Origin of the sequence: Candidatus Amarolinea dominans, from assembly GCA_016719785.1 — a bacterium.
Taxonomy (GTDB): Bacteria; Chloroflexota; Anaerolineae; order SSC4; family Amarolineaceae; genus Amarolinea; species Amarolinea dominans.
Window position 1 is genome coordinate 287,285 of sequence record JADJYJ010000030.1, and the last position, 55,806, is coordinate 343,090.

At 63.9% G+C, this 55,806-nt stretch carries 46 protein-coding genes, 3 tRNA genes and 4 pseudogenes (1 of these 53 running past the window's edge); 37 read left to right on the top strand and 16 right to left on the bottom strand.

Features of this window, described 5'->3' with window-relative positions:
• The 12 genes and pseudogenes from IPM84_23765 to IPM84_23820 form a co-directional block, all read left to right on the top strand.
• Positions 1-511: the 3' portion of a DMT family transporter gene (locus IPM84_23765; GenBank protein MBK9095717.1), read on the top strand. Its footprint begins 392 nt before the window's first position; 511 of the gene's 903 nt are visible here — the last part of the coding sequence; its start codon lies off the left edge, out of view; its stop codon occupies positions 509-511.
• Positions 512-612: 101 nt separating this feature from the next.
• Positions 613-3,327, top strand: coding sequence for a cyclic nucleotide-binding domain-containing protein (locus IPM84_23770; GenBank protein MBK9095718.1), 2,715 nt, complete (start codon positions 613-615; stop codon positions 3,325-3,327).
• A gap of 615 nt (positions 3,328-3,942) precedes the next feature.
• Positions 3,943-4,302: pseudogene (locus IPM84_23775) on the top strand (DUF11 domain-containing protein).
• Positions 4,303-4,392: 90 nt separating this feature from the next.
• Positions 4,393-4,624: pseudogene (locus tag IPM84_23780) on the top strand (peptidoglycan-binding protein).
• A gap of 632 nt (positions 4,625-5,256) precedes the next feature.
• Positions 5,257-6,525 (top strand): hypothetical protein, encoded by a 1,269-nt coding sequence (locus IPM84_23785; protein MBK9095719.1) that lies wholly within the window; start codon positions 5,257-5,259, stop codon positions 6,523-6,525.
• A gap of 1 nt (position 6,526) precedes the next feature.
• Positions 6,527-7,513, top strand: a complete 987-nt coding sequence (locus IPM84_23790; GenBank protein ID MBK9095720.1) for an RHS repeat protein — start codon at positions 6,527-6,529, stop codon at positions 7,511-7,513.
• A 5-nt stretch (positions 7,514-7,518) separates the two neighbouring features.
• Entirely contained in the window at positions 7,519-8,577 is a 1,059-nt protein-coding gene (locus IPM84_23795; protein MBK9095721.1) for an RHS repeat protein, read from the top strand.
• A 381-nt stretch (positions 8,578-8,958) separates the two neighbouring features.
• The gene (locus IPM84_23800; GenBank protein MBK9095722.1) at positions 8,959-9,957 is read left to right on the top strand and encodes an RHS repeat-associated core domain-containing protein; all 999 of its coding nucleotides are present in this window, start codon (positions 8,959-8,961) and stop codon (positions 9,955-9,957) included.
• 11 nt (positions 9,958-9,968) lie between these two features.
• On the top strand, positions 9,969-10,790 hold the full coding sequence (locus IPM84_23805) for a hypothetical protein (GenBank protein ID MBK9095723.1): 822 nt from the start codon (positions 9,969-9,971) through the stop codon (positions 10,788-10,790).
• 15 nt (positions 10,791-10,805) lie between these two features.
• A complete protein-coding gene (locus tag IPM84_23810; GenBank protein MBK9095724.1) occupies positions 10,806-12,374 on the top strand; it encodes an RHS repeat-associated core domain-containing protein in 1,569 nt (522 codons plus the stop codon).
• Positions 12,371-12,862 (top strand): hypothetical protein, encoded by a 492-nt coding sequence (locus IPM84_23815; protein ID MBK9095725.1) that lies wholly within the window; start codon positions 12,371-12,373, stop codon positions 12,860-12,862. Before IPM84_23810 ends, IPM84_23815 begins: the two co-directional genes overlap by 4 nt.
• Positions 12,863-13,326: 464 nt before the next feature.
• Positions 13,327-13,635, top strand: a complete 309-nt coding sequence (locus IPM84_23820; protein ID MBK9095726.1) for a hypothetical protein — start codon at positions 13,327-13,329, stop codon at positions 13,633-13,635.
• Between the two features lie 70 nt (positions 13,636-13,705).
• Here the strand turns inward: IPM84_23820 and IPM84_23825 are convergent, their stop codons facing one another.
• Complete coding sequence (locus tag IPM84_23825) at positions 13,706-14,644, bottom strand: DUF4349 domain-containing protein (GenBank protein MBK9095727.1); 939 nt, start codon at positions 14,642-14,644, stop codon at positions 13,706-13,708.
• A gap of 192 nt (positions 14,645-14,836) precedes the next feature.
• Entirely contained in the window at positions 14,837-15,616 is a 780-nt protein-coding gene (locus IPM84_23830) for a metallophosphoesterase family protein (protein MBK9095728.1), read from the bottom strand.
• Positions 15,617-15,885: 269 nt separating this feature from the next.
• On the opposite strand from IPM84_23830, the gene tsaE reads away from it, so the two are divergent.
• Genes tsaE through rimI form a run of 3 tightly spaced genes read left to right on the top strand, consistent with a single transcriptional unit; the run spans position 15,886 to position 17,590 of the window.
• Entirely contained in the window at positions 15,886-16,344 is a 459-nt protein-coding gene (tsaE, locus tag IPM84_23835; protein MBK9095729.1) for a tRNA (adenosine(37)-N6)-threonylcarbamoyltransferase complex ATPase subunit type 1 TsaE, read from the top strand.
• On the top strand, positions 16,341-17,033 hold the full coding sequence (tsaB, locus tag IPM84_23840; protein ID MBK9095730.1) for a tRNA (adenosine(37)-N6)-threonylcarbamoyltransferase complex dimerization subunit type 1 TsaB: 693 nt from the start codon (positions 16,341-16,343) through the stop codon (positions 17,031-17,033). The genes tsaE and tsaB overlap by 4 nt, the downstream gene beginning before the upstream one ends.
• Entirely contained in the window at positions 17,030-17,590 is a 561-nt protein-coding gene (rimI, locus tag IPM84_23845; GenBank protein MBK9095731.1) for a ribosomal protein S18-alanine N-acetyltransferase, read from the top strand. The genes tsaB and rimI overlap by 4 nt, the downstream gene beginning before the upstream one ends.
• On the opposite strand, the gene IPM84_23850 is transcribed toward rimI, so the two are convergent.
• The 4 genes from IPM84_23850 to IPM84_23865 all read right to left on the bottom strand — a co-directional run bounded on the left by IPM84_23850 (position 17,569) and on the right by IPM84_23865 (position 23,401).
• Positions 17,569-18,429 (bottom strand): PHP domain-containing protein, encoded by an 861-nt coding sequence (locus IPM84_23850; GenBank protein ID MBK9095732.1) that lies wholly within the window; start codon positions 18,427-18,429, stop codon positions 17,569-17,571. The genes rimI and IPM84_23850 overlap by 22 nt on opposite strands.
• Positions 18,430-18,467: 38 nt before the next feature.
• Positions 18,468-20,459, bottom strand: coding sequence for an alpha-amylase (locus tag IPM84_23855; protein MBK9095733.1), 1,992 nt, complete (start codon positions 20,457-20,459; stop codon positions 18,468-18,470).
• A gap of 148 nt (positions 20,460-20,607) precedes the next feature.
• Entirely contained in the window at positions 20,608-22,395 is a 1,788-nt protein-coding gene (locus IPM84_23860; GenBank protein ID MBK9095734.1) for an SDR family NAD(P)-dependent oxidoreductase, read from the bottom strand.
• Between the two features lie 25 nt (positions 22,396-22,420).
• Positions 22,421-23,401 (bottom strand): hypothetical protein, encoded by a 981-nt coding sequence (locus IPM84_23865; GenBank protein MBK9095735.1) that lies wholly within the window; start codon positions 23,399-23,401, stop codon positions 22,421-22,423.
• A gap of 654 nt (positions 23,402-24,055) precedes the next feature.
• Between IPM84_23865 and IPM84_23870 the strand changes: the two genes are divergently transcribed.
• Positions 24,056-25,804, top strand: a complete 1,749-nt coding sequence (locus IPM84_23870) for a DUF5107 domain-containing protein (protein MBK9095736.1) — start codon at positions 24,056-24,058, stop codon at positions 25,802-25,804.
• Here IPM84_23870 and IPM84_23875 read toward each other — a convergent pair.
• Together IPM84_23875 and IPM84_23880 are read right to left on the bottom strand one after the other, a co-directional pair.
• Positions 25,774-26,196, bottom strand: a complete 423-nt coding sequence (locus IPM84_23875) for a hypothetical protein (protein MBK9095737.1) — start codon at positions 26,194-26,196, stop codon at positions 25,774-25,776. The genes IPM84_23870 and IPM84_23875 overlap by 31 nt on opposite strands.
• A gap of 788 nt (positions 26,197-26,984) precedes the next feature.
• Positions 26,985-27,179 (bottom strand): hypothetical protein, encoded by a 195-nt coding sequence (locus tag IPM84_23880; GenBank protein ID MBK9095738.1) that lies wholly within the window; start codon positions 27,177-27,179, stop codon positions 26,985-26,987.
• 292 nt (positions 27,180-27,471) lie between these two features.
• Here IPM84_23880 and IPM84_23885 point away from each other — a divergent pair.
• From IPM84_23885 to IPM84_23920, 8 genes and pseudogenes are all read left to right on the top strand, one after another.
• A pseudogene (locus IPM84_23885) lies at positions 27,472-27,642 on the top strand (PD40 domain-containing protein).
• 211 nt (positions 27,643-27,853) lie between these two features.
• Positions 27,854-27,926: transfer RNA gene (locus tag IPM84_23890), tRNA-Pro, on the top strand.
• A gap of 6 nt (positions 27,927-27,932) precedes the next feature.
• A tRNA-Gly gene (locus IPM84_23895) sits at positions 27,933-28,003 on the top strand.
• Positions 28,004-28,021: 18 nt separating this feature from the next.
• Positions 28,022-28,094, top strand: a tRNA-Ile gene (locus IPM84_23900).
• 1,254 nt (positions 28,095-29,348) lie between these two features.
• Positions 29,349-30,218, top strand: a complete 870-nt coding sequence (locus tag IPM84_23905) for a tetratricopeptide repeat protein (GenBank protein MBK9095739.1) — start codon at positions 29,349-29,351, stop codon at positions 30,216-30,218.
• 14 nt (positions 30,219-30,232) lie between these two features.
• Complete coding sequence (locus tag IPM84_23910) at positions 30,233-31,525, top strand: tetratricopeptide repeat protein (GenBank protein MBK9095740.1); 1,293 nt, start codon at positions 30,233-30,235, stop codon at positions 31,523-31,525.
• Between the two features lie 43 nt (positions 31,526-31,568).
• Positions 31,569-33,314: a CHAT domain-containing protein gene (locus IPM84_23915; protein MBK9095741.1), complete on the top strand. Its 1,746-nt coding sequence runs from the start codon at positions 31,569-31,571 to the stop codon at positions 33,312-33,314.
• 179 nt (positions 33,315-33,493) lie between these two features.
• Positions 33,494-35,347 carry a CHAT domain-containing protein gene (locus tag IPM84_23920; GenBank protein ID MBK9095742.1) on the top strand — a complete coding sequence of 618 codons (1,854 nt, stop codon included), beginning with the start codon at positions 33,494-33,496 and terminating at the stop codon, positions 35,345-35,347.
• A 183-nt stretch (positions 35,348-35,530) separates the two neighbouring features.
• Here IPM84_23920 and ftcD read toward each other — a convergent pair whose 3' ends face one another.
• On the bottom strand, positions 35,531-36,415 hold the full coding sequence (ftcD, locus tag IPM84_23925) for a glutamate formimidoyltransferase (GenBank protein MBK9095743.1): 885 nt from the start codon (positions 36,413-36,415) through the stop codon (positions 35,531-35,533).
• 151 nt (positions 36,416-36,566) lie between these two features.
• On the opposite strand from ftcD, the gene IPM84_23930 reads away from it, so the two are divergent.
• The 7 genes from IPM84_23930 to IPM84_23960 all read left to right on the top strand — a co-directional run bounded on the left by IPM84_23930 (position 36,567) and on the right by IPM84_23960 (position 44,703).
• Positions 36,567-38,231: a hypothetical protein gene (locus IPM84_23930; GenBank protein MBK9095744.1), complete on the top strand. Its 1,665-nt coding sequence runs from the start codon at positions 36,567-36,569 to the stop codon at positions 38,229-38,231.
• Positions 38,232-38,245: 14 nt separating this feature from the next.
• On the top strand, positions 38,246-38,956 hold the full coding sequence (locus tag IPM84_23935) for a hypothetical protein (protein ID MBK9095745.1): 711 nt from the start codon (positions 38,246-38,248) through the stop codon (positions 38,954-38,956).
• Positions 38,953-40,356, top strand: a complete 1,404-nt coding sequence (locus tag IPM84_23940; GenBank protein ID MBK9095746.1) for a hypothetical protein — start codon at positions 38,953-38,955, stop codon at positions 40,354-40,356. Before IPM84_23935 ends, IPM84_23940 begins: the two co-directional genes overlap by 4 nt.
• Before the next feature lie 239 nt (positions 40,357-40,595).
• Entirely contained in the window at positions 40,596-41,903 is a 1,308-nt protein-coding gene (locus IPM84_23945) for a hydroxymethylglutaryl-CoA reductase, degradative (protein ID MBK9095747.1), read from the top strand.
• An 18-nt stretch (positions 41,904-41,921) separates the two neighbouring features.
• Entirely contained in the window at positions 41,922-42,977 is a 1,056-nt protein-coding gene (locus tag IPM84_23950; GenBank protein MBK9095748.1) for a hydroxymethylglutaryl-CoA synthase, read from the top strand.
• Between the two features lie 11 nt (positions 42,978-42,988).
• Positions 42,989-44,146, top strand: a complete 1,158-nt coding sequence (locus IPM84_23955; GenBank protein MBK9095749.1) for a thiolase domain-containing protein — start codon at positions 42,989-42,991, stop codon at positions 44,144-44,146.
• A 143-nt stretch (positions 44,147-44,289) separates the two neighbouring features.
• Positions 44,290-44,703, top strand: a complete 414-nt coding sequence (locus IPM84_23960) for a Zn-ribbon domain-containing OB-fold protein (protein ID MBK9095750.1) — start codon at positions 44,290-44,292, stop codon at positions 44,701-44,703.
• A 177-nt stretch (positions 44,704-44,880) separates the two neighbouring features.
• On the opposite strand, the gene IPM84_23965 is transcribed toward IPM84_23960, so the two are convergent.
• The 5 genes from IPM84_23965 to IPM84_23985 all read right to left on the bottom strand — a co-directional run bounded on the left by IPM84_23965 (position 44,881) and on the right by IPM84_23985 (position 49,308).
• Positions 44,881-45,381 (bottom strand): flavin reductase, encoded by a 501-nt coding sequence (locus IPM84_23965; protein ID MBK9095751.1) that lies wholly within the window; start codon positions 45,379-45,381, stop codon positions 44,881-44,883.
• Positions 45,382-45,421: 40 nt separating this feature from the next.
• Positions 45,422-46,552 carry a pyruvate formate lyase-activating protein gene (locus tag IPM84_23970; protein ID MBK9095752.1) on the bottom strand — a complete coding sequence of 377 codons (1,131 nt, stop codon included), beginning with the start codon at positions 46,550-46,552 and terminating at the stop codon, positions 45,422-45,424.
• 38 nt (positions 46,553-46,590) lie between these two features.
• Positions 46,591-46,755 carry a hypothetical protein gene (locus tag IPM84_23975; protein ID MBK9095753.1) on the bottom strand — a complete coding sequence of 55 codons (165 nt, stop codon included), beginning with the start codon at positions 46,753-46,755 and terminating at the stop codon, positions 46,591-46,593.
• A gap of 214 nt (positions 46,756-46,969) precedes the next feature.
• The gene (locus IPM84_23980; protein MBK9095754.1) at positions 46,970-47,959 is read right to left on the bottom strand and encodes a tetratricopeptide repeat protein; all 990 of its coding nucleotides are present in this window, start codon (positions 47,957-47,959) and stop codon (positions 46,970-46,972) included.
• Positions 47,956-49,308, bottom strand: coding sequence for a hypothetical protein (locus IPM84_23985; GenBank protein ID MBK9095755.1), 1,353 nt, complete (start codon positions 49,306-49,308; stop codon positions 47,956-47,958). The genes IPM84_23980 and IPM84_23985 overlap by 4 nt, the downstream gene beginning before the upstream one ends.
• A 652-nt stretch (positions 49,309-49,960) precedes the next feature.
• On the opposite strand from IPM84_23985, the gene IPM84_23990 reads away from it, so the two are divergent.
• The 6 genes from IPM84_23990 to IPM84_24015 all read left to right on the top strand — a co-directional run bounded on the left by IPM84_23990 (position 49,961) and on the right by IPM84_24015 (position 53,955).
• Complete coding sequence (locus tag IPM84_23990; protein ID MBK9095756.1) at positions 49,961-50,140, top strand: hypothetical protein; 180 nt, start codon at positions 49,961-49,963, stop codon at positions 50,138-50,140.
• Positions 50,141-50,640: 500 nt separating this feature from the next.
• A complete protein-coding gene (locus IPM84_23995) occupies positions 50,641-50,973 on the top strand; it encodes an AAA family ATPase (GenBank protein ID MBK9095757.1) in 333 nt (110 codons plus the stop codon).
• 327 nt (positions 50,974-51,300) lie between these two features.
• Complete coding sequence (locus IPM84_24000) at positions 51,301-51,612, top strand: hypothetical protein (protein ID MBK9095758.1); 312 nt, start codon at positions 51,301-51,303, stop codon at positions 51,610-51,612.
• Positions 51,613-51,878: 266 nt separating this feature from the next.
• On the top strand, positions 51,879-52,238 hold the full coding sequence (locus IPM84_24005; protein MBK9095759.1) for a hypothetical protein: 360 nt from the start codon (positions 51,879-51,881) through the stop codon (positions 52,236-52,238).
• A complete protein-coding gene (locus tag IPM84_24010; GenBank protein MBK9095760.1) occupies positions 52,235-52,939 on the top strand; it encodes a tetratricopeptide repeat protein in 705 nt (234 codons plus the stop codon). Before IPM84_24005 ends, IPM84_24010 begins: the two co-directional genes overlap by 4 nt.
• Before the next feature lie 77 nt (positions 52,940-53,016).
• Positions 53,017-53,955 carry a hypothetical protein gene (locus IPM84_24015; protein ID MBK9095761.1) on the top strand — a complete coding sequence of 313 codons (939 nt, stop codon included), beginning with the start codon at positions 53,017-53,019 and terminating at the stop codon, positions 53,953-53,955.
• Between the two features lie 67 nt (positions 53,956-54,022).
• On the opposite strand, the gene IPM84_24020 is transcribed toward IPM84_24015, so the two are convergent.
• Positions 54,023-54,709, bottom strand: coding sequence for a DUF1670 domain-containing protein (locus IPM84_24020; protein MBK9095762.1), 687 nt, complete (start codon positions 54,707-54,709; stop codon positions 54,023-54,025).
• Between the two features lie 247 nt (positions 54,710-54,956).
• A pseudogene (locus tag IPM84_24025) lies at positions 54,957-55,253 on the bottom strand (DUF1670 domain-containing protein).
• Positions 55,254-55,806 lie beyond the last annotated feature (553 nt).

Here is a 55,806-nt window from a genome sequence, read left to right on the forward strand (position 1 = left end):
TCTACGGCGCAATTTCTGGCTCGGACTGGCCCTGGCTTTGAGCGGCGCGGCCATCATCCTGGGCGCCGACGCCCTACGCTCGCCATCGCTCAACCTGGGCAACCTGCTGTCGCTGCTCGTCTCCCTCTTCTACGCCGCTTACATGCTGATCACCCAGCGCGGGCGGGCGCGCTTCGATGCCCTCTCCTATTTTTGGCTGACCACAGTGGTCAGCCTCATCACCCTCTTTTTCATGACTCGCCTGTTTCAGCAATCGCTCGTCGTGCCTGCTGCGACCTTTCCCTTCCTGCTAGGCATGGGGCTGGTGACGCATATCGGCGGTTGGCTGTCGGTCAACTATGCGCAGGGCCATCTTCCCGCCTCGTTGGTCTCGCCCACCATGCTCGGCCAGCCGGTGGTGGCTGCCCTGCTCGCCTTCGTGCTGCTGGGCGAGGCGCTGACGCCGCTGCAGGTCGCCGGCGGCATCATTGTTCTGCTCGGCATCTCCCTGGTGCATCGGGCGCGAGGGTGACATGCAAACACACCTCTTTGTCATCGTCTGGCGTTTGCTGCTGGCCTGAAAGGCGTTTTAGTGGGACGATGTGGTAAAATGGGGACGGAGGAGGATGACCCATGACGCCCGGTGAAATGCAAGATGCAGAACAAGTTGACCGCGGAGATGTTGCGACCAAACTCAACAGTTTCGCCGCGCTCAAGGTCATGAGCCCAACCGACTTGAACCTGTTGGCGGACAAGATCATCGTGCGTCCATTCAAGGAGGGAGATCGGCTCCAGGAGGCGCAAAGCTCCGGCGATTTCCTGTATTTGGTGGAGAGCGGGACCTTGCGCGAGACCGGCAAGGACTCGGCCGGCACGGTCTGGTGGGAGCGCACGCACAACGTTGGCGCCGCCTTCAGTCGTCAAGCGACCTACGACGGCTTGTTCGAAGAAACCGAGGTCATCGCGCTGCAAGAAGGGCGCCTCTTTGTCATTGCGCCCAGCGACCTGAGCTGGGCCATGGGCCGGCAGCCTGCCCTGCGCCAGGCGCTCATCCGTGAACCGATCGCCGTGCGTCTGCGCGCCATGCCCATGTTAGCGCCTCTCAACGACTCGCAGGTTCGGCGCCTGGCCACCATTGCTCATGTCGTAGAGGCCAACGGTGGCTCGCCCCTGTGTGAGCCGCAGCTCACCGGCGCCGAAACCTGGTTCTGGTTCATTGATTGGGGACAGGTCAGCGTGACCTACCCGTCTGGCGTACCACCAAAGACGCCGCGAGTCATCACCGCGGGCAACGCTTTTCACAACGCGCCCGAGGCCCTGGGGCAGATTCCGCCCGCGGTGGCGCAGGCGCTCTACCGCTGCAAGCTCATTCGCGTGCCGTTCTCTGAAATGCTGGCCCTGGCACGCATCCCCGCCATTTACGCACGGCTGCAACTGCCGCCCATCATCGGCTTTCTGGAAACGGTTGCACCCTTCCAGGGTTTGAACGAAGAGCAATTGCAAACGCTGGCCAGCATCACGGCCTGGGAACACTATCCGGCCGCGCAGACCGTTTCACAGCAGGGCGTGCGCGACAACGCGCTGCGCATCCTGCAGCGCGGCGCGGCCATCATTCGCACGACCGACGCCGATGGCAAGGAACGCCCTCGCGATTACATGGCGCCTGGCCGTTTCTATGGCCAAAGCTCGCTATTCCGCCGGGAGCGCCATGAAACAACGGTGCGCGCGGTGCGACCGGACAGCGTGGGCAGCGCTACTGGCATTCTGACCAGCCCGCAGGGGGAAAGTGACCGTGCGCACGCCAGCGAGCCGGGCGCCACCTGGTTCCGCATCCGTTCCGAGGACTTGATCTATCTTCTCCACAGTGACCCGGGGTTCTGGAAAGATACCCACCTGGAGCAGAAGGTCAAGGCGGAAAAGAAGAAACACCGCAAGTACAAATGGCAGGACGAGGACGAGGTGCTTTGGTATGACGGCCACCGGCACGTGATCGTCCTGCTGCGCTCCTTCCTGATCCCCGCGCTGCCGGTCGTGGGCATGATCCTCCTCAAACTCATCCTGCAAAACTGGGACATCAATCTGACTATCTTGACGGTGGCCCTGGTGAGCGGTATGGTGGCGGCGCCCCTGACGGTCTGGTACGTGGTGGATTACCTCAATGATTACTTTGTGGTGACATCCTTGCGCGTGACCGCGCGCGAGCAGGTGGTGCTGGTTTACGAGCGTCGCACCGAAGCGCCCCTGGACCAGGTGCAGGATACCACCCTGCGCACCGACTTTTGGGGCAGCCTGATTGGCTATGGCAATCTGAAGATCAAGACGGCCAGTGCTGCCTCACAGATCGTGTTCGACCATGTGCCGAATCCCGAAAGCGTCCAGGCTCTCATTTCCGAGCAGCGACGGCGCCTGCTTGCCGAAAAATTGGCGGAACAGCGCGAAGGTCTGCGCATGCAACTGGTCAAGGACCTGCGCTTGAGTCTGTTGAGCCAGGTGCCAGACCAGACACTGCCGCCGGGCCTCAAGCCGCCGATCGTGCTGAGCTGGTGGCAAAAGTGGTTAGCGACGCTGGCGAAGGCTCTGCATTTCGTCTTCTTTCCCTTCGAGTTTCTGTTCCTGCGACCTCTCAGTTGGGTGATGCGCATCTTTGCGCAGCGGCGCCTCTCCCCGCGCAACCAGAACCGGGACTTTGGCGCCGGCGTCCTGGCCTCCTGGTGGATTACGCCAGACAAGACGGTGTGGCGCAAGCACTGGTTGATCTTGCTGCAGCGCGTGTGGCAATCGTTTTTGGCGTGGCTGATCGTCACGGCGTTTCTCGTTGCCACCGTGGGACAGTGGCTGCCGTTGCCGTGGCTGCTGCCGGCCATCCTCTGGCTGCCTGCCACCGGGTGGTTCTGGTGGAGATATGAAGACTGGGCCAACGATCTCTATATTGTGACCAATGACAAGGTGATTGATATCGAGGCTAAACCGTTCGGCTTCAGCACACAGCGTCGCGAGGCTGGCCTGGATCGCATTCAGAACGTGACAACCGAACTGCCCACGTTTTGGGCCAATGCATTGAATTACGGCAATGTGGTGATCAAGACGGCCGCGGCTGACGAGGGCTTCACCTTCGACCTGGTGGCCAATCCGCACGCGGTGCAGCGCGAAATCATGAAGCGCCTGTCAGCCTTCCGCGCCTCACGCCAGCAACGTGAAGCCACCGCACAGCGCACCCAGCAAGCCTACGTCTTGGGCGTCTATCATGAGTTGATGGAAGAGGGAGACAAGTACGTCAAGAGCGGCCCGACGGGACAGGCGTCGCCGCAACCGCAGGAAGGTCGCTCCATCCCCCGCGCAGGGCTGTGACGAGATGACATTCTCAGAGGAACACAACACCCTCACCGGTCAACGCTGCGATGTCCATTGGCCCCTGCGAGGGTTGGTGAGTCAAGGAATTTTCACACGAAGCCACAAAGGTGGCCATCTGCGTCTTCGTGTCTTTGTATCTTGGTGTGAGGTCTCTGTCTTGCTCACACAGGGACGCCAAGACACAAAGGAGTAATCCCTGGCGCCTTTGTGACTTGTGACTTTTTCCTCTTGACAGAGCGCCGCGCGCGTGCTATGCTGTGACCAGCTACAAGCCTGTCCCCCGCCTTCCGAGTCGTCTTCCGCCTTCGGAAGTCCCTGGCGAGAGTGCTCTCTCCCGCCTGCGACCTCCTTCAGCAGTCAGGAAAATGTCCCTGACCCCATCCGTTTCGATTGCTGCACGAAAGGAGTTCGTTGTTATGTTACGCCTGCTCTTCTACTTTCTCTTTTCTATCTCTCTTTCTCTCTTCTTCCTTTCTCTCTCTCCTCCCGACATTCTGCTCTCGGCCGGCTCGCGCCGCGCCTGTCGTCGTTGGTTCATCTGTTGGTGGTGTGCAGTCTGCTCTTTTCCACGGCGGCTGCTACCCCCCCCAGATAAATGCCGCTACTAAACCCATGTCCCCTGATCCCAACCTGGATCTGATCTCCGACCCCGGTGCGACGCCGGCGCCTTCGGTCGTGCAGTTGACGCTGGCCGCGGCGCCGCAGGAGGTGGAGCCGGCGGGCGTCATCACCTACACCGTGGTCATCACCAACACCCTGGCCGACCGCGCCCTGAGCGGGCTGGTGGTGAGCGATACGTTGCCGCTGGAACTGACCTACTGGCCGGCCGGGGAGGGGGAATTCAGCTACCTGGAGGCCGAACGCCGGCTGGAATGGGTCATCGGTCAACTGGCTGCGGGCGCGACGCTGACCGGCACGTTCCAGGCGCAGGCGCTGGCGGAGGTCAGCGGGCAGGTCATCACCAACACCGCGGCCATCGTGAGCGAAGAGATGGGCGCGGCGGTGCAGGCCAGCGCGGCGATCACGATCACCGAGGCGCCCTGCCTGGGTGAGGACTGTGCGCCGACGCCCACGGCCGAACCGCCGACCGCCACGCCGACGGCGACACCGACGAATGAGCCGCCCTGCCTGGGGTTCGAGTGTACGCCGACGCCGACGGCCACACCGCGCCCGCCGAGACGCGCCGCCCCGCCGCACACCGACGCCGACGGCCACACCGTCGCTCTGCCAGGATGATGAGGGGTGTACGCCAACGCCGACGGCCACCTGGACGCCGACGGCGACGCCTGGGCCGGATGAGGTGTGGTTGACGCCCGGCGAGGGTGGGGTGCTGCTCAGTGCGGATGGACGGGTGCAGGTGGAGGCGCGGCCGGGCGCGGTGAGCGCACCGACCTTGCTGCGCTACACGCCGCAGCCGTTGGTGGGCGAGACGCCGGCCTGGCTGACGATGCACTTTGGCCTGGAGGCGCAGGACGAGCAGGGCGCGGCCGTGACTGCGTTCGAGAGCCTGGTCAGCCTGACCTATCGCTTCCCACCGAGCGTGGCGCTGACAGAGACGATCCGCCTGTACCGGTGGGAGGATGCGGCCGAGACGTGGCAGGCGCTCGACAGCCAGATGGATGTGGCCGGCCGGCAGTTGACGGCGTGGCTGGACGGGCCTGGGCTGTTTGGCCTGGGCGCACCGGCGTCGTTGAGCTACGGTGCGCAGCATCTGCCGACGGTGCATGGGTTCGTGACCGACGAGTGGAGCGGCAACAGCAGCCTGGGCTATCCGCTGGCTCTGCCGCCGGGGCCGGGCGGGCTGGGCTTGAACCTGAGCCTGGGCTATTCGAGCGAGGGGGTGAACAGCATTCGCCAGGGGCGTCGGCACAACCTCCAAGTCCCAGCGACGCCGGGACCACGCCGACGCCAACGCACGTGAACAAGATGCCACAGAATGCGAACACCTTCAATCGCCAGGCGAGTTTCGTGGGCTGGGGCTGGTCGTTGAACGGCCTGGGGCAGGTAACGATGTCCCTGGCGCAGGACGGGACACCGGCCAAGGCATTCTTGGGTTATGCCGGCGGCGGCTTCGAGCTGAAGCAAACGACGGATGGCTGGCAAACGGAGCCGCAGAGCTTCGTGCGCATCGCCCATACCGGCAACCTGGATAGCGGGAACAAGTGGGAGGTGTGGTCGCCAGACGGCGTCAAGTACACGTTTGGCGGCGTCACGGGCAGCAATGCCACCTGGGCCAACGGTTCAGCCTGGATCATCAAGAGCAGTTGCGGAAAATCGGCGCGGGAGATGCATCTGACAGAGGTGTTGGATACACACGGTAATCATATCGAGATTACCTATGAGACAGAGCCTGGTAGTGTCACCGGCTGCACCGATGAGTATGTGCCCGCGATTCGCCCAACGGTCATTCGATACTTTGCCATCAATGAACCCCTGGCTACGGTGCGCATCGAATTGGGTTACAGCGGGCGTGGTGACACAGGTGTGCCGGGCAACGTAGGGCATCGCGACGAATACACCGAGGCATTCTGGAGTAATTATCGGTTGACCGGGATCACGGTGCAGGTGCGCAACGGCAGTGGAGCGGATGCGTTCACCACGGTGGGCAGTTATGTATTGGCGCAGGACTACGATTGGTTCGACTCGAATAATGGAGAGGGGATCCTGCGGCTGACGAGTATCACGGAGAAGGGCAGAGACGGGGGTGCGCTGCCGGCGTGGACGTTTGGCTATCGGATTGGCGCGGTGGGGACGCAGAACGGCTGGAAGAACCATACGCTGCTGGAGACGGCCAACAACGGGCAGGGCGGGAGCGTCACCTACAGCTACGCGAATGTGCCCCAATATCTGGATGGAAGGATGTGGCGGCAATACCAGCCGCTACCGGGTGAGCCAGATGGATGTGAGCGACGGGATGGGCGGTGTGCAGCGCACGGTGTACGACCATCAGAACCCGTGGGCATGGACGTCGGCTGGATTCCCGGCGTGCAACAATTTCGAGTTCGGCGGCTACAGTTTCGTGCGCAGCCAGGTGCAGGACGGGACGGGGACGCTGTACCGGGTGATGGAGAACAGCTATCATCAGCGCAACGGCAACGCGCCCGATCCGCGCAAGGGCAAGCGAGTCTGACATCAGCAAGAGCACAAGTCGAGCGCCGGGGCGACCCTGGCGCAGGTGGGGACGTTGTGGAATAGTGTGACGACGAAGGGTACCAACTGGGTGCGCAGCGAAATCGTGACCAACACGCTGGGGACCAGCAGCCAGGCGACGACGTACGAGTACCTGACGACCAGCCAAAACAATGCGCAGTACGGCAATGTGACGGCGATGCGCACCTACAGCGACACGGTGGGAACGCTGTACCGTTCGCAGGAAACCTTCTACTTCCCGGCCAACACGAGTGGCGGCGTGTACATCGTGAATCGGCCGGCGCAGCAGTTCCTGAAAGACGCAACGGGCGCGTGCAACGGGGAGACGCGCTATTTCTATGACAACAAGACATCCTACGCACAGACGCCGAGCAAGGGGGATGTGACGAAGGTGCGGGTGGGGCAGACGAGCTGCGGGGGCAGTTGGGCCGACACGCGATACCTCTACGACGACTGGGGTAATTCGAAGATCGTGACCGACACACTGGGTCACATGATCACGACCACCTACGATACGACGGCCGGCGCCTGGCCGATGCTGTACGCCTTGCCGACGAGTATGATTGCGCCGCTCGTAGGGACAACCACCTACGCCTGGGACAAGGTGTTGGGACAGGTGACGAGCGTGACGGACCCGAACCTGGCGACCACCAGCTACAGCTACGATCAGTGGGGGCGGCAGACGCAGGTCATCGAACCCGGCGACGATGCGACCAACCCGACGCTGCGCTTGACTTACACCCATTACGCGGGGTCGGGGTCGCCGTACTGGGTGAAGCAGGAGCAGAAGGAGAGCGGATCGAACTACCTGGAGAGTCGCACGTTCTACGACGGCATGGGACGGGTGGTGCAGACGCAGGCCGAGGCGGCAAGCAGCAGTCAGAGCATCCTCGTCAACACGCAATACCAGCCGTTGGGGGTGTTGCGAGCGAGCGTACCCTACACCTACACCGCGGCGTCTGGGCGGGTACCGGGCGCCGGACTGGGCGCAACCACAGGCGGCCAATCACCTACGACAGCCTGGGCCGGGTGACGCAGGTGACGCAGGCGGACGGCACGACGGTCAAGAGTTTCTACCAGAATCGGCAGACCGCGGTGCTGGATGCGCTGAACCGGCAGACGATCTCGGAGACCGATGCGGTGGGGCGGCTGTACCGGGTGCAGCAGTACCTGGTCACGGTCAATGGGCAGCCCGACTGGGGTGCGACGGTGTATGCGCACTCCATCTACACCTACACGGTGAGCGACCAGCTCGAGCAGATGACCGGGCCGGATGAGGCATTGACCACGATGACTTACGATCTGTTGGGGCGCAAGACGCGCATGACAGACCCGGACATGGGCATTTGGAGTTACACCTACGATGCGGCCGGGAATCTCACACGACAGACCGACGCGAGAGGTTGCGTCATCACCTTCAGCTACGATGGCCTCAACCGGGTGAAGGGCAAGACCTACAGCGGGTCGAGTGGATGCAGTGCGACGGCGGTGGGTTACACGTATGACAGCGGCACAACCGGCAAGGGGAGACGCACCGGGATGAGCGACAGCTCCGGCAGCGCGAGTTGGACCTACGACGGCCGCGGACGGGTAACGCAGGAGAGCAAGGCCATCAACGGAACGGGCGGCGGTACGTTCGTGACGCAGTGGAGTTACGATTCCGCCGATCGGCCGCTGTGGATGAAATACCCCGGCGGTGCGAGTCAGATTGGCGAGCAGGTACACTATGCGTACACGACGCAGGGGTTGCTCGACACAGTGCGCAGCAACGGCAGCACCTACTATGTCGGCAAGACGCAGTACAACGAGCGCGGGCAGGTGATGGAACGCTGGCTGGGCAGCACGACCGGGGTGGTGAAGCAGTTGTACGCCTACAGTGTGGCCGAGAACTTCCGCCTGGTGAGCCTGAAGGCAGGCACAGGTGCGACCAACGACAACCGGCAGAAGATCAGCTACACGTACGATGATGCGGGCAACGTGCTGACGATCACGGATGCGGCGGCGTATGGCTGCCGCCAGACGCAGAAGTTCACATATGACACGCTGGACCGGCTGAGCACAGCCTCACGTCGAGCGGCGCCAACTGCTCACGGCTGACGGCACTGGCTACAAACAGCGCAGCTATGCCTACAGCAATGCAGGCAACATCACCAATTTCGAGGGCACAGGCACGAATCTCTACTATCAGAATGGCGCACAAGCACGCGGTGACCCACATCGGGCGGCAGGCTATCAGAAATACTGGTACGATGCGAACGGCAACGCCACACGACGCATCAACGGCAGCCAGGACATCACGCTGACCTACAACGCCGAGAACCGGCTGACAGGCATGAGCGGCGGCGTGACTTCGAGCTACGTCTACGACGCCGACGGCAACCGGGTCAAGGAGACCATCGCGGCGTCACACGCGTCTTTGTGGGGAACACTTACGAAGTAGACAACGGCACGGTCAAGAAGTATTATTACGCTGGCGCGATGCGGGTGGCCGAGAGCAGCGGCGGTGTGCTCTACTATCTGCTGACGGATCATCTTGGCTCCACCGCGCTGACGCTGGACAGCAGCGGCGCCCGCGTGACCGAGCTACGCTACTATCCCTTTGGTGCGGCGCGTTACAACGCCGGCAACCAGGTGACGACCTACCGTTTCACCGGTCAGCGTTGGGATAGCGGCACGGCGTTGTATTTCTACCAGTCCCGCTGGTACGACCCGCTCATCGGGCGATTCCTGGCCGCGGATACGATCGTTCCTCAGCCGCAAAATCCGCAGAATCTGAACCGGTACAGCTACGTCGGGAATCAACCTCTACGCTTCGTAGATCCCAGCGGCCATGCTGGAGTAGATTTCTGGGGCGGTGGTGGCGACGCTGGCGCAGGCATCGGGTTGGTTGTGGCCCTCATCATGACCCAGGCGCAGGGGGCGGTTTACCAATACGGCCCGGTTGCAGCCGAGATTACCTGGTTGTATGGGAATCAAACCATCGCCGCGGGGGATCAGATCAGCCAGGCTGTACAGAATGCCGGTCAGGGCGGCAATACGGCGGGACCGGGTGGGCTGGACCCGAACGATCCTCGCTTCAAACAGGGGACTGAGCAGGCGGCACAAACGCAAGGAAGCGCGGTCACATCGCGCGGATTGAACGTCTTCTCGCGAGCGGCAGAGTTCGGCATCAAGTCCTACAACCAGTTAAGCAAGATGACAAGCGCTACCGGCTTGCGGGCGCATCATCTGATTGAGCAAAGGTTCGCAGAACGTCTGGGACTGAACACCGGAAGGATGTCCAGCATCGCCTTGACGCCGGAGGAGCATCAAATCTTCACGAATATGTGGCGGGCAGAGATCGGCCACATCGGTGATCGATCAGCACTCACTACGGCAACCGCCACTCTGCAGGATGTCTGGACGGCGGCTCAACGCATATATGCACAGCACCCAGAGCTCCTTGAGGCTGTAAGGCAGGATTTGTTCGGGCAATAACGGAGGATCTAGTGAAAATATGGCATAGAATTACCTTCGGCAAGCATGAAGGGGTGGAACATGTGATTGATAGCTTGGGTGTCAAGATCACGAAGACGCCGGGCTTCGATGGATACTATATAATCACGTTCGAGATCGATGAGACTGACCCACGCTGGCCCCAGATCGCTGAACTAGTCAGAGACAAGCAGGCGCCTGATTTCTACAATACCACCTTCACGCCACAGGAAATCTACGCTGCCGAGTGGATCCGTCTGATGCCGACCTTCGAGCAGGGTTACCCGCAGCCAAAGGAGGGCTGGGAGCTCGCGACCTACGCGCACGAGTGCCCGCAGTGTGGCGCCGGCTACCGCCAGCAGGCGCCGTTTCACCTGGCCAAGGAGCCGCGCTTGGGCAGACACGACTTCATGTCGTTCTACTGGGCCTATACGGTGTTCGTCACGCCCAAAGTCCTCGATGTCTTGGCTGCGCAGGGTATCCGCGGCTACGAACGGTGGGATGCGCTCATCCACCGTACCGGTCAGCCGTCGCAAGTTGTTTCCCAGTTGTTCTTTCCCATCGTGGCTGGGCCAGGCCTGGCCGAGGAAGATAAACTGCAGCCGGAAACCTGTGCCCAGTGCGGCCTCACCAAGTACGGCTACCACAAGCGCGGGTACATGCACATCAAGCGCGCCGCGCTGCGTTCGGACGTAGACGTGCAATTGACACACGAATGGATCGGCAGCGGCGGGCACAGCGGTTTCCGGGAGATCCTGATCTCGAACCGTTTGGCACGGCTGGTCCTGGAAAACAACTGGCGCGGTGTCAGTCTCAAGCCCGTTGAGCTGATCTGACCATCCCCCTGTGGGATGGTTTGCGAGCGTCCTCCCAGGAGTGCGTGTAATCCTGGGAGGACGGTCATCCGCGCGGCAATTCCCTTCGAGTCCGCCCGACCTGCCAAGCGGCAAGCGACCTTTACCAGCGGTACAAATGCGGGGATCTACCTGTTGGCGACAGCGGCCACGGGTGCGGAACGCGGGAACAGCTACCGGGTGTGGCAGGATGCAACCCATGTCCGTATCTACGAGAACGCCAGCACCAGCTACCTCCTCGTCGCCAGTTTTCCTGTGAGCAATACGGCCGGGCAGACGCACAGCTACCAGGTGATCTACGATCCGTTGACGGGCAAGGTGCAAGTGTGGCGGGACAACGTCTACCTGGGAAGCTGGACTGACACGACACCGCTCCTCAGCGGGAGCTACCTTTCGCTGCGCACCGATGCGTCCAACGTGCTGTTCGACAATTTGGTGGTGTCGGAGGTAGTGAAGTATTACCAGGCGGGGGGTCAGCGGGTGGCGCTGCGCAAGAACGGTGCGGTGAGCTACCTGTTCGGAGATCATCTGGGCAGCACCAGCGTGACGGCGGACGCGACCGGGGTGCGCACAGCGGAGTTGTGGTACAAGCCGTGGGGAGAGAATCGAGGGACGCCCTATCAGACAACGCCGACGCAGCGGCGCTTCACCGGGCAGGTGCTGGACGAGGTGGCGGGCGGGTTGTATTTTTACAATGCGAGATACTACGACCCGGCGCTGGGGCGATTCATCAGCGCGGATACGATCGTGCCTAGTCCCCAAAATCCGCAAAATCTCAACAGATACAGCTACGTCGGGAACCAACCGACCGCCTATGTTGACCCAACAGGACACGCACACTGCGTGGACACAGATTGTGCAGTCACCTGGCATCCCACCAAACATCGCTATATGATCAGCCCTGGCGCGCCTGGTGTTCGCAGTGTTGCCCAGAGCATTGTCGCTGACTTGGGCGGGGTCAACGATCTCGAAGCAATGGCTGTGATTTCTGACGTGGCGGCTGGCCTCTATCGAACTTGGGACCGTTTCATGCCTGAAATGGGCAAGATATTCACGGGATCGCCCGCTTACGGAACCTTCGGCCTGATAGCGCCAGCTCTCTCAACCATGCTCGGATTGGGGGGCGGCGGCTGTGCCGGCGTCGGTCGAGAACCGCACGATTGCCCAAGCAACACAGTCTACTTTCACGATACTGGCTTCCATTCGAACTTTCAAGATTATCACAACCAACCGTATCATATGTGGGGGTACATCGCCCAAACGGCGACACCCGGAGATATCATCAGTTTCGAACTGAACTTCATCCTATCTCAGTGGGGCAATCTCATACACGAGCAAGTACAAAGCAAGCTCAACTTGGATAGCGGATGGGGCACCAGTTGGCAGGACTGGGTTCTTTCAGAGGCTGGGGTATTGATCGGTTACAAGATTACTTATAATCTGATTACATCCCCTGCGGAGTTGGGTGACACACTCAGACGAGATCTCGGCCCACTTGGTCCTGGCAGCCGTGGTAGGCTTCAGCAACTGGAATCGAACTACGGGAAACTACGAGGTTCACCATGAACAAACAGATTGCTACGGGCCAAACCAGGATGAACGGTATGAGCAGGCGTTTCTTCATTGCCAATCTGGCCTTGTTGCTGGCGATCTCATGCGGATGCACCCTACCGATTTCGATTGCCAGGTTGCGGATGCCAGACTTGTCGAAATACACCACGCCCCTGGACTCGGAAACGATCCAGGATATCTGCATGAACTTCGAGATCAAGGACAACCGTTTGTGCATACAAGATCGGCCCGTGTATGCTCCTGATTTCTTCCCGATTATCCTTTCGACATTCGAACGCGGGGTATCCACGCGTGATGATGTCAAAGCCAAACTAGGGCGTTATGAGTATGGATGTGAACCACCCACTTATGAGCCAAGTTCGGAACTGACCTATTATCGTTGCGCCTACGATCTTAACGGTGATCGAGTATTTTTTGTGGGGATTTGGTACCTGGATAACGATGTTGTCTGGCGCATGACCGGCACAATAGGTGATGATTAGTGATCGCTACGCTTACAGCGAGGTGCGCCCTCATCATACATCACGCTGGTCTGTAGTGCAGAAAACCGGCTGACTGCGATGACCGGGGGCGTCACGGCCAGCTATGTGTACGACGGGGACGGCAACCGGGTCAAGGAGACCATCGGCCCGGTTTTCGGCCACGAATTGCACGAATTGACACGAAAAGACCCTGGAATTCCCGCAAATTAGTGAAATTCGTGGCAGAGAAAGCTGGGCGGATCTTTGCCACGAATTGCACAAATTGACACGAAAAGACCCTGGAATTCGTGCAAATTAGTGAAATTCGTGGCAGAGAAAGCAAGGCGGATTCTTGCCACGAATTGCACGAATTGACACGAAAGGCCCCTGGAATTCGTGCAAATTAGTGAAATTCGTGGCAAAGAAAGCCGGGCGCACGGTGGGCGGCGTGACCTACACGCTGGTCTATGATGCGGAGAACCGGCGTGCAGCAGGTGAAGCAGGGAAGCACGGTGCTGGCCAGTTACACTTACGATGCGGATGGCAATCGGGTGAAGGCGGTGATGGGGAGCAGCACAACAGTCTATATCGGCGCCTACTACGAGAAGACGACGAGCGGCAGCAGCACGACGATCACGAAGTATTACCAGGCGGGCGGTCAGCGGGTGGCGCTGCGGGTCAACGGGGTGGTGCGCTGGCTGGCGACCGATGCGTCTTTTGCGTTAGCGGGATTTGCTCACACAAAGACACGAAGACACAAAGGTGTTCATCTGTGTCTTTGTGTCTTCGTGTGAGTCAAGAAATTTTCACACGAAGCCACGAAGGCGTTTGTCTGTGTCTTCGTGGCTTGCGTCTTCGTGTGAGTTACGAATCGGTTTTCTCGGACGACTCTGCCGCGGGCGGCAACGGCCGCGGGGTGCGGCTGGTGCGGCGGCGCAGCGCTCGGATCGCCAGCGCCAGCAGGACGAACGGCAGGGCCATCAGGATCAGCACGGGCAGCACGTAGATGATCAGCCAGATCACAGCTTCCACCAGGGCTTGCAGGGTCCTGATCAGGCGTGCCGAGGCTTGGCGGAGGGTGACAAGCGGCCGCCAGCCTTCCTCGATCACCGGTGCGTCCAGGGCATCGGGAATCAGCTCGACCTGGATCGTCGCCAGGGAGGTGAGGTTGGACAGAAACTGCATGCGCCCCTTGATCTGCTCGATCTCGCCCCGAATCTGCGTGAGCTTCTCGTAAACTTCCAGAATATCGCTTGTCTTGGCGCCGGGCCGCTGGCGCACTTCGGTCAACAGGGCCAACAGCTCGACCTCGGTCGCCTCCAGGTTGCGCAGACGGCTGCCCAGGTCGGTGAACTCCTGGGTCACATCTTCACCAGACAGGCTGTCGCGCAACACGCGCACGGCCATGCCTTTGACCTGATCGAGGAAAGTGGGCAGGTTTTGACCAGGAACCCGCACAGTCAGCGTACCGCGTAGTTGCTCGCCATCACGGAACAGGTTGGAGTCGGCGATATAGCCCCCCGCGTTCAGCGCCAATGTGCGGATCGCGGTGGCCGTGGCCTCGGTGTCCTTGATCACCATGCTAATCTCAGCACGCTGGATGATCATACGATTTTCCAGGGCTGGCGACATTCCAGCAGCATCACCAGCGGCCACTGCTTCCGTGGCTGCCACCTGCCTCGGCGCTCCGCCTACGACCTGCTCATTGGGCGCAGACTCCGGAGCAGGCGCTGCGCCTCCGCACGCCACCCAACCCAGGGCCACCACGAGTAACAAAATGCTTGTCAATACTTTGCGTGACATCGTCGAACCTCTCTTTCTTCGCTATCGCACTTCGCTTGCAGATCCATCGCGCCGGCCGCAGCAGCCAGGCTCACTGCTTGTACCCAGGGCAGCGGCGGCGCATCATCATCGTATCATTGAATAGGCAATCGCTTATGTGGACGGCCCGCAAAAAAGAATTGTTCCAGGCGCCGGCGATTGAAATCGCTGCAACTACCAGCCAAACGAGAGGCGATTGATGAGGCGTTCCGGCAGTCCGGCGGCCAACATGCGATGCTGCGTTTCTTCGATCGGATATTCAACCCGCACGTAGGTCCACAGCCGGGTCTCGGTGTCCAACAGGGCGTAACTGGCGCGCGGATCATGGTCACGCGGCTGGCCCACACTGCCCGGATTGACAATCAGACGCACCTGGTCGAACGCCAGGGTGACGTCGGGCGGGCCAGGGGTCAGGCGATGCTGCAGGCAACGCCCGAAGGTCTGCCCATCGCGCCGATCGACGCGATAGCTGAACATAGTCGGCACGTGGGTGTGGCCTACCAGGCAGCAGCGAAAATCGGGCATTTCTTCGAAGTTCTCACGCGCAATGCGCGGCGACAGGACGTATTCCCACACCGGATCACGGGGGCTGCCATGCACCAGCATGAACGGCCCGCGCTGCACCGCCTGCCCAGGGAGGGTGTCCAGGTAGGCGCGTGTTTCGTCGGTCAACTGCGCGCGTGTCCACAGCACGGCCTTCTGCGCCTCGGGATTGAAATCTTCGACGTTGATCTCTTTGCCCAGCACGGCGTAGTCATGATTGCCGGCCAGGCGCACCGTCAACTGTGGTTCCAACGCAGCCAGGCGTTCGATGCAGGCGTTGGGGTCCGGCCCGTAGCCCACCACGTCACCCAGGCACCAAATTTCGTCGTAGCCGCGGCCCTGTGCATCCTTGAGAACCGTCTCCAACGCGGCCAGGTTACCGTGAATATCAGAAATGACTAAAACCTTCATACTGTTTGCGCTTTTCTCACCGCTTGCCTCACTGTGGCGGGCGGCGCCCCATTCTGTGTCTGAATTTGTCCCGCGCTTGCATTAGACCTTTTCGGGAATAAGCCAGGTTGTAGTCCGACGCCGTTCTTCCCGATCAGGTCTATTATACCCAGGTCACGCCAGATTACCAATGCACTGCGGGCTGTGCTACAATCGCCCTCATCAAGCACTTGTTTCGACCGGAGTTTGCCTTGTCTGACGAATCGCTCACCGTTGCAACCCACACGTGGATCAGCCACAGCCCGGCCGCGACCTTTGCCCTGGGCCAACAGATAGGACGCCTGGCGCAGCCGGGCGATGTGCTGGCGCTCAGCGGCGACCTGGGGGCCGGCAAAACCGCCCTGGTGCAGGGCATCGGCGCCGGCCTGGGCATTGCCGACCAGATCACCAGCCCCACCTTCACCCTCGTGGGCGAATATGACGGCCGTCTGCATCTCTACCATGTGGATGTCTACCGCCTGGTCGCCGCGCCGGCCGAAGCACTGGCCTTTGGCCTGGATGACTTGCTGGGCGCTGACGGGCTGACCGTGATCGAATGGGCCAACCTGGTCGCCACCCTGCTGCCGGCCGATCGCCTGGAGGTGCAGCTCACCTGGCTGGATGACCTGACGCGGCGCCTGGTCTTCACCGCCCACGGCGCCCGGCACGCCGCGCGGCTGCATGACCTGGCCGCGGAGATGACCCCATGACTACACCGCTGCTGCTGGCGCTCGATACCTGCACCGACCTGGCCAGTATTGCCCTCTATGACGGGGAACAGGTGCTGAGCGAAATGACGTGGCACTCCAACCGGCGCCATACCGTGGAACTGCTACCCCAGGTTGTCGCCATGCTCACGCAGGCCGGCTTGACCGCCGCCGACGTGCGCGGGGTTGCGGTGGCAATTGGCCCTGGCTCCTTCACCGGCACACGGGTGGCCCTGGCGCTGGCCAAAGGGATGGCAACCGCCAACGACCTGCCGTTGTTTGGCATCGCCACGCTCGACGCCATTGCCTATGCACACCATGCCCAGGCATGGCCGGTGACCGCCCTGGTGCAGGCCGGCCGCGGTCGCGTCTGTTGGGGGCACTACATCCAGGCTGCCCGACCGGGCGCGTGGCAGCAGGTCAGCCCCTTTGCCATCAGCAGTATCGAAACCGTGGCCGCAGCCATCCACGCGCCCACCCTTTTTGCCGGCGATCTGCTGGCCAGCACGCGCGCCGTCCTGACTGCACATCTGGGCGCGCACGCGCACTTCGCCTCACCCGCGCTGACCGTGCGGCGGGCCAGTCTCCTGGCCGAACTGGCCTGGCCGCGCTTCCTGGCCGGCGCCACCGATGACATCACCACCCTGGCGCCCATCTACTTGCACGATCTGCCTGCAGGCCCCGGCGCATGACATCACCTGACGCCCTGTTCCCCGTCGTTGCCATGCAACTGAGCGATCTCGATGCGATCATGGAGATCGAGCCGATCCTGTTCACTGGCGATCCGTGGCCGCGCAGCATGTACGAGCATGAGATCGTGCGCAACGAGCTGTCATTCTACCGGGTGATTCATGGTCAGGCGCCGGCGCAGCCGCCTGTCCTGGCCTATGCCGGTGTGTGGATGCTCTACGATACCGCGCATGTAGCCACCATCGGCACGCATCCGGCCTGGCAGCGCCGCGGCCTGAGCACCTGGCTGCTGCTGCACCTCATCGAAGAGTCGCGGCGTCGCGGCGCTGTCGAAATGACATTAGAAGTGCGCAAGTCCAACCTGGCTGCCCAGGCCCTCTACCATCACTTCGGCTTCGAGAAGGTGGGGCGGCGCCGGCGCTACTACCACGATACCGGCGAGGACGCCCTGCTGATGACGCTGACCGCGCTGGGGTCGGACGTGGTTGCGCAGGCGCTGACGGACACCCGCCAGCGCAGCAACGCCCATCTGCGTCGTCAGATGGACGTTGACGACTGACGACGCGCCTTCAGGGCCGTCACCGCACGCTCCGGCACATAGACACTGCCCAACTCCGCGCGGTCGGCACGCGGACCGTGGAAATCGGTGCCGCCGGTGGCCACCAGGCCGTAGCGCTGCGCCGCGGCCAGAAGCTGCTGCACCTGGCCCTGGGTATAATTGGGATAGTAGCACTCCAGCCCCACCAGCCCAGCTGCGATCATGTCTGGCAGCGTCTGCTCCAGGTTCACCTCCACGATCGGATCGCCGGTGAAACGGGCAATGATCGGGTGTGCCAGCACCGGCAGCCCGCCCACGCGCTTGATCGTCTGCACGGCTTCCACCGGCGTGAAGCGCATGCGCTCCACATAGGCCGGGCCGTCGCGGCCGATGTAAAGGGTAAACGCCTCATTCATGGAGTTGACATGTCCGGCTTCCAACAGGGCGCGGGCAATGTGCGGCCGGCCGATGGGCGCATCGCCGGCAATCTCCTGCACGCGCTGCCAGGTGATGGGCACACCCAGCGCGGTCAGCCGCCGCGTGATTTCCTCGCCGCGGCGCTCGCGGCCCGCGCGCAACCGGCGCAGCTCGGCCTGAAACGGCGCGTCGGTGACATCAATGAAATAGCCCAACACATGAATCTCACCGCCAGGCACATCGGTATTGATCTCGATGCCCGGCAGCACTTCGATGCCGGCCGCCGCGCCGGCCGTCAGGGCTTCGGCCACGCCATCGGTGGTGTCGTGATCGGTCACGGCAATCGTCTTCAAGCCAAATTCCAACGCACGCGCCACCAGTTGGCTGGGGGTCAGCGTGCCATCGGAGGCCGTGGTGTGACAATGCAGGTCAACATAGTTCATTTTCGTAACATCTCCGTAACACTGAGTTGATTCGGCTCTCAGGCCAATTCGAACCAAACAGCCTGGCCGGGCTGCAAAACCAGGCGCAGGCGCTGCTCGGCATCGAGCGAATAGGCCGCGCCGTCCAGTTGATCCACCAGGACAGCGGGCACGCCGGGTAGCGTCAGCTCAACCGCCTGGGGATTGAAGTAGTCGCTGTTTGCCAGCACGATGAGGCGCGGCGTATGCTGCCGCGTCGAGCGCAGGATGGCAAAGACGACAGGGTTGGCAGGCAACTGGCCGAAGGCGAAAGTGTCCGGGTCGAGATCTGCGATGACAGGCGCCAGGCGGGCGCGGGTCAACAGAACCTGGCGCATCCAGGCTGCCAGGTGAGTCGCATGGCCGGCCGCGGCCGGCGCCGGGTTTTCCCAGGGGTAGGCGGCTGCGCTGAAAAGGGCCAGCGTTGACGCGGGATAGCGCGCCTGTTCGGCGGGTGAGAAGCCGATGCCCGTGTTGAGCGGTTCGGTGGCGCCCAGCTCGAAGCCGCCATGCAGCACTGGCATGGCCGGCAAGGCGGCGCAGATCGCCCAGGCAAAGCGGACATAGGCCAGGCCGCCGGGGCGTTTGGCCGCGCGCATCGTGTCATGCGTCTCCGGCGTCGCGAAGAAGGGGAGTGGGACGCCGGTCTGCGCCATCTGCGCCAGGAAGTGCGCGGCGCTGAGCTGGTCGTGCAGACTGGTGGGAAAGCTGCCCAGGGTGGCGTTGTAGCCCTCGGCCAGGCTGTTGAGCGGCGAACCGAAGTTTTCATCCCAGAAGGCAAAATCGGGCTTGATGGTCCGCGCCGCGGCCACCATGGCGGCCTTCAGCGCGCTGGGCAGGGCATGACCCATGTCAATCATGACGCCGTCAATGTCGAACGTATCCTGATAGTGCGGGATGATGCCGACGATGCGCTGCCACAGCGGCAGCACCGCTTGCTCCGGCCGGGCCAGGCGGCTGTCGTACAGGCGGACCGCGTTGTAGGCGATGTAGTTGAAATCGGGATGATCGTAGAGGCGCAGGTAGGTCACATCGGTCCAGGGTGGCTGCATGTCGCCCGGCCAGTCTGAAAAGGCGCTGGGCACGCGCACGATGCGGCCATCGGCCAGGCGCCCAAACCAACGGCCATCAATCATTTCGATCTGATCGGGTGCGGGCGGCGGGGTGAAAAAGGCCTGGTGCGGGGCCGGCGGCGGCGGCAGGCGGTCGAAGCGGCCCTCGTTCGCCTCGGCGAAGATGAAAGCGAGTTCCTCCGGTGAAAAGATGGGCGCGCCATAGGCAAGGGTCGCGTCGGCCGGCGACATGCCAGGCTGGCGGGCAGGCACGCGGTCGTCAATCCAGTAGAACCACTCCGGATGCTCGGCCACCCAGTCGGCGTCGCGCGCGGCCGTGCGAAAGACGAATTCGAGCACCACGCGCATGCCCAGGTGGTGCGCCGCTTCCACGAACGCCTTGAATTCCGTCTCGACGCCTAAATCGAGCCGCGGTTCGCCCAGGTTATCGTCCAGACGGTAGGGGTTGCGGATGGCATAGGGTGAACCAAGATTGCCCTTGTGGCCGTCCTTGCCCACAGCGGTGACCGGCAGCAGATAGACGGTGTTGATGCCCAGCCAGCGCAGCCAGGGCAGGAGGGCGATGCACTTGAGGAAGGTGCCGGTCTCGCGCCAGCCCTGGCTGTTGAGCGGCAGGGCCAGCGTACCATCGCCATCATGATCGAAGGCGGCTGCGGCACGGGGAAACAGATTGTAGGCGACTGCGTTCTGGCTCCAACCGCCCCCGGCCGGGCCAACAACCAGCGGCTGCGCAGGCTGCTGCGCAATGGCCTCGATCGTGTCCAGGAAAAAACGCAGGGGGTTGACCTGGCGTGGCGCAGGGGACCCGGCGGGGTCGAGCCACAGGCCGGGCACGGCATAGGCAGCGGCCTGATCGCCTTGCCCAAATAACAGTTCGCCTAGCCGTTGATGGACCTGGGCCAGGGCAGGTAGTGTAGCATCAGGTAAGGTTGACATCATGCTTTCATCGAATCATTGAATCATCGAATCGAATGGTCAGTTCTGGGGCGCAACATTGTACCATCGAGATGCAGGATTCAACCAAAACGGCAAGCCCGCGCTGCGGCGGCGCGCTTCTCGAAACTTGCGGTCGCCCTCGCTGTCGGCCTCACGCGGCCGGTTGGCGCCGCAGCAAGACGGGGCCAAGGCGGTCAAGGAGCCAGCCGAACAGCGGCTCAACCCACTGCACCATGCCCCACCAGGCAGGGATATACACCACGCGTCGCGGATGGCGCAAGGTGGCGATCACGCGCTGCGCAACTTTCTCTGGAGTCACGGCCGCCAGGCGTTCTCCAGGGATGCGTCGGCCTGCCGGTTGGTGAGCCGCGCGGTCGTAGAACTCCGTCTGCACACGGCCGAGGCGCATCAGGCTGACATGCACGGCCGTGCCGCGTAGCTCGCGGTGGAGCGCCGTAGAAAAGCTATCCACGAAAGATTTGGTGGCGCTGTAGAGGGCTGCGCCCTGTTCGGGCAGGTTCCCGGCGATCGAGCCCATGTTGATGATATGTCCTGCACCGCGGGTTTGCATGTCAGGCAACACCAGCAGCGTCAGGTGCGTCAGCGCCGTCATATTGGTCTGGATCATCGCCCGCGCCACGGGCCAGGGCATATCAGCGCCATAGCCATACCAGCCAAAACCGGCGCTGTTCACCAGGACATCTACGGGACCGGCGACGTCGGTTGCCTCATGCAATACCCGCAGCCGCTCCAGTTCATCGGTCAGGTCGGCGGCGATCATCCAGGCTTCACCGCCGTCGCGACGGATCTCGTCCACCAGCCGCTCCAGCCGATCGCCGCGCCGCGCGACCAGGACAACTTTCAGCCCCGCGCGCGCAAGCTGGCGGGCCGAGGCCGCGCCGATGCCGCTTGAAGCGCCTGTCACCAACGCAACCTGGCCGTGACACGCCAGGCGGACGGTTGTCTGGCGTTGCCAATGAGGCGAGCGCTTGAGCAACGCACGGCGTACCAGCGGACGGAAGAGACGGACGAAATGCCGGCGGACGCCGAGCAAGTGGGACAGATCGCGCACATAATCATCGAGGTCACGCGTCTGAAAGCGCAGCAGGCGCTGACTCTCCGCGGTGTCCAGCCAATCGGTGCCGAACGGCGCGGTCGCAAAGGCTTCTGGGGGTAGCTGGCCCGCACCCATCGCGTCCAGGATCGGTTGGATCATGCCCTGGTAGGTAAACTGACAGCGTGGCCCGCCGCCGATGAGCAGGGTTTTGCCCCAGATGTCGTCGCTGCTCACGGCGTTCGCCAGCGCCAGCCCCACGTCGCGCGTGTGAATGTACTCGATGCGGTTGTTCAACGGTACATCGAACATGCCCGGGTCGAGCTTGAGGGCCAGGGGCAGGGTGGCGGCCAGGCGTAAGATGGCCCATGACAAGCCCGACGCCCGGATCATCTCCTCGCAGGCGACCTTGTGGCATGCGTAGTGCTCGAAAGGCTGCACGGGGTCGGTCACCGTGCGCGGGGGCGGCAGATGCTGGGTGCGGCCGTAGACGTGGAGCGAGGAGGTGAAGACCAGCTTCGGGGGATGGGGCTGTGCTTGCAGCGCTTCGATCAGGTTGCGCGTGCCACCGACGTTGACGGCTTCAGCCCAATCGGGCCGCAGCTCTGATTCGATACCGGTGTGTGACATTTTGGGGATGATGAACGCGACATGGAGCACTGCATCCACGCCGGTTGCGGCGGCCGCGACGTTCTGGCGATGGCGCAGATCGCCCCACAGCACTTCGACGCGTCCGGCTGCGATGTGGTGGCGGTAACGCCGCACGGTTCGCCGGTTGGTGGTTGTCTCCAGATCAAAGCAACGGACCGTGTGTCCCTGGCGCAGCAATTCGTCGAGCGTGCTGATGCCCACGTTGCCGAAAGCGCCGGTCAGTAAAACCTTCATCCCAGTGTCTCCTTCGGTGTGTCTATCAAATGACGGGAAGTGAGGGCTGGCGGTCTGCGTCTTGCCAGGCCGCGCCCCAGAAACCCAGAACGGTCCAGGTGAGCAGGCGGCCCTGGGTGGCCTGGAAGGGGTAAAAATCAAAGAGGCCGATCACGATCAGGGCCAGCAGCGCGGCCGTGAGGCCCAGGAGGGAGGCCGGCGGGGTGCGCTGTTTGATCCAGGCCACCAACGGGGCCAGCATGAGCCACAGCCAGAGCAGTCCGCCCAGGGGGCCGAGTTCAACCAGGGCCAGGAGAGGCGCCATATGCACCGGCTGCGGCGCGTAGGCGCCGAGGAGATCTTGATTGCCAACCAGCGTCAGGCGGGTGAACTGCGCCAGACCGATGCCGGGCCAGGGCGCGGTGGTCAGGCGGCGCCAGGCAATGGACAGCGTGGCGCCGCGCTCAGCGATGGAACGCACCTCGGCGCCGGCGCCGGTCAAGCCCAGGCGGCTGGCGAGGATGGGCCAGGTGACGATGCCAAAAACGAGACCGAGGCCAAGCAGGGGCAGGACGATGCGGCGCACGAAACGGCGACGCCTGGGCGGCGGCTGCCCCCACAGGGCACGGCCGCCAATCAGCAGGACGCCCAGCGCAACGCCGATCCAGGTGGCGCGGGAAAAGGTGACGGCCAGCCCGGCCGCGGTCAATGCCAGCCCTGCGTACCAGGCCCAGCGCAGGCGCACGTTGCTTGTGCTGACCGTGGCCAACGCCCACAGGAAGGCCACCGCCAGACAGCCGGCCAGGATGTTCGGGTGCTGAGTCAGGCCATAGGGGCGCAGCCAGCGCACCCCGGCGGCGTAGATCACACTGACGCCTGGCATTTGCTGGCTGAGCGGCACTTCGCCCACGAAGCTCAGCCCAACGGCGTGCTGAACAGCGGCCTGCGCCAGTGCGATGATCGCCTGCAGCGAGCTGCCTGCCAGTAACAGTGCCGGCGCGGCGGCGCAGCCAGGGTGAGCCGGCAATCACCAACGCCCACAGCGTCACCAGGCTGAGGCGCGCCGATTGATAAAGCGCGAGGTCACGATCGGCAGAGACGGGAACCAGGGCGAAGGCCAGGAGCGGCAAGGCCAGCAGCGGCCACAGCATCCAGCCCGGCAGCGCAGACAGATCAGGCTTGGTCAACAGCCAGGCCATCACCGCGACCAGCAGCAGGGCATCGGTGGCGTAGAGCGAGAAATCGGTCAGTTCGTGGAACAGAATTCCTTCGAACGGGCGGCGCACCACGATCCAATGCCACCACCAGGGCAGCATCAACAGCACCAGGGCGCCAACGCCGTTGCGCACCGCGCGGCCCCCCTGGCCCCCAAGTATGGGGGGGGGCATCAACAGCACCAGGGCGCCAACGCCGTTGCGCACGGAAAGGAGAAGGTTGCGAATGGACAAGATGACCTCACACGCAGGGTGCGGCGGTTGCCGCGTGGCGTAGAATGAGAAATCAAGGCAACGCGATTTTATACTGCAGGCGGGCACGAATTGCGCCTGTTTCCGTAGGCGGAAGGGTGAAGTCTATTCCCGCTTGCAGTATATCACACTGGCGGCAGATCGGGAACTCGCAGCAGAAATGAAAATGATCCCCGCGCTTGGCAAGTCGGGCAATTGTGACTATAATCGTTGATATGCGCAGACGATGGTTCGCCCTGGAAGATGAGAGCCAAAAAACTCCTGGCTGGACGCCTGTTGGCAGCCGTTGGGCGTTTGTCCCCGCGATGACAGCCTGGTTGGCTGCGGCCGGCCGGCGTCTGGTGATGGCTGGCCTGGCGCTTGCCGTGCTCAGCGCATGTCAACAGGCAACGCCCGCGCCTCCAGGCCCGGCCGGCGCCGCCGTCACAGCCCCTGCCACCGAGGTTGTGCCCAGCGCAACACCCGCGCCGCCCACAGCGACGCCCGCCCCGCCCGCGCCCACGCCCGTGCCGCCCACGGCGACGCCCATTCCGCCCGCGGCGACGCCCATTCCGCCCACGGCGACGCCCATTCCGCCCGCGGCGACGTCCGTCCCGCCCCCGGTCACGCCTGCCCCGCCCGCGCCGGCGGCGACGGTCAGCGTGTACGAGCGGCAGATCACGTTCGGCGCCTATCCCTACGCGGCGTTTCAGCGCAAAGTGACCGACCCTCTGTTCAACTGGACGTGGCCCATGCTGGACCGGGCGGCCTACGCGGCGACCGCGCCACAGCCCACCCCGCAGACCTGGCGTGAGTTGGTACTGGAGAATGAGTTCCTGCGCCTGGGTGTGCTGCCCGATTTGGGCGGCCGGCTGATCGAATGTTTCTACAAGCCCACGCAGCACCAGGTCTTCTACCGCAACCCGGTGCTCAAGCCATCGCCCTGGGGGCCGCCGGGCCGCGATGGGTTGGAGGCTGGCTGGCTGGCGGCCGGCGGCGTCGAATGGGGCCTGCCGGTGGAAGAGCATGGCTACGCGTGGGGCAGCCCGTGGGGCTTCGACACCCCGCAGCCCAGCCCAGATGAGGCGACGATCACCATCTTTCAGGAGTCGCAGGGCCGGCTGCAGATCAGCGTGGACATCACGCTGCGCGCGGGCGAGGCGGCGTTTTCCGTGCGCACGCGGCTGACCAACCCGACCGACCAGCCGGTGACGTTCAAGTATTGGGTGAACGCGATGCTGGCTCCTGGGGGGGGCAATCGCCCTGGCCCTGAACTGCGCCTGATTCTGCCCGCCTCCGAGGTGACAGTGCATTCGACCGGCGATACGTCCCTGCCCGCCGCGGATCAGGCCATGACCTGGCCCGTTTACCAGGGACGCGATCTGAGCCGCCTGGGCAATTGGCGCCAGTACCTGGGATTTTTTGCCAGGCCCGCGGCCGGCGCCAGCTTCGCGGGCGTGTACGACCTGGCCGCGGACGAGGGGCTGGTGCGCGTCTTTCCGGCCGATGTCATGCGCGGGGTCAAGTTCTTCGGCCTGGGGTGGAGCGATCCGCTGCCTGCCAGCCTTTACACCGATGACGGTTCCGGCTACCTGGAAATGCACGGCGGCCTGGCGCCGACCTTTGCCGACAGCGTCAGCCTGAGCGCCGGGGAGACCCTCTACTGGGAGGAGACCTGGTTCCCGGTGGCTGGCATCGGCACGTTTGTGTACGCCAACCAGGACGGCGCCGTCAATCTGCGGGCCACAGCGCAGGGTTTGCAGGTGGCGTTCTTTCCGGTGCGTCATTTGCGCGGCACGCTGACGGTGTCGGTGGCCGGCGCGGCCATTGCCAGCCAGCCGGTGACGCTCAGCCCGGCGCAACCGTTCGATCAGGTGATCGCGGCGCCGGGAGATGTGCCGGCCCGCGCCGTGGTGTCCGTCCAACTGCTGGACGCCGACGGCGCGGCTATTCTTCAATTCGAGCAGGAGATGACACTGCGGTGACATCGCTCAAGAGAGATTCCAAGACCGATCCTCGCCCGGCCGCGCTGGCGCCGGGTACAGCGAACCCAGTGCAGCCCCTGGCGCCAGGGCCGAATGGACAGCACCAGGCGCCGCTGCCGGTCACACGTCCGCGGACACGCCTGGTCGCGCGCCGCTGGCGCGGACCGGGTTGGCGTTGGCTCACCGTGTACAGCCTGGTGCTGATTTTGGGCCTGGTCGGCGTGCTGCTGGCCGGCATAGGTGGCGTGCGCGAGGGGCTGGAGCAGCGCGCGGCGATCCAGGCCACGGCGGTGACCAATCATTACCAGCGCGGGCTGGCGCATGCGCAGGCGGGCGAGAGTGCGCTGGCGCTGGCTGAATTCGAGATGGTGCTGCGCCTGCGCCCCGATCATCTGGAGGCGCGGGCGGCCATGCTGCGCGTGATGGCAACCACGGCCACGCCGCAGCCGACTTCACCACCGGCGCCGACCCCCACGCCGCCGCCGGTGAGCACGCCGTACACCCTGGATGTCCTGCTCGGTGAAGCGCAGTCATTGTACGATCAAAAGGAATGGACACAGGCCGCTGAACGCCTGGAACGGATCCGGGCCACGGATGCCGCCTATGAAACCGACACCGTGACGAACCTGCTGTACAAAATTTACTACAACACCGGTTCTGACCTGATTGCGGCGGGCCGGCTGGAAGAGGGAATCCGCCAGATCGAACGGGCGCTGGCGTTGCGGCCGGACGACAAGGCCGCCCTGGAGCAAATACAGTTGGCCACGGCCTACCTGCAGGCTATGGGCTATTGGCAGGCCAACTGGCAAAAGGCGGTCAGCGCTTTCGCTGAGCTGTACAAACAGCGGCCCAATTACCTGGATGTGGAAGTCCGCCTGGCCAACGCGGCCATTGCCTACGGCGATGCGATGGCTCAGCGTGGCGCCTGGTGCGACGCGGTGACCCAGTACGCCATCGCCCTGCAGGTGCGACCCAGCGCGGCCCTGCGCGCCACGCGCGACGCGGCCAACAGCCAGTGTAGCAGTCAAGCCAGCACCGCAGCCACGCCTACCGGCGCGGCCAACACAGACGCGACGCCGCCCGCCCCTGCCGGCGCCGCGCCGGGAACGCCGGCCGGCGCCCTGGCTGGCGGACACATCTATTTTTCGACCTGGGACAGCGAGCGCAACAACTTCGTGCTCTACCGCGTGACGGCCGCGCCGGACGCGAAGCCGGAAGCGCTGCTCACGAATGTGCGCCAGCCACGCGCCGCGCCGGGGGGTACCCGCCTGGCGGTGCGCAATGCCAGCGGTAGCGAAATTGGGCTGGCCACCATCACTGCCACGGGCGAAACGCTGCGCCGCGTGACCACCTTTGCCGAAGATGGGATTGCCACCTGGTCGCCCGACGGCCTGGAATGGGTCTTCGCCTCCAACCGTGAGGGTGACCGGCGCTGGCGCCTCTACCATGCCTGGGCCGAAGGCACCGAAGCGACGGAGTACATCGTTTTTGGCCGCAGCCCGGCCTGGTACCCCGGCAAGAACATCGCCTATGACGGCTGTGACGACGAGGGCAACCGCTGTGGCTTGTGGCAAATGACCCCGGATCGCGGCCAGCGCACGCCGCTGACCGACGTGGCCGGCGACACCTCCCCGGCCTGGGCGCCCGGCGGCAGCCGCCTGGCCTTCATGTCCAGCCAACGCAGCGGCAACTGGGACATCTTCGTGCGCAACATGGGGACCGGCAGGATCAGCGCGGTGGCCGCCAGCCCGGGCATCGAAGGGCTGCCCACCTGGTCGCCTGACGGCGCGTGGATCGCGTTCATCTCCAACCGCGAGGGAAGTTGGGGTCTCTACATCACGCAGCCAGGCGCCGCGCCCGTGCGCCTGCTGACCCTGCCCGGCACGCTGCCAGACTGGATGGATGAGCAGATTACCTGGGGGGGGGGCGGGGGGGGGGGGGGGAGAAAGGGGGGGGGGAGGGGAGGGCGAGGGGGCCGTGATTTGCATTCACCATTGACGCCTGTGCGTTTGCTTGCTGTCCGTTTTTGCAGTATACTAAGCGCCTGTTCGGGGCGTAGCGCAGTTGGCAGCGCACAGCGTTTGGGACGCTGGGGTCGGAGGTTCAAATCCTCTCGCCCCGACTGCTTGCGGGTGTAGTTTAGTGGTAGAACACCAGCCTTCCAAGTTGGCTGTGAGGGTCCGATTCCCTCCACCCGCTCTCGATACGGAGAGCCACGGGTCCCTAGCTCAGCGGTTAGAGCGGCCGGCTCATAACCGGTTGGTCCTCAGTTCGAATCTGGGGGGACCCATCCATTGACAAGGACGAACGACCCATGGGGTCGTCGTCCTTTTTTTGTGCCAGCCCGCCGAATAAGCCCGCCGAATGAATTCGGCGTCTGATACCACCGAAGAATTGGTCTGAAACCCGAATGAAGCAGGTTGCGGTGGGGGAATCTCGCAGTCCGCCGAATGTAATTAAGACATGGGCGATCGCCGGGTGACGCTGATCTGATAGACGATGTTTATTCTTAAAAACCATAATTCGGCGTCTGATACCGCCGAATGAATTCGGCGTCTGATATGTCAAACCCGCTGAAGCGGGTTGCGGTGGGGGGGGAATCTCGCAGTCCGCGAATTCATTCACGGGCGTCGCGGCGCGATGGCGGATGGCGCCAAATTGACAGGCCCCATTGTCCTACTTTATACTCCGCCTGGCGGGCCGACCCCGCCGGAGGTAACCATGACCCGCTCCGTCGCTCAATCCACCACCTTGACCTGCCCGGCCTGTCGGCGACCCTACCCGGCCGAGGTCTGGCTGATCGTTGACACGGCCGAGCGGCCCGATCTGCTCGCCCGCATTCGGAATGGCAGTCTGCACGCTATCCCCTGCCCTCACTGCCGTCACGCCGGCGCGGTGGACGCGCCGCTACTCCTATACCGCCCCGGCGAGACGCCGCCGATCTATGAACGCCTGCAAGCAGCGGCCCGCGAGGCGCAGGAAGCCATGTCTAATCCCTTCTGGGCGAGTCTCCAGGCGCTTCTGCAGGCCGACTCCATGGCGTCCCTCTTGCACGTGGCGCAAGATCACCCCGCGTTGTTGACCGACGAGTCCGCCGCGCGCGTCGCGGAAGCCGCGGCCAATGCCCGGCGTCAGGGCGCCGAACAGGCTGCCAACGACCTGGAACAGCGTTATCAACTGCTGCGCAACACGCAGCGCGCCGCTCAGGAGGCCGGCCTCTCACCAGAGCAAACGCTCGCCGCCACCACGGCACTCGAACAAGGCCTGCATGACTCCCCCGATCTGGCCGGCGTTTCCGCCTTGGGACAGACGATCCAGACCTTCATCAACGCCCGCACCTGGGATGACTCGCAGCAGATCGTCGAACAGCACCCTGAGCTGCTCAGTGATAAGGCCGATGTCCTGTTCGGCCAACTCATCGCCGCTACTCAGGCGTCCCAGGTTGACGGCGGCGCAGCCGAGATGGAAGAGCACCGCGACCTGCTGCGTCGCTGCCGAGAGGCGGGCATCCCCCGCGCCTTTGCCGAAAAGATGCTGCCGCCGGATGCGTTGGCCGAGGCCGAACGCCTGGGCCTGGCGCCGGAAGAACTCCTGGCGCAGATGCGCGCCGTCGAGCAGATGCCTCCCGCACTGCGCGAGGTCCTGGCCGAGCTGGCCGCCAGCGGGGCCGAAATCCGTTCAGCGGAAGACCTGGAACGCACCCTGGCCAGCCGGCCAGATCTGCGGGCAAGGCTGGAGGCTGCCGCTCCTGCCAGGGGCGCCGACATACCACCTGAGTTGCAGCCTATTCTTCAGCAACTCTCCCACCGCCGCATCATCCGACATGCCTCGCACGGGTCGACCTTGCCGCCATACCTTTCCCTGCACCGGAGGATCAGAATGCCGCCTGTGGGCAGGTCTCCACGTCGAACTGGGCAACAGCCTGGTTCAGAATCCACTCGGCGACCGGGCGGAGAACCTGGAGCAGGCCATCGCCGCCTACCGCCAGGCGCTGGAGGTGCTGACCCGCCAGGCCATGCCGGTCGAGTGGGCGCAAGTCATGCTGAACCTGGCGAACGCCTACTCTGACCGCATTCGGGGCGACCGGGCGGAGAACCTGGAGCAGGCCATCGCCGCCTACCGCCAGGCGCTGGAGGTGATGACCCGCCAGGCCATGCCGGTCGAGTGGGCGACCGTCATGATGAACCTGGCGAACGCCTACTCTGACCGCATTCGGGGCGACCGGGCGGAGAACCTGGAGGAGGCCATCGCCGCCTACCGCCAGGCGCTGGAGGTGAAAACCCGCGAGGCCATGCCCGTCGAGTGGGCGACCGTCATGATGAACCTGGCGAACGCCTACAATCAGCGCATTCGGGGCGACCGGCGGAGAACCTGGAGCAGGGCATCGCCGCCTACCGCCAGGCGCTGGAGGTGAGGACCCGCCAGGCCATGCCGGTCGAGTGGGCGCAAGTCATGACGAACCTGGCGACCGCCTACAATCAGCGCATTCGGGGCGACCGGGCGGAGAACCTGGAGCAGGCCATCGCCGCCTACCGCCAGGCGCTGGAGGTGATGACCCACCAGGCCATGCCGGTCGAGTGGGCGACCGTCATGATGAACCTGGCGACCGCCTACTATTCACGCATTCGGGGCGACCGGGCGGAGAACCTGGAGCAGGCCATCGCCGCCTACCGCCAGGCGCTGGAGGTGAGGACCCGCCAGGCCATGCCGGTCGAGTGGGCGGCATGCACGATGGGCCTGGCGAACGCCTACAAGAACCGCATTCGAGGCGACCGGGCAGAGAACCTGGAGCAGGCCATCGCCGCCTACCGCCAGGCGCTGGAGGTGATGACCCACCAGGCCATGCCGGTCGAGTGGGCGACCGTCATGATGAACCTGGCGACCGCCTACTATTCCCGCATTCGGGGCGACCGGGCGGAGAACCTGGAGCAGGCCATCGCCGCCTACCGCCAGGCGCTGGAGGTGAAAACCCGCGAGGCCATGCCCGTCGAGTGGGCGACCGTCATGATGAACCTGGCGAACGCCTACAAGAACCGCATTCGGGACGACCGGGCAGAGAACCTGGAGCAGGCCATCGCCGCCTACCGCCAGGCGCTGGAGGTGAGGACCCACCAGGCCATGCCGGTCGAGTGGGCGACCGTCATGATGAACCTGGCGAGTGCCTACGCTGCCCGCATTCGAGGCGACCGGGCGGAGAACCTGGAGCGGGCCATCGCGGCCTACCGCCAGGCGCTGGAGGTGAGGACCCGCCAGGCCATGCCGGTCGAGTGGGCGCAAGCCATGATGAACCTGGCGACCGCCTACAAGAACCGCATTCGGGGCGACCGGGCGGAGAACCTGGAGCAGGCCATCGCCGCCTACCGCCAGGCGCTGGAGGTGAGGACCCGCCAGGCCATGCCGGTCGAGTGGGCGACCGTCATGATAAACCTGGCGAGCGCCTACGCTACACGCATTCGGGGCGAGCGGGCGGAGAACCTGGAGCAGGCCATCGCTGCCTACCGCCAGGCGCTGGAGGTGAGGACACGCCAGGCCATGCCGGTCGAGTGGGCGGCCGTCATGATGAACCTGGCGAACGCCTACTCTGACCGCATTCGGGGCGACCGGGCGGAGAACCTGGAGCAGGCCATCGCCGCCTACCGCCAGGCGCTGGAGGTGAACACCCCAGCCCCGCCGGAACCGCGAACGCGAGCACCGCCACCGCCAGGCACTGGAGATCTTTAGCCCTGAGGCGTTGCCTGATGATTGTCGTCGTACAGCCCGTGCATTGGCCAATCTCTTGTTTGGCGAGCGTCGTTACGCGCTGGTCGTTGATCCGTATCGCCTGGCCATGCAGGCCACCGACACTCTGTTGCAGGCTTCCCTGGTGCGCGGCAGCAAGGAAGTCGAACTGCGGGAGATCCAAGGCCTGCCGGCCAACGCCGCCTACGCCCTGGCCCAACTCGGCCGGCTCGAAGACGCCGTCGTCGCGCTCGAACAGGGTCGCACCCGGCTGCTGGCCGAAGCGCTCGAACAGAGCCGCCGCGACCTGGAACGCCTGCCCGCGCTGGGTCACGGCGACCTCTACGAGCGCTACCGCGCCGCGTCCGATCGCCTCGCTGTCCTGCAGCAGCAGGCCGGCCAGCCCGCAGGCGCCGGCCCGGATCACCCGGCCGGCCCGCGCGACTACGCCGCCTGGCGTCAGGAGCTGGAGGCAGCCCGCCGCGATCTGGATGAAACCATCGCGGCCATCCGCAGCGTGTCGGTGGACGGCCAGCAGCCCTACGCCGATTTCCTGCTGCCCCCGACATTCGCCCGCATCGCCGCCGCGGTGCAGCCCGGCGTGCCCCTGATTTATCTGCTGACGACCGAACCCGGCGGACTGGCCCTGTTCGTGCGGCGCGAGACCGCCGCTGACGCCGTGGCGGTTGTCACTGCCGCGCCGTTGGGCCTCACCGCACCCGCGCTGCGCGCGCTACTGATGGGGCCAGCCGACGATCCTGCCCTGGGCGGCTACCTGGGCGCGTACAGCGCCTGGGTGCGCGACGCGCGCAACCCGGCCAAGCGTCAGGCGTGGTACGATCAGCTCGAGCAGACCACGCGCGACCTCGGCGACAAGGTCATGGGGCCGGTCGTGGCCCATTTGCAGAGCCTGGGCGCCAGGCAGGCGGTTCTCATCCCCAGTGGCCTGCTGGCCCTGCTGCCCCTGCACGCAGCCTGGACGCAGCCAGACGGGCGTCGCCGCTACGCGCTGGACGACCTCACCCTGACCTATGCGCCGTCGGCCGGCGCCTTGCAACATGCCCGCGAACTGGCCGGCCAGACGCGCGATCTGCGCCTGCTGGCCGTGGACGAGCCGCAGCCAGTCGCGGCCAACCGTCTGCCCAACTCGGCGGCCGAAGTGGCCGCCATCGGCGCGCTCTTTGCCGATCCCACCGTTTTGCACCACGGCGAGGCCAGGCGCGAGGCGGTCCTGGCCGCCTTACCCGCGGCGCAGGTGGTCCACTTCTCCTGTCATGGCGCCAACAACTGGCAGAAGCCCCTGCAGAGTGGCCTGGTGATGGCCCACGATGATCTGCTGACCGTGGCCGATGTGCTGGCCCTGTGCCGGGCCGGCGCCCGGCTGGCCACCCTCTCCGCCTGCGAGACCGGCATCGTCGGCGCCGATTTACCCGACGAGGTGGTGGCCCTGCCCGCGGCCCTCACGCAGGCCGGTTTTGCCGGCGTGGTGGCCTCGCTCTGGTCGGTGGCGGACGTCAGCACCGCGATGCTGATGGAGCGCTTCTACCGTCTGTGGCGCCAGGAGGGGCTGCCCCCTGGCGAGGCCCTGGCCGCGGCGCAGCGCTGGTTGCGCGATACGACCAACCAGGAGAAGGCGGACTACTTCGGGCATGACATTCCGGACCTCGATGGCGCCCGTATGCCACAGGCGATTGCCGCTGATTTCTTCGAGCAGGTGGCCGAACGCCATCAGCAGGAGCAGAGCTTCGAGCATCCCTTCTGGTGGGCTGCTTTCTACCTGACCGGGGTGTGAGTCCAGCAGTTCCAAATGTAGCCTGGTTTTTAACCACAGAGATCACAAAGAACGCAGAGAAGTTGCCGATTTGCGTCTGATCTGCCGTTTCTTTGTGTTCTCTGTGTTCTTTGTGGTTGAATGTGTGCTACATTTGGAACTGCTGGTGTGAGTCTCCGCGGCGCCGGGTGCGGAAGCGCATGGGGATCATCACGATGGAGGTCATCACGATGGACAAGAACGCACAACTCCTGGCCGCTCTGCGTCAGCTTGAGCCGGAGCTGCCCGGCCTGTTCGGGCCGGACTGGCCGCAGGTTGCAGACCGTTTGCGCCAGTTGCGCGACGAGCTGACGCATGTCGCCCCGGCGCGCGCCAGCATCGTCCGGGTCACGATTCTGAACATCTTCGGTAACTACCCGGCCGCCCACACCCGCTTGGTTGCGACCCTGGACGTGATGCAGGCCGGCGCAGCTCCCAAAGGCGGCCTGGAACGTCACTACCAGCCGCCCGCGGCCACGACCGTCATCCGCTACACCGACATCGCCTGCCCGTCGCAGGTGTGGGTGCAGACCCCGCGCATCGCGGTCGTCGTGCGCCTGACCGTGCAGCCGCCGGCGTACAGCGCGGCCATCGCCTCGATGGCCCTGGACACCCACCTTCCCGTGCGTCTGCGCCTGGCCGCACCGGGCTTCGATCTGCTCAATGCGGCCGAGCAGGAGACTCCGGTTCTCCCTGGTGCGGACAGCCCGCCGGTCGTCTTCGACCTGCGTCCGCACACGGTCGGCCCCACGCGGGTGACGGTGGACTTCTTCCAGGCCGGCAACCTGGCGGGCACGGTCAGTGTGGCCGTGGAGATTACCGCCGCTCCCAGCAGCGCCGTGGAGATTCCGCGCCACGCGCTCGCACTGCGCATCGCTCCGTCGGCCGAGCCGCCCGCGTACCAGCTTCACATCGCCTACGAGCGCTTTCAGCAGCGGCCGGCGCTGGTCTTCACCCTCTTTCGCGGCAACAAGCCAGGGCAAACCTTCCATCCCGTGCCGTTGATGACGGATCCGCAGACGGAGGCCAATCGTTTGTTGGCGCAGTTGACCGATCTCACCGATCACCTCGACCCCACGGCCAAACTCGCGCATCAGGCCCGCCGCACGCTCCCGGCCGCGGACGCGGAGCGCCGCCTGCGCAGTCTGGGACAGAATCTATGGAAATCGCTGATTCCGGCCGATCTCAAGGCGGTGTACGAGCACGAGCGCGGCGCGTGGCGTGATGCTTCCATGCTCCTCGTTTCCGATGAGCCTTATTTCCCCTGGGAACTGCTCTGGCCCTACGGCGAGGATTGGCAGGATCAGGATGAGGGCCCCTGGTGCCTGACCCTGCGCCTGACCCGCTGGCTGCGCCGGGATGAGCAGGGCAATGGTCACGACGGCCCGCCCACGACCCTCTCCCTGCGGCGGCTGGCCTGCCTGGCCCCCACCGATTCCGGGCTGAACTATGCGCAGGACGAATGTGACCACCTGCGTTCACAAATTGCCGGGCGCGGTCTGCGCGATGCCAGCCCCGCGGCCGCCACCTGGTCAGACACGCTGGATTTGCTGGAAGGCGGCGATTTCGACTGGCTGCACGTCGCCGCCCACGGCTCGTTCTACTCCGATACGCCCGATCTCGACGCTGCGCTCTGGCTGCAAGACGGTCGCAGCCTGACGCCTGACAGCATTGTCGGCCCGGCCATCGAGGCGCACCTCAAGCGCCAACGGCCCGGGTTCGTCTTCAACGCCTGCCACGGCAGCCGTCAGGGCTGGGCGTTGACCGGGTTGGGCGGCTGGGCCAACCGGCTCATCAGCAGCGGCGCGGGTCTCTTCCTGGCGCCCCTGTGGACCGTCACCGATCGCCAGGCCGCGCACTTCGCCGTGACCTTCTACGAGCGGCTCTTCGCCGGCGACGCCGTCGCCGATGCCGTGCGCCAGGCGCGCCTGGCCGCTCGCCAGGTTGGCGATCCCACCTGGCTGGCGTATAGTGTGTACGCGCATCCGAATGCGCGGTTGGTGGCTGGTGCGTAGGGATGTGGCCTCACCTCACCCCCGGCCCCTCTCCTCTCCCGCATAGGGAGAGGAGAGGGGGGAAGGCTTTTCTTGCGTCGTTTGCATCGAAATCTTCAACGCAAGGACGCAGAGGCGCAAGGGCTTTTTTCTTTGCGTCGTTTGCGTCCTGGCGTCCTTGCGTTGAAAAACCTTCCGCCACTCTCAACCCAGCCGGTTTTCCAGCACCATCTCCGGCGTGAAGTTGTCAATCTGCAGATACCACTGCGCGGCGTCCAGCAGGGCTTGCTGGGGGATCATGCCGACCAGCTCGGTCCGTTCGATCATGCAGCCGTAGCGCGCGGCCTCGGAGCGGATCATCTCCACCGCCCGGTGAATGGGCGTCCCCGTGAAATCGGTCAGATTCATGGAAACCTGCGCCCGGCCCTCCACCAACAGCCCCATCGCCTTGACGAAGCGCAGGCCGCCGCTGGAATGGCGCAGCGCCTTGGCCACCTTCTTCGCAATCTCCACGTTGTCGGTGTTCAGATACGCGTTGAACGCCACCAGGAAGCCACGCGCGCCGATGATCGTGGCGCCCGCCGGCCCCACAACCGCCGGGCCGTAGTCTGGCGTGCGCGCCGGATTGACGCCGATCTCCGTCTTGAGCAGCTCATACTCCCCGCGGCGCACATCCGCCAGGTTGACGCGCTCCGGCCGCGTGGCCGCCGCCTCGTACAGATAGACCGGAATCTGCAGCTCGCTGCCGACGCGCTGCCCCAGGCGCTGCGCCAGCGTCACACACTCCGCCATCGTCATGCCGCGCAAGGGCACGAACGGCACCACGTCAGTGGCGCCCAGCCGTTGATGCGCGCCCCGGTGCTGCTCCAGGTCAATCAGACGCGCCGCCGTCGCAATGCCCTGGTACGCCGCTTCCAGGATGACCCCCGGCTCGCCCACCAGCGTCACCACCGAGCGGTTATGGTCCGCGTCGCTCTCCACGTCCAACAGCGAGACGCCCGGCCCGCGCATGGCCTCCACAATGGCCTGCACGATCTCCGGCCGGCGTCCTTCGCTGAAATTCGGCACACATTCAACCAGTTGTTGCACGATTCATCTCCTTTTGTCCGTTCACAGTCAGCCTGTACCTGTCATTCTAAAAGTGGCATGGTGATTGTGCAAATTGAACGCGCGTTGTTTGGCGCCCCTATCGCCGTGTGGTAGAATTCAGCCAATTACTGAGGGTAGTGAGAAATCGCTTTTGAGTTCCATCCTGGCAGGTCCCATTGGGCCAGCTTTCTCCCTGATCGCGGGAGCGCTGGCTCTCATTTTGATTGTGCGCTGGCGCCAGCCCGGCTGGCACAGCGTGCTGGCCATGCTATCGCTGCTGACGGCCGGTCTGCTCTGGTATCGCCTGCGCAGTTTGCCTGACCAGGCGCTGTTGGAGCGCCCCTGGGAGATCATGGTGCTGCCGACGGCTCAACTGGTGTGGCAGGTAGATGGCTGGGCCTGGTTGTGCGGCCTGTTGGCCCTGCTGGTGACTGCCATCGAAATCCTCTTCAACTGGGATTCCGCCGGTTGGAACACGCCCCAGGTACATAGCCGCCGCTTGCTGGCCCTGGTCGCAGCCCTGGCTGTGGTCTCATCCAACAACCTGTTGACCCTCGCCGGCATGTGGGTGCTGTTCGAAATCGCCCTCCTGGCCCGTGCCATCGCGCGACCGCAGCAGCCCGTGGTGGTCACCGGCGCCGTCGGTAGCCTGCTCGTTTGGTTGGCCCTCAGCCTGACCGGGCTGGACTCTGCGCAACTACCGCTCGGCGCGGGCGCCCTGGCGTCGCTGCCCATCCTGCTGCTTCTACTGGCCGGCCTGTGGCGCGTGGCCTTCTATCCGTTTCATGCCTGGCTGCTTGCCTCCACTGCCTATACACGGCCTGTCCACCTGACTGAATTCCTCCTGCCCGCGACGGTCGGGCTGACCCTGCTGGGCCGCGTCTACCAGACCGACCTCGCCCTGGCCCTCAGGCAGCCGGTCTGGCTTGCCATTGGCCTGCTCGGCCTGCTCGGCAGCAGCCTGGCCGCCTGGCTGGACACCAACCAGGAGCGCAGCCTGCTGCTGGTGGCCGTCAACCGCGTCACCTGGTGTGTAGTTGCCATGATCCTCAGCCCGGTGGTCGGACCGACCGCGGCGGTCTGGCCCCTCATGACCGTTACCCTGGGCTTGAGCGGCATAGTCGTGGGTCTGGCCCTGGTGCGGGTGGCCGGCTGGCGTCTCCCGCTGGCGCTCGCCATGCTGGCTCTCATCGGTGTGCCGGGTACCGTGGGCTTTCCCGTGCGGATCACCCTGGCTACCCTGCCCACCATGCAGGAGTCGCTCTTGCCCGGCCTCAACCTGTTGCGCTGGCTGCTCACCTGGCTGGCCGATACGATCGCGATCGCGGCGATCCTGCGTCATTGGCCGGCCGCCACGCGCACCCCATCCGTCGAAATCCTGTTCGGTCAACGCTGGCTGGTGGCCCGTCACCTGCTCGGTTTTGCCCTCTTTGCGGCGCCGCTATTGACCCTGGGATTGCAACCACCCTTGTTGGCCCGTTGGCTGGGCTTGCTGGAGCCAAGCCCCTTGTTCGATTCATTGTGGACGCAGGTACGCCTGCTGCCCGGCTGGATGTGGCTTGTCCAGGGCTTGGCCGCCGGCCTGGGCTTCCTGCTGGCTCGTTGGCGCCCGCGCCTGCTCGTGGCCCAGGTTGCGCAACAACGTATCGTGGCCCAAATTGTGGACCTGGGCTGGCTGCTGGCCGGCTTGCGTGGGTTCGGCCGCGGCCTCAACCTGGCCTCCTCCACAATCACCGGCCTGCTCGATGGCGCCGGCTATGTGGGCTGGCTGGCCTTGATTATGCTGCTGGCCTGGTTCCTGCAAGCCGGCAGCTAGGGAGACGTGTTGTCATGCCACCTTTGTCCAGTTTAGCTGCAGCCCTTGATGGCGTTTCCGGTTTGCCGGCCATTGCCCTGGCCATCGTGGCCGCAGCCTTCCTGATCATCATCGCCGATTGGCGCAGTAGTTTGCTGATGATGCAACTGCTCTACCTGGCGTTGGCCATCGTCAGCCTGCGCCTGCTGCCGCCGGAGTGGGCCGTCCTGCGCATCTTGGTGGGCGCGTTGATCGGCATCATGTGGTATTTGTCAGCCTACCAGCTCAACCGGGATAGATCGCGTCTCAATCAAACCAACGCCGCGGCTGCGATCGCCCAGGACCGCCCGGCCGTGAGGGCAAAGATCGTGCCTCGCTGGCCCTGGCTGGCTACGACCGTGACGTTCCGCAGCATCGTGGTCATCATGGTTGGGCTGGGCTTGTTCCTGACCAGGGCGAGCGTGGCCCTGCCCGAACTTTCCCCCGACGCCGATTTCCTGTGCCTGTGGCTGACCGCGATGGGGCTGCTGGCTTTGGCCCTGGAAGAGGAGCCGTTCAAGGCCGGGATGGGCCTGCTCATGTGGCTGGCAGCCGTGCAGATTTTTTATGGCAATCTCACCCATGATGCGCGCATGATCGGTGTCATCGGCGCGCTGGAACTGCTGGTGGGGCTGGCCTGCGCGTACCTGATGGTGGCACGCGCGGCGCCCGTTCCTGCCAACCCGGATCAGGAACCGCGCCGATGATCAGCGGTACGTTTCTCCTGGCCGTCGTGCCGCTGATGGCTGCCGCCCTGACCTACGCCCTGCGCCGTTTTGCCACCCTGGCCGTGGCCGTGGCCGTCACCCTGATCCTGGCCCTGGGCCTGTTCATCTGGATCGCACCGCCCGATCTCACCGTCACCCTGGCCGGCCGCTCGCTGCTCATGGGGCAGGATGTGACCTGGAGCGGGATGAGTTTTCGTTTTACCGAGGCGCTGCGCCCCTTCCTCAGCTTCCTCTATCTCATCACGGTCATTGCGCTCATCTTCGCCTGGCGCATTTCGCAAGGGCGCACCTTCTTCGCCGCGGCCCTCATCGTCACCAGCCTGGCCAGCCTGATCCTCATGGTGCGGCCCCTGACGCTGGCGCCCCTGGGACTGGCCTTCATCGCCTGCATCGCGGTCTTCATCGTGCAGTCGGGCCGCGGCGGTTCGACCCGGGGCGCGTTCCGCCAACTGTGGCTGCCGCTGGCGGCCTTTCCCTTCTTCCTCACCGCCGGCTGGCTCCTGGAGCAGATTCCGCTCAACCCGGACAACCCGGCGCCCTTCAACCTGGCTGTCACCCTGCTGGGTTGGGGCCTGGTGCTGCTGCTGGCGCCCACCCCCCTGCACGGACCGCGGGTGACCCTGGCCAGCGAAGCGCCGCCGCTGGTGGCCGCGTTCCTGCAGTTGATCAGCGAAGCGGTCATCCTCTACCTGGTGCGCGCCTTCACCGCCGATTTCCTGGCGATCATCAACGACTTCAACCTGGCGCGCTTCCTCATCTACGGCGGGCTTTTCAGCATGGCCTGGGGTGGCATCGCCGCGGTCGGTCAGCGCGACTTTGCGCCACTGTGGAGTTACGCCGGCCTGGTCAACTATGGCAATCTGCTGCTGGCGATGGGACTGGGGCTGCTCAGCTCGTGGTCGCTGGTGCTGCTCCTCTTCGGCGCCCGCACCATCCTGATCCTCCTGGGCGCCATGAGCCTGGCTTCGTTACGCCAACAGGCCGCCGCCACCGATTTCGCCCGCGTCGCTGGCCTGGCCAACCGCTTACCCTGGACCGTGGCCGGCCTGCTGGCCGGCGGCTTGGGGTTGATCGGCTTCCCGGCGACGGCCGGCTTTGCCAGTCAGTGGACGCTGCTGCAGCAGGTGGCGGTGCGCGATGCGCGCTGGATCGCCGTCATGGTGCCGGCCGCCCTCCTGGTAGCCATCGGCTATCTGCGCGGCCTGGCCGTGCTTGGCGGCGCCACCGCCAATTCCCAGGTGCGTCGTGAGCCGGTCGTGGCCGGCTGGCTGATTGCCCTGGCCGTCCTTGCCAGCGCCGTGCTCGGCCTGGCGCCGCAACTGCTCACCGGACCGGTCTCCGCAGCCCTGGCCGCGCTGGCAACCCTGGTGGGGCGTTGAAGGCTTTAACGCAAAGACGCCGGGGCGCAAAGGCGCAATGGCGCAATGATAATCTCTCGATAAGGGGTTATTGAGAGGATGCTGAACCTGATAGGTTTTGACAGTCTGGACCCTGTAAAATTTTCCCGATCTGTGCGTCTCAACCATGAGTGCGCCCGCCGGCTTGCAGGCCGCTGCGGGCGCGTTGTCTGTAGAGGAATTGTCAGAGTTTGGAGTCAGAGTTTGGAGTCAGAGAGTCAATGAAGAAATCATCACGGCTGAGCGGCTTTTATCAGTTGAGCCGGCCAGAGCGCGCTCGCATCGTTGCGGCATGGGCCGATTTGAGCAGCGAAGAGCAGGCTGCGCTGGCGGCCGGGCTGAGCCTGGAGCAGGCCGATTATATGATCGAAAATGTGATTGGCCTCTTTGCCTTGCCGCTCGGCATCGCCACCAATTTTTGTATCAACGATGAGGACATCCTGGTGCCGATGGCCGTCGAAGAGCCGTCCATCGTGGCTGCGGTCAGCTTTGCCGCGCGGCTTGCGCGCGCGGGCGGCGGCTTTCGCACCGGCAGCACAGAACCGGTGATGATCGGCCAGGTACAACTGCTCGACCTGCCCGACCATGATCTGGCCGCAGCGCAGGTGCAGGCGGCCGCGGCCGACATTCTGGCCGTCGCCAACCGCCTGCATCCGAGCATCCAGGCCCGCGGGGGCGGCGCGCGGGGGCTGGAGGTGCGGCCGCTGGCGGATACGCCGGCCGGCCCGATGTTGATCGTGCATCTGCTGTTCGATACCCGCGATGCCATGGGCGCTAATGCGGTCAACACCGCGGCCGAAGCCATCGCGCCGCTGCTGGAGACGCTGACCGGCGGCCGCGCGCTGCTGCGCATTCTCTCCAACCTGAGCGATCAGCGCCAGGCCTGGGCCGAGGTGGCTATCCCCGTGCAGGCGTTGGCAACGGAAAGCCTGGCCGGCGCACGCGTGGCGCAGGGCATCGTGGAGGCCAACGCGTTTGCCGTGGCCGACCCCTACCGGGCCGCGACGCACAACAAAGGCATCATGAACGGCATTGATGCGGTGGCCCTGGCGACCGGCAATGACTGGCGCGCCCTGGAAGCCGGCGCGCACGCCTACGCCGCCCGCGACGGGCAGTATCGCGGCCTGACCGATTGGCGGGTGGCGCCTGAGCTCGACATGCCGACCGGCCCCACGCTGCATGGCCGCCTGCAGATGCCGCTGGCCGTGGGCACCGTGGGCGGCGCGACCAAGGCCCATCCCAGCGCACAGGTGGCGCTGAAGATTCTGGGTCAGCCCGGCGCGCGCCGCCTGGCTGAGATCATGGCCGCGGTGGGGCTGGCGCAGAATCTGGCTGCCATCCGCGCCCTCGTCACCGACGGCATCCAGCGCGGGCACATGGCCCTCCACGCCCGTCAGGTGGCCCTGGCGGCCGGCGCGCGGGGTGACGAGGTCGCGGCCATCGCCGTCCAACTGGCGCGCGAAGGGCAAGTGCGGCAAGCGCGGGCTGAAGAACTGGTGCGGGCGAGCGCCCGCTTGAGCCTGGAGTAACGAGTCGAGGTAAGAAAGATGTTGTTGATGAAACCAAAACGACCGGTAGGCATTACAGGTTATGGCGCCTACGTGCCGCGCTTTCGCTTGCCGGTGACTGAAGTGTCGCGCGTTTGGACCGATGGCGAAGGCGGGGTGCCGATCAAAGAGAAGTCAGTGCCCGGCCTGGACGAAGACACGGCTACCATGTCCATCGAAGCCGCGCGTAATGCCCTGGCGCGCGCCGGTATTGACCCGCGGCTGATTCGTGCCGTCTGGGTAGGCAGTGAGTCGCATCCGTATGCAGTCAAGCCAACCTCCACCATCGTGGCGGAGGCCATTGGCGCCGTGCCTACCACGCAGGCGGCCGATTGGGAATTCGCCTGTAAAGCAGGTACGGAGACCTTGCAGGCCGCCTTCGGCCTGGTTGGTTCACACATGGCCGATTATGCGCTGGGCATCGGCATGGATGCGGCGCAGGGGCGCCCCGGCGACGCGCTGGAATATACCGCAGGCGCGGGCGGGGCCGCATTTATCATCGGGCCGGCCGCAGAAAGCGTCGCGGTGCTGGAAGGCTCGCTTTCGTATGTGACCGACACGCCCGATTTCTGGCGCCGGCCCTATGCGCATTACCCGTCGCACGGCCAGCGCTTCACGGGCGACCCGGCCTATTTCCATCACATCACCGCGGCGGCGGAGATGATCCTGAGCGAAATGGGGCGCCAGCCGTCCGACTATCGCTTTGCGGTCTTCCATCAGCCCAACCTCAAGTTCCCGCAGAAGGTGGCCAAGAACCTGGGCTTCACGCCGGCGCAGATCGAAACCGGGCTGCTGGTTGGCCTCATCGGCAACACCTACGCGGGTTCTTCCATGATCGGGCTGACCGCCATCCTCGATATTGCCGAGCCGGGCGACCGGGTGTTGATCGTCTCTTTTGGCTCTGGCGCAGGCAGTGATGCCATTTCCTTCGAAGTGACCGATCGGATTGCACACAATCGTGACAAGGCGCCCCTGACGCGTCACTACATCGAGCGGCGCAAAGAAATTGACTACGCCACCTATGTCCGCTATCGCGGCAAGCTGCAGACGGCGTAAGGAGTGTTGCTGTGAGACCAGTCAGTATTATCGGCATTGGGCAGACGCCCGTCGGCGAACTCTGGGATCGCTCATTGCGCCATTTGGGCCATGACGCCCTGGTGGCCGCGCTGCGCGATGCCGGCGTGGAGGCGGTTGACGCCTTGTATGTGGGCAACATGCTCTCCGGCGAATTGGCCGGGCAGGAACACCTGGGCGCGCTGATGGCAGACTTCGTGGGCTGGCGCGGCGTCGAGGCGTTCAAGATCGAAGCGGCCTGCGCGTCGGGCGCGGCTGCGCTGCGCGTGGGCTACCTGGCGGTTGCCAGCGGTCAACTCGACGTGGTGGCTGTGTTGGGCGTCGAGAAGATGACAGACACCACGGGTGAGGAGACCACCAGCGGCCTGGCGCTGGCGGCCGATCAGGAGTACGAAGCGGCCGAAGGCGTTTCCTTTGTGGGCATCAACGCCATGCTCATGCAGCGCTACATGCATCAGTATGGCATCAAGCATGAGGCGTTTGCCAATTTCACCGTCAACGCACACCGCAACGCGCTGCATAATCCCAAAGCGATGTTCCATCTGCCGTTGGGGGTCAAGGATTATGTCAAAGCCAGCATGATTGCCGCGCCGGTCAATCTGCTCGATTCCTCGCCCATTTGTGACGGCGCGGCCGCGGTGATCCTCTGTGCGCACGATCGGGCGCGTGAATTCGGCATCAACCGAGCGCCGGTGCGCATCCTGGCCTCAGCCGTGGCGACCGACACCCTGGCGGTGCATGATCGCCGCGATCCGCTGAAGCTGGAGGGCGGTTCTTTGAGCGCGCAGCGCGCTTACGCCCAGGCTGGCGTGACCCGGCGCGACATCAACCTGTTCGAGGTGCATGACGCGTTCACGATCATGTCGGCGCTGTCGCTGGAAGCGGCCGGCTTTGCCGAGCCGGGCCAGGGTGTGCGCCTGGCGCAAGAAGGTGAGATCGCCATCGGCGGCCGGGTTCCCATCAGCACGATGGGCGGGTTGAAGGCGCGCGGGCATCCTGTGGGCGCGACCGGTGTTTATCAGATCGTGGAGTTGGTGCAGCAGTTGCAGGGGCAAGCGGGCGCCAACCAGGTACAGAAAGCGCAGATCGGCATGGCACAGAACATTGGCGGCAGTGGGGCCACCGTCATCACCCACATCCTGGCTAATTAACGGTACTGCGGGCCTGTCAAAAGCTGTCAAATCCAGCGGCAGTTGTGAAAGAAGGGACAGATTGATAGGTTTTGAGAAAAATGAGTGGTAAAGTAGGAGGCATCGAGGGCTTTTTCAACCCTGACTAGTGGAGGTCACTGACCATGGGAGTTGCACGAAATTGGCGGACGCGCCGTCAGCGCTATAGCCTGATGGGCGAAGTCTGTAATGAATGTGGCAAGGCGATCTTCCCGCCGCGCGATGTGTGTCCGCACTGCGCCGAACCGGCCCAGTCGCTGCATCAAATGAGCGGCCAGGGTGAGGTTTACTCGTTCACGACGATGTACGATGCGCCGGCCGGGTTCGAAGCTTACCTGCCGTACACGGTGGCGCTCGTCAAGCTGAACGAAGGGCCGATGCTGACGGCTCAGCTCACCGATGTCGAGTCGGACGATGTCAAGATCGGCATGCCGGTCGAGATGGTCACACGCAAGTTGACCGAAGATGGGCCGGAGGGCGTCATCGTCTACGGCTACAAGTTCCGTCCGCTGCTGATGCCGGTCGCGGTTGCGGCCTAAAGCGAGCGATTACGGCGCGAAGCCCCCGTAGGTCCGGCCTCCTGGCCGGACGACGTTGGACGAGAGAAGCAAGCTCTGCGCCAGACGACGCCGTCACGCCGGAGACGTGACCTACGGTTGAGCAAACATGTTGACACGAAGGGACAAAGCAGTGCTTTGTCCCTTCGTGTTTTTTTTCTAACCGCCGTAGGACCAGGGCGATTCCCACAGATCGAGCGGGACAAAAGCGCCTGGGCGCATTCCCACTTCCACCACATCGGCGATGATCAGGGTGTGGTCACCGCAATCCTGTATGGTGCATACATTTTGGCACTCGATCCAGGCCGCCGCCTCGACGAATAGGGGGCAGGCGGTTTCACCGGGCCGGCAACGATAGCCGTTCAGCGTATCCTGGTCGAAGCCGGCGTGTGTGTACCGAAAGAAAGCATGCGCCATGTCTGCCTGCTCACGGCCGATCAGGTTGAGCGCAAAGACCTGGCTGTTCAGGACGTGCTGCAGAATGCGGGATGGCGTGCGCAGCGCAACGGCCAGGCGCGTCGGCTCGAACGAGACCTGCATCACCCAACTGACCGAAGCCGCGTGCAAACCCTCGTGGTCACGCGTCGTGATGATGTGGATGCCATACGGAATGTGCCTCAGCACCTCGACGCGAGTGCCTGTAAGCTCATAATCGCTCATCGTTTTCTCCTCGTCGTTTTTTTTAGCAGGGGCATGATATTCACCAAAGACTGACGCCCTGCCCGGTGTCCAGGGCGTGGACGATCTCGTCGCGCCAGTTCGGGAAATGATCGGCGCAGGCGCGCAGCAGGCCGAAACAACCGGTCATCATCTGGTCGCCATGCGGCACTGCCTGGTAGACGGGCAGGCGTGAGCCGTTGAGCATGGCGCGGCGCGGCCCGGTGACGGCCACGAAATCGAGCGCGACCGGCGTCTGGTCCAACACCAGGGCGCCATGCCCATGACCGGCAAAGACCTCCTGGTGGCTGATGGAGCCGTCGGCCAGCCGCTCGATCCAGCCGGTCAGCCCCTCCTGGTTCAGCAGGCCGGTGTGGTGCTCGAACAGGCGCACGAACTGGCCGTCACGGTATTGAAAGGCCAGGCAGTGGAAGTTGCCCACGTTGGCGATCAGCGCGGAGGGGTGCGCCCTGACCGCCGGGTCGTCCCAGGCGCCCCACACCGCGGCCGGCGCGGTGTCCATGACCAGCACGGGGACAGAGGGATCGGCGCCGGCGCTGTCTGCCACGGCCTGCAGACGGGTCATGATGGGCGGCACGGCCGCGGCCGGGAAGGCAAAGGTGGACAGGCGGCGGTTGGCCTGCAAACGGGCGGCCAGGTAATCCAGGCGAAACTGGCGATCGCTGACGGCCGGCGGCGCGTCGCCATGATCGAACACCGCGACGGCCAGCGCGTCCGGTCGCAGGGTCAGGCCAAAAGCGGCAAAAGCCTGGGCGATGGCGGGATAGTCGAAATCTCTGAGGGTGACATGGGCCATGTCGGGCCGCCGGGCCAGACCGGCAGCCTCGTCCGCGCTCACCACTTCGATCCCCAGGTCGCGGCGCACGGCCTCCAGGTCGTCGTTGAAGCTGCGCGCCGCCGCCGCGGTGGCCCAGATGGGCAGCCCGGCCTTGTGATGATCCTCCGCGGCCCAGGCGCTCGGCCCGCCGCCCATCAACACCCCGCTGAGCAGCAGCGGCTGCCGCGCCGCGGTGGCCTGCCGAATCTGCCCGGCCACGCGCAGCGTGGGCGATGGCATCACCAACTTCAGACAGTTCTCCGGGTCGCGCGTCGAATCAAACCACAGGATGTCTTGCGTGCCGGTGCCGATGTCAACCGCGAGGATGTGCATCATGACTCCACTGGAAAATTCCCTTGATGTTCTTGGGGGTCCTAAGCCGGTAAGTCAAACTCGGCCTCGATCGCTTCCCAATCTACCAATTCATCGTCGCCAGCCGCCAACCGTGCTTCAATCTGCGACACGTAGCGTGCATCATCATCGTCCAGTAGTTTCTCTGAGCGTTGAATAGTGGGAGTCAGTTCAGGAATTGGAAGCATGGCCCCTCCGCATTGGCAGTCAGATCAGCAATCCAAATTTGACACGCACTTGACCACAAAGAACGCATAGAGCACAAAGAAACGGCAGAAGAGTCGCGGATTGGCGGGGTCTTTGTGCTCTTTGTGTTCTATGTGGCAAAAAAATCGCTCAAATTTGGAATTCCAGCAGTCAGATGATCATTACTTGCCAATTATACACGGGGCTGCGCGGTGGTCAATTCACCTGCAGTAGTTTCTCCAAACGCCGCTGCGTGTTTTGCTGCGCCAGCCGGTTGCCGTGGTGCTCGTGGATGCGCATGGCGGATTGCAGGGCTTCGATGGCCTCGGCCCGGCGGCTCAGTCCGGCCAGGGAGCGCCCCACGGCCTGCAGCACCACGCCGCGGCCGGCGTCATCACCGTAGGACTCGACCAGGGACAGCGCGGTCTGCGCACGCCAGAGGGCCTGCGTCCACTCCCCACGCGCGGCCAGCGCATGGTGCAGGAAAAGGTGCGCTTTGGTCTCATAGACCACATCGCCCGAGGCTTGCACCAGGGCTAACGCCTCGTGCAGCCATGCCTCCAGCGCAGCCGTCTGCGCCGCGGTCAATGGCTGCAACTCAACCACCGTCAGACCGCCCGCCGCGGCCACGGCCGCGTCCAGGTGTACGCGCGCGCGGTTGATCAGAGCATCAGCCCGGCGTGGCGGGTCGCCGATCGCCGCAGCCAGCGCCACGGCCTGCTCCGCGTACGCCTGCGCGGGCGCAAAGTGGTCCGCGGTCAGGTAGATCTCCGCCAGCAAGTTGGCCGCAATCACTTGCCGCAGGCGATCCTGGCCGGCTGCGGCCAATGCCAGCACGCGTTCACCCCAGGCCAGCGCCTCATCCAGGTCTCCCTGCCGGAAGCACATCGTGGCCAGGCGGTGCAACAGATTGAACAGGCGTGCAGCGTCCACGCGATCGGCCGCCGCGGCCAGGCGGGCCAGGCAGGCCTTCCACTCCTGCCACTGCCCGCTGTACATCATGTCGCTGTGCAGGGCAATAGCCAGGTCCACCGCCAACGGCAGGCATGCGCCGGTGGTGGCCGCCCACCACAGCGCGCGCAGCGCATGCCCCCGCAGCGGCTGCAAAGCCAGGTGATCGGCCGGTTGACGCCAGCGGGCCAGCCAGTAATGCAAACTGCGCTCCAGGCCGCTCAAAAAGTCAACGTTCAGATCAGGCTCGATCATGAGAGCGCCGTCGGCGTCATCACGCCCACCAGTTCAGACAGGACGAAATACTCGGTCAAGCGGTGAATACTGTAGACCGTGTCCTGCGCCGCGTGTCCCACATTGAGCAGCGAGGCATTGACCAACTCCTGGATTGCCCGGCAAAACTCGTCATCGGCCGGCACCCCGCTGACCGCGGCCAGGTGCTGCCACGCGGTCCCGCGGGCGTCGAGCAGCGGCATGTGCAGCAGGAGATGACGGGCCGGCCGGGAGAGGTGCTGCCAGGCATAGGCAAACAGGTAGCGGTAGAGATCGTGATCGCCTTCGCTGACCTGAACCAGGTCGGCGAGCACCTGACCGAGCGGCAGCGACTGCAGTTGGCCCACCACCCACTTGATCGCCAGTGGATTACCGTCGGTGATGCGCGCGACGCGCAGCAAGTCCTCCTCGCTGGCATGGTGCAGCGCCTCGATGTTGCGATCCTGACCCTCATAGCGGATAAAATTCACCGCGTCGTGCAGCGTCAGCGGCCTGGTGGTCAGCGATGTGACCGGATCGAAGGCGCCGACCGCGTAGCGCGAGGTGAGCAAGATGCGGGCGGGATGTGACAGGCGGTGCAGGCCCATGACCAGCGATTGCACATCGGGCGCGGTCTCCAGGTTGTCCACGACGACCAGGGTGGGATGCTCGCCCAGCGCCGCGCGCACCGGCGCCTCGCGGCGGTCCGCGGATTGACCTGTCGTCGCGGCCAGATCGAGGCGCCGGGCCAGTTCATCGAGCAGTTGGGCATACGACAGCGCGGGCGCGTCCAGGTTGTGCGCGCGACCCCAGGCGAACAGCCGCTGCTGCACCGTGATCCAGATCACGCGTTCAAAGCGGCCGTCGTAGATCAGCGCCTCGCAGACGGCGCGCGCCAGGGCCGTCTTGCCGATGCCGCCCATGCCATCCAGAGCCACCAGCCAGTGCGCTTGCGCGTCGGTCAGGAAGCGGCGCAGCGCGGAGAGTATTTCCTCCGCGCCGAACAGCCGCGAGAACGTAGGCGTTGGCAACTCGTTGAGGGCCTGCTGCTGCCGTGCGCTGAGGCGAGCCACGCGTTGCGCGTGCTCCTCGGCCTGCCAGAGGAGTTGGCTCAGCGCGGCCAGGGCATCGCTGGCCTGCAGCCGCTGCAGGCCGTCAGTCAGCACCGCGCGCACCGCGTCGGGCAGCGAGGCGCCGGGAGGGCGCTGTTGGGCTACCTGCACCAGGCGCCAATCGGCCAGGCGCGTGAGCGCCAGCAGCCCAGGGTCGTCGTGGTACGCGTGCAGCGCCTGCTTGACGAGCGTCAGCCACGCCTGGCCGCTGCCGGTTTCGAGAGAAGATGGCATACGCATACGCAGACGCTCCTCAGCAATGCGGCAATGGAGATAGAGAATCGTGCGTTCATTATAAGGGCAGATTGCACTCGCCGTCAAACCGCGCCCGCGGCGTTTGGCCGCATTTCTGCAGAAACAGTGCAGTAAGAGTGCAGCTTTTGCCGGTCTAAATGGAAAGGGGCGTGTATACTGGGGGTGCGGCAACCTGACACGCGCAGGCCGGAGAGGATGATTGATGACAGCAGGGGGAGGGTTTGCTGTCTCTTGAACGGCGCCGCATCAAAAGGGAGGCGTTTGCCGTTTCCTGTGGGGACCGCCAACTACCCTCAAACAGGCACGACGGTCCTCCTCACTGTGCCAATGAAGCCTGAGACAGTTCAGCGGCTGAACTTAGTGTACAATTCAGGTAAGGAGAATTGACCATGTCAGACGAACAGACCGTTCAAGCCAGTAATGGCGGCCCGCGTGGGGCCGCTGTAGTCAGCGCCCCAAACCCGGAAGTAGTTCCGAAGGTGGTTGGGTCAGTCATGCAAAAGCATCGTGCGGCCCACAAGCCGTCAGGGGCACAGGCGGGTGGCGTCATGGCGTCGTGCCCGATTTGGTGGCTTGTCTGCGCATATGCTAAAATAACGCACTCCATTGTCACGTTGCCAACCCGGAGGGCGCCATCATGACCGCCGACCTCTTTGAATCCTATCTGATTGCCCTGGACGCCCTGCTCGCACGGCTGGGGCGCGATCATGCCTTGACGGCCGACGCTTTGTTGTATCAACAGCGCCTGCAAGAAACATCAGGCATACGCGCCGCTACGGCGACAACGAGAATCGCCGCAGCGAACGTTCCGGATTAGCGAGCCGCTCAACCGCCTGTGCCGCGGCGCGCTGGGCGTAGACTTCAATACGCTGATGCGACAGGCCCAGGCGAAGCTGGCACAGGATGACGGCCGCCTCCAGCCACGCACGCCCTCTTGAGCCGGAGACGGTTCTCATCCGCAGCGGCTCCTTCCTGATGGGAAGCGACGCCCCGGCCGTGCCGGCGTGGGAGTGGCTGCAGCACAGCGTTGCCCTGTCTACGGTAGGACCCTGGGCGCTGTCGCTGCGGGTGCCAATCTGGGTCCCCGCCGACTACCCCCTTGTCGGTCGCACCGCCGAGCTTCCAGAGATTGGACCGGGTATGGCAAAACGCCTTGGTAGGACAGGCTCATGCCACCGTGGTGTGTGGAGTAGCAGGCAGCGGCAAAACCAGGTTGGTGCGGGAGAGTATCACCAGACACAACAGTGATCAAGCCGGCGTACTGTCGGCGCAGTCCTGCCTGGCGTTCAGGCGCCCTATCAGGCTATCAACGACGCCTTGAAACCAGTCATTGAGCAGAATCTGATTCCTGGACTGCCCGATGAGGCCATGGTAGAGCTAAGACGTCTGGACAGCCAGGCTATTCCTGATGCCATGCCCACAGAGGCGCAGCAACGGCGCGAGTGGGCCTTGACCTTGGCCTTTGAGGCGTTGAGTCGAAGGGCGCCGGTCGTGTTATTTATCGACGACCTGCAATGGACTGATCCAACCAGTCTGGGGTTCATGCGATGTCTCATGATTCGTAAAAGGCAGATGCGCATCCTGTTCATCGGCACACTGCGCACCGACGATCCCGAGGGTCGAGTCGTCTGGCGTGGCCTCATTGCGTGATCAGTTCCATCGGGCTGGTCTGCTCACCGAGGTGGAGTTGAAACCCCTCAGCAAAGAAAGCTCACACGAGCTCCTTTGCGCGTGGCTCGGACTGGCTGACGCTTCCCAATTCCACGACAAGCTGTTCGCATCCACAGAGGGCAATCCCTACTTTCTGCTGGAGACCTTGCAGACGCTATCCGATCAAGGCGTAATCTACCTGGATGCCGACGGCGTGCCCTCGACCGATTATGATGAGATTGGGTACCAGACTCTACCGGTTCCGGACACTGTGCAACAGGCGATTCGTCTACGGCTGAACGGCCTGAACGCATCAGCTCAAGCCTTTTGGACGCCGCTGCCATCGTGGGGCGCCAATTCGATCCTGTCCTTGTACAACAGGTCGCTGGGCTGTCGGATGACGATTCGATCTCGGCCCTGGGAGAGATCTCAAAGCGCAAGTTCGTGCGAGAAGACAGGAGTCTCTGCGACTTCAGCAACGGGATGATTCGTGAGACCCTGATCGGCGCCCTCAATCCGTTGAAACGTTCGTTTTTGCATCGCCGGGTTTTTGCTGCGCTCAAGCAGACCTTGAAACCGGCGCCGTCGTTGGCTGTGATCCAGCAACTTGCCCAACACGCCGACAACGGCGGCCTTTAGCCGAGCATTCCGGTATTCCTTGCAGGCCGGTCTCCAGATCCTGGGGCTGTTCGATGCCCAGACGGCTTGCCGCTCCTGGAACGGAGCACAGGAAATTTCCTGGGATCATCGGCTTAAGTCGAAAACCAGGATAGGTTGAACCTGCTGGATGGACTGGGCGATATGTATGCTAACCTGGAAAGCGCGACGAGGCGCGCAGCCAGTACGAGGAAGCGATGCAGTTGGTACAGGGACAGAAAAGACTGAGTGCTCGACTCGGGTTGAAGATGGCGATTACCTTCCAGAACCAGGCGCAGTTCGACGATGCCGTATTGTGGTTGGATCGCGCCTATGCCCTGCTTCAGGAGGACATGGACGATGCGCTCTGTTCGCAGGTGTACATCCAGTACGGCGTTATAGACGTCATGCGCGGGAACCTGGACGACGCGTTGATCTGGGCGCAGCGGGCCGGTGGGATGGAAAGCGCCCAATATCACAATCTGATGGCAGTGATACAGCGCGGCAGAGATAGCCTGGGCGAGTCTCTTGCACACTGCGACCAGGCCATCGTCCTGGCTCAGAAACCAAACAATCTGCTTGACCTGGCGAAGGCGCACACTAACCGGGGGCTGTTTTGTCGCAAATGAACCGTTGGCAGGAGGCCAAGCAAGCGCACGAGCAAGCGCTGAAGGTCCTGTCTACCACCCGTGATATGCGCATGTACGCCGCGACCCACTGCAATCTCTCAGACGTCTGCCGACACTTGGGCGACCTCGAAGCTGCGCTGCGCCTGGCCGAAGAATCGCTCAAATTGGCCGTGGCTTTGGATCTACATTTCGAGGAAGCGTTGGCGCATCTCAATCTCGGCGAAGCGCTTCTGGAAAGTGGGCAGCCACGCCAGGCCCGCACGGAACATCTGGAGACGGCCCAGCGCATGCTTGACGAGCGAGGGATCACCTACCTCCGCCCAGAGGTCGAACGCGGTGTTGCCGAGACCCTTCTCCAAGAGGGCGAGCTGGAGCAGGCAGAGCGCAGCGCCAGAAAGGCGATCACCCAGGCAGAGGCCCTGCAGTCGGAATCCGATGAGGGTATCGGCCTGCGGGTCCTGGCCGCGATCCAGCGTGCGCAAGGCCTGGTGAGCGACGCCGAAGGGACCTTGCAGCGCGGCATCGAGCTATTGCGCCTCAGCGGTCCGAAATTCGAATTGGCTCAGGCTGACCTGGAGATGGCCCGTCTTGTCTTGGGCGATCCCGCACGGCAAGAGCAGGCTGGCTTTGTCTTGAAAAGGGCCAGAAGTATCTTCGAAGAAGCCGGCGCAACTGGCGCTCAGAGCAGTGGATGCCCTTGAGGCGCAGTTAGCGGCGAGTAGGGGAATCAGAAGCTGATCCTACCATCGGTTCCATGCCAGACTCAACAGGAGGGATTATGGCAGAGTTCAGAGCGACCATTCGTGTGTGGGTTATCGTCGTGCTCGTTGCATGTCTGTTGACTCAAGGCTGTGGACCAGGCGTTGTGCAAACGAGTTATGCGTCGGGTCTGCCAAGCGCGGGGGTGCCTCAACCGGATTCGCAGTGGGATGAACCAAAAGGATGGCATATTGAGCCTGTGGGGCAGTTAGACGTTGCCGAAAAGATTGTTGATGGCGGTGACCGAAGCAGGCCGCATCAGTCGTCTGTGATTGAGGTATATCAGGACCAAACCTACTTAGTGGCGCCTCACGATTCGGAGCAAAGCGATGATCTGCAACCAGCCGCGGTTTGCACGGTTACTAGCAACGTAGACAGCGGCGCGGGCACGCTTCGAACATGCCTACAAAATGCTGTGGCAGGCGCCACAGTTCTGTTTAGCCCGTCAGCATTTCCACCCAGTACTCCCGGAACAATTCACTTGAGTTCGGAACTTCCACGCATCAGAGTGAACAACCTGACTATTGACGGTAGTGATGCTGGTGTGGTCATTGATGGCAGCGGCTTGGGAGGCCAACCTGTGGGGCTGCGTGTTGATGGCGCAAACGGCGTTGTCATCAGAGGACTGCAGATCGTCGGCTTTAGTTGGGGCGTTGTTCTGCAAGGGCCAGCAACTGCATTGTCGGCGGAGACCGGGCAGTCGGCAATGGGCCGATGGGGCAAGAAATCGCCTCAGCAACAACCGTCATGTTGGCATAGAATTGCAGGGTCAGTACAACCAACAACCAGATTCAAGGAACTTGATTGGCACCAACTCGATAGGTCAGGATCAAATGGCAATGAGACAGGCGTTTTTATGGTACTTGGTACTTCGAATAATGTATTAGGAGGGTCACTTACCCCAGGGTTTGCGATGGAGCATGTAACGTTATTAGCGGCAATACTACATCGGGCATAAAACAAAAGTGCAGGTACGTCTGGCAGCAGAATTAATTCCAAATAAGGTCAAATGAGCCTCGGGGCGCTCAGGCGGCCGCTTGTGCGGCCACCGCCGGTTCAGGCGAGTAGAAGACCAGGTTGGGTTCATACTCGCGGATCAACTGAACGTGTTCCCGCACGAGTGACGCGGCGTGCTTCGCGAGCGCCGGAATCTCGTGCAGCGGGAACTTCTGTGCGAGGGTGCGGGTGACTTCGTAGTCCTTGATGTAGCGATCCACGGCGTGCTGCGAGTGGTTGAGTTCGCGAGCAATGTCGGCTGGCGATTGCCCACGCAGATAACGGCGGATCACCTCGGCCTTGTGCGACACCGAGGGCCGATAGTCATGCACTGTACCACGGATCGGCACGGTCTGCATATTCCTGCTCATATTGGCGCAACAATTGGTCCTAGGACTCGCCAGGCCGCTGAGCAAACGACAAATCCAAAGAGGTCGGGACACCGCCTTGGTCATACGCCTCCTGACACCAGCGGACGAAACGCTGTTGATTGAAGGTGCGGCGCGCCGGCGGCCGATCGACGCCTGATCCGCACTGAGCAGCGCCACCTCCGTCGGTGACCGGGTGCAGGCGGACGCGCACCAGTCCGCGAATCTCGGGGTTGCCGGTAGCTCCAGGCACCGCCACGCGGGCCAGTAGACATGCCGGGGCGGCAGGTCGGTGGCGTAGGCCTGCTCCACCAGCGTCAGAATATCGGCGATGATGGCGTGCGCCACGACGGGGCCGCGCTCGTAACCGTACTCGTTAAGAAACTTGTGGAGCAACTGCTGGTGCAAAGGGGCGTTTTGGCCCAACGCCCGTTTCAGGCGTACTAGTCTGGGTTTTCATCGGATCAAACGCCCCCTTTTAATCTCGGCCAGAGTGGCCGTGGCGCGTCCTTCGGGCGTGCCGAGCAGAATTTGCAAGCGGTCGTTGGCCGCCGGGCATTCTTGATACGGCGTCAGGTACTCCTGAATGAGGCGTTCAGACAGCCCGGTGGCGCTGCGGATGGCGGCGCGGTCCAAGTGATGCTGCGCCTGCAAGCGAATGATGCGCACGAAGTCGTCGCAATAACGTCGAATAGCGCCGATACTGGTACCGCCGGCGCTCGATCTCGCTGAAGGTGTAACCGGCGAGATAATCACCGACGATCTGCACCTTGTGACTGACGCCCTTGCCGATGTCTTCGGCTTGGCGAGTGTCGCTACGCACGTCCTGTTTGCGCAACTCATGCACGTCGCGTTTGATCGTCGCCAGACTGCTGCACAACAAACAGGCCAGGTCTTACATGGCTGAGCAACCCACGCCTTGCGCCTCAGCCTCTTCGGTGAGCCGTAAGAGCCGCTGCTGCCGCAGCGCCGCGACGCCAGTGCCCAAAGGCGATCAAATCATCCGGGCCGGCGCAACATCAACTTCACGACCACCCGCTGGCATGCGGTCAGCTTCGGCCCGCCGGACTGGCCTTACTCACGGCCAGGTAGGTCAACTGTCCGTTCTCACGCCGTTGGGGATAGTAGTCCTCGTCGCCATAACAGCGCAACTGCTCGAGCGAGGTTCTCGCCCCGGCGGCGCCAACTGAAAATGCGCGCTGGATACGTTCGATGATAGCTTCCCCGCTTCTTTGGTCTGTAAGCGGGCAATGACTTGATTCGTGCTACTCCTGGGATGCTGCGTCATACGCTATTCTAGGATGATCTTCGTTTGGACCATTGCTCGGCTGGGATTGCCCAAATCGTCGCGTAGCCGCCGGATTGCCAAATCCGGCGGGGAAGCTAGCCGAAACGAAGATCGTCGCCTATTCTATCCCGAGGTCATTTGAGCCTAACGTAAATGT

What these genes read in the sequence shown, in the direction of transcription:
- IPM84_23910 (MBK9095740.1), top strand. Translation starts at nt 30,233, where the DNA reads ATGCCGGTCGAGTGGGCGCAAGTCATGACGAACCTGGCGACCGCCTAC.
- IPM84_24005 (MBK9095759.1), top strand. Translation starts at nt 51,879, where the DNA reads ATGGCGATTACCTTCCAGAACCAGGCGCAGTTCGACGATGCCGTATTG.
- IPM84_23920 (MBK9095742.1), top strand. Translation starts at nt 33,494, where the DNA reads ATGGGGATCATCACGATGGAGGTCATCACGATGGACAAGAACGCACAA.
- IPM84_23810 (MBK9095724.1), top strand. Translation starts at nt 10,806, where the DNA reads ATGGTTTGCGAGCGTCCTCCCAGGAGTGCGTGTAATCCTGGGAGGACG.
- tsaB (MBK9095730.1), top strand. Translation starts at nt 16,341, where the DNA reads ATGACTACACCGCTGCTGCTGGCGCTCGATACCTGCACCGACCTGGCC.
- IPM84_23850 (MBK9095732.1), bottom strand. Translation starts at nt 18,429, where the DNA reads ATGAACTATGTTGACCTGCATTGTCACACCACGGCCTCCGATGGCACG.
- IPM84_23905 (MBK9095739.1), top strand. Translation starts at nt 29,349, where the DNA reads ATGCGTTGGCCGAGGCCGAACGCCTGGGCCTGGCGCCGGAAGAACTCC.
- IPM84_23965 (MBK9095751.1), bottom strand. Translation starts at nt 45,381, where the DNA reads ATGAGCGATTATGAGCTTACAGGCACTCGCGTCGAGGTGCTGAGGCAC.
- IPM84_23985 (MBK9095755.1), bottom strand. Translation starts at nt 49,308, where the DNA reads ATGCGTATGCCATCTTCTCTCGAAACCGGCAGCGGCCAGGCGTGGCTG.
- IPM84_23855 (MBK9095733.1), bottom strand. Translation starts at nt 20,459, where the DNA reads ATGATGTCAACCTTACCTGATGCTACACTACCTGCCCTGGCCCAGGTC.
- IPM84_23875 (MBK9095737.1), bottom strand. Translation starts at nt 26,196, where the DNA reads ATGATCGGGGCGCAGGCGCAGCACCATCTCGAATTCAGCCAGCGCCAG.
- IPM84_23785 (MBK9095719.1), top strand. Translation starts at nt 5,257, where the DNA reads ATGCCACAGAATGCGAACACCTTCAATCGCCAGGCGAGTTTCGTGGGC.
- IPM84_24010 (MBK9095760.1), top strand. Translation starts at nt 52,235, where the DNA reads ATGAACCGTTGGCAGGAGGCCAAGCAAGCGCACGAGCAAGCGCTGAAG.
- IPM84_23945 (MBK9095747.1), top strand. Translation starts at nt 40,596, where the DNA reads ATGAAGAAATCATCACGGCTGAGCGGCTTTTATCAGTTGAGCCGGCCA.
- IPM84_23960 (MBK9095750.1), top strand. Translation starts at nt 44,290, where the DNA reads ATGGGAGTTGCACGAAATTGGCGGACGCGCCGTCAGCGCTATAGCCTG.
- IPM84_24015 (MBK9095761.1), top strand. Translation starts at nt 53,017, where the DNA reads ATGGCAGAGTTCAGAGCGACCATTCGTGTGTGGGTTATCGTCGTGCTC.
- IPM84_23800 (MBK9095722.1), top strand. Translation starts at nt 8,959, where the DNA reads ATGCGGGTGGCCGAGAGCAGCGGCGGTGTGCTCTACTATCTGCTGACG.
- IPM84_23860 (MBK9095734.1), bottom strand. Translation starts at nt 22,395, where the DNA reads ATGAAGGTTTTACTGACCGGCGCTTTCGGCAACGTGGGCATCAGCACG.
- IPM84_23825 (MBK9095727.1), bottom strand. Translation starts at nt 14,644, where the DNA reads ATGTCACGCAAAGTATTGACAAGCATTTTGTTACTCGTGGTGGCCCTG.
- IPM84_23970 (MBK9095752.1), bottom strand. Translation starts at nt 46,552, where the DNA reads ATGATGCACATCCTCGCGGTTGACATCGGCACCGGCACGCAAGACATC.
- IPM84_23950 (MBK9095748.1), top strand. Translation starts at nt 41,922, where the DNA reads ATGTTGTTGATGAAACCAAAACGACCGGTAGGCATTACAGGTTATGGC.
- IPM84_23770 (MBK9095718.1), top strand. Translation starts at nt 613, where the DNA reads ATGACGCCCGGTGAAATGCAAGATGCAGAACAAGTTGACCGCGGAGAT.
- IPM84_23990 (MBK9095756.1), top strand. Translation starts at nt 49,961, where the DNA reads ATGACCGCCGACCTCTTTGAATCCTATCTGATTGCCCTGGACGCCCTG.
- IPM84_23830 (MBK9095728.1), bottom strand. Translation starts at nt 15,616, where the DNA reads ATGAAGGTTTTAGTCATTTCTGATATTCACGGTAACCTGGCCGCGTTG.
- rimI (MBK9095731.1), top strand. Translation starts at nt 17,030, where the DNA reads ATGACATCACCTGACGCCCTGTTCCCCGTCGTTGCCATGCAACTGAGC.
- IPM84_23935 (MBK9095745.1), top strand. Translation starts at nt 38,246, where the DNA reads ATGCCACCTTTGTCCAGTTTAGCTGCAGCCCTTGATGGCGTTTCCGGT.
- IPM84_23975 (MBK9095753.1), bottom strand. Translation starts at nt 46,755, where the DNA reads ATGCTTCCAATTCCTGAACTGACTCCCACTATTCAACGCTCAGAGAAA.
- IPM84_23870 (MBK9095736.1), top strand. Translation starts at nt 24,056, where the DNA reads ATGCGCAGACGATGGTTCGCCCTGGAAGATGAGAGCCAAAAAACTCCT.
- IPM84_23940 (MBK9095746.1), top strand. Translation starts at nt 38,953, where the DNA reads ATGATCAGCGGTACGTTTCTCCTGGCCGTCGTGCCGCTGATGGCTGCC.
- IPM84_23980 (MBK9095754.1), bottom strand. Translation starts at nt 47,959, where the DNA reads ATGATCGAGCCTGATCTGAACGTTGACTTTTTGAGCGGCCTGGAGCGC.
- IPM84_23815 (MBK9095725.1), top strand. Translation starts at nt 12,371, where the DNA reads ATGAACAAACAGATTGCTACGGGCCAAACCAGGATGAACGGTATGAGC.